Consider the following 57,671-nt stretch of genomic DNA (forward strand, 5'->3'; position numbering starts at 1 on the left):
ACAAACCGGGAAACTGGAAATTCAGGGCCGGTATTGCCTATGACACAACCCCTGTGCGTGGCGCCGAGTACCGCACACCGCGTATTCCGGATGGAAACCGCCTTTGGCTTGCAGGAGGCCTGGGGTATAAGATTTCTGACCGTATCCAGGTGGATCTGGGATATGCCCATCTGTTTGTTGATGACCCTGAGATCCGCAAATCGGTTACAACCGCTGAGGATACTCTGCGCGGGGGTCTCAGGGGAACGTATGATGCCAGTGTGGATATCATCAGCGCCCAGCTACGGTTCGCCTTTTAGCCGGCTGATATGCGCATTATTTATTTCAAGTGCACCCTGCGGTCTCTGCCGCAGGGTGTTTTTTTTGAAGCATTCCTGGGGGTACGGTAATGCTTCTTCATCACCATTTTGTCAAAATGGCAAAACAGCAGGGGAACAAGTTGGCGTTTATCGACCGGTCTGCTGACAGGAAGATCAGCTACGCAAAGGCGCTTATTGTCTCTCTTATCCTTGCGGATAAACTGAAGACGTATGACAAGGGTTTCCTTGGTATTATGCTGCCGACCTCTGCCGGCTGTTCCCTTGCAATACTGGGCGCCATGATGAGCGGAAGGACTCCGGTCATGATCAACTATTCGACCGGTGCTGAAAAAAATGTCAGGTATGCCCAGAAAAAATGTGACTTCAAAACCGTGATAACGTCCAGGGCGCTTATCGAAAAGATAGGCTGCCCTGAGGTTGAGGGTATGGTGTTTCTCGAAGACATTATGCAGGGCATTTCGATGGCTGAAAAGCTGAAGGCAGCGGTCAAGGCCAAACTGCCTGCAGCCCTGATCACCGGTACGCTGATACACCGTGGCGACGAAAACGATACTATTGTAATTCTTTTTACGAGCGGCAGCGAAAAGGACCCCAAGGCTGTTCAGCTTACCCACAGGAGTATTGCCTCGAATATTGCCAGTTTCAGCCGCGTCTATACGCTGTCTGACAGGGATTGCATGTTTGCGAACCTCCCGTTTTTCCATGTTTTTGGACTGACCGTCAACTTCTGGACTCCGCTGTACCACGGCATGTCCATGGTCACCTATGCGAACCCGCTTGATTACAGTGCAGTATGTGACGTCATACGGCAGGAAAAACCGACGATGATGGTTGGAACGCCCAGTTTCTTCTGGGGATATCTCAGAAAGTCTGCCCCCGGTGATTTTGCAAGTTTGAAGTATATGGTGAGCGGAGCAGATAAGTGCCCTGATGCGCTCAGAGATGCCTTCCTTTCGAAACAGGGGATAATCCTGTATGAAGGATACGGTGCAACCGAAACATCCCCTGTCATCTCGGTAAATTGTCCTGCTGCAAACAGGCCTGGCAGTGTCGGCTTGCCCCTGCCGGACGTCAGGGTAAGAATCGAAAATTACGAGACCGGAGAAAACTGTGGTGTCAGAGAGGTCGGCCGGATCATGGTAGCGGGTGATCTGGTGATGAAGGGGTACCTCGACGATTTTGAGGAGACGTCAATGCGTATACGTCATGGCTGGTATGACACCGGTGATATGGGATATCTCGACGAAGACGGCTATCTCTGGCATGCGGGCAGGCTTAAGCGGTTTGTCAAGATCGGCGGGGAGATGGTTTCTCTTGTCAAGACCGAAACCGTTTTGGAAAGTCTTCTGCCTGAGGAGGCGCACTGCTGCATCGTAGATGTGCCTGACGCGTACAAGGGCGCCAGGATTATTGCCGCCGTTACGGAACAGATAGACGAAAAAGCTGTCATAAAGAAGATGGCAGAGGAACTTCCCAATATCGCGCTGCCGAAGCAGTTTATCGTGATCAGAGAACTGCCCAAAATGGGAAGCGGGAAAATAGATTTCAGAACTGCAGCGGCCATGGTAATTGAAATGCTGCATGCGAAAAATATCTGACGGGAATCCGGGGTCCTAACCCCCTCCACTGATAAAATTGGAAAGGTCCCGCATATCCCCGTCTGTTAAGCTGCGGAATGTTACGCCGTAGAAGACCGAACTGCCGGTCGGCGTCGATGTCCTTCTTACGACCTCAGACCGAAGCGCAAACCTGCTGCGATTTTTAGGGTTCACAAAGCTGAGCAGAAGCTTTTCTCCAAGAGGGAAATCGGAGACACACTCAAAGGCCATGCCGCTTTCACTGAAATCCATGGATATTCCGGAATAGCGAAGATTGCTCCCGTCCTGCTGAATGCTGACCAGAATGCGGAATACGCGGCGTGGTGATCTCAGGAGGAACCTGGACAGGGCATTCTGGAACTTAAGTTTTTCGACCGGGATGGAAAAGCATTCCTGCAGATCAAGGTTTCTGCATTCTGCCACGGTTATGGCCGAGTTAAAGGGAAGGATCAGAATCTTCGGGATCTTCACAAACGCCGGGTTGTTTTTGAGTTCGGCAATGTCCTGCCTGATATCCTGAAAACTGTTATTACAGAAAAGGATGATGAGGGCAGGCAGGTCCGGAGACGTGAGGGCCTCTGAGACGCCCTGAAAGGACAGATAATCGAGCTTATCTTCTTTTAGATAGTGTTTTACAGTATTAAAGACATCCGCTGATCGTTCTATTACAAATACTTTCTTCATGGTGGCGCATATTTTAGCATGGTGCTGTCATGTTTTTGTTGTCTTCCGCTTAAATTATCTTCTGACTCCTGTTTCAGGTTTCGATGTCTGTCACTGAACAAAGCCGATCATGATGATTGGCATCTCCTTTGCAAATCTACGTGTGAATACCGAAGAAGGAGGGATTGGGAGATGATGAACAGAATAAGGCAGATGATCGGCACGGCGGCGACTGTAATGGACCTTGCCTACAAGCTCTCTCAGGGCCTCGACTATAAGATCCTCAATAAATATATATTAAAAATCAACAGGTTAAGTAATGTTGAGGAGATACTTTGCGAGGCCTCCCAGTGCCTCAACGACATCCTTAATTACGAGATCTTTGCATTTGGTCTTAAGCATAACGACAGGTTGGATGTCTGGATCGATCCTAAAATTGATGACAAAAGGCTGATTCAGCGAATTCAGACAGATCTTGCATGTCAATCTTATGACGTAAGAATGAACTATTTTAGGGATGATTTTCCGGTGTCGAGTCATTTGATTGACAGTCGTGATCTCGAAAATCTATTGACGTTTGATATACATAGCGATAAATATGCCGCAAGGCTCTATATCCTTCCCGGCAGAAAAATGTTCAGGTATCATGCCGAGATCATTGACTCCGTAATGAATGCAGTCAGTAGTGCACTTGAAAATTCCCTGAATATTCAGCAGCTTGAGAGTGCAGCATTCATCGATATTCTTACCGGATGCTATAACAGAAGGGCCCTGAACTCATATATCGATCATGATATTGCTGATGCCCAGAGGTATGGCAGAGATTTATCCGTCATTATGATTGATATAGATTATTTCAAGAGGGTTAATGATACCTATGGTCATGAAGCCGGAGATAGCGTGCTTTCGGTGGTTTCCAAAATGGTGTCGTCAACGGTCAGAAAAAGTGATTATCTCGCACGGTATGGCGGTGAGGAGTTTGTGCTGGTTCTCCCTAATACGGGTCTTTTAAATGCTGCTGACCTTGCAGAGCGGCTCAGAAAAAAGGTCGAAGCCTGCGTAATTGATATCAGCGGACAGGCTGTCTCTGTTACCGCAAGTTTTGGCGTTGCAACCCTGAAGGAGGGTCATGACAGGACGCAGCTTTTGCTTGACGCTGATCGGATGCTCTACAGAGCAAAGGGACGAGGCAGAAACAGGGTAATGCACGAGAAGTTCAGTTTTATGGAAAAGGGTCTCTTCCTCAAGCAGGCTGTATGCTGAAATAGCCCTGTATTTCATTAGCGTATGGTCGTTTTTCGGTAATCGTTCGCAATTTCCTCTTGTAACGTTCAAGCCTGTTTTATCTATAAATTCATAAAATTCATAAGTAATAGCTCGTCGAAATACTGCCCTTTGATTGCAAATCATGAATTTCATCTTTATGGATTAATTTACTTGACAATAATAATTATCGTATGATACTATTTATCAAATAATAACTGTTATAAATACAATATGCATAAATTTAAAGACATAGGTTTGAAACTCACGCCGCAGAGGATTGCGATACTCGATTTTCTCGAGGGCAATACAGACCATCCATCAGCGGACGATATCTATAAAGCGGTTTCCGTTTTGCATCCTACCATGTCTTTTGCCACGGTATATAACACGCTGGACACCCTAAGGGGAAAAGGTCATATCCTTGAGTTGACGATCGATCCCGACAAAAAGCGCTTTGATCCCTGTACGGATCCTCACCACCACCTTATCTGTATGTCATGCAAGAGGGTCCAGGATATCAAAATGACATTTAATCTTGACCTGCCTGAAAATGTGAGCGGAGATTTTAAAATAACCGGCAACCATATCGAGTTCTATGGCCTCTGTCCTGCCTGCAGAAACCATAACTGAATTCAGAACAAGTAACGGAGGAACCAATGTGTATTGATCACAAGATGATGTGCAAATGCAGCACCCATACGGCAAGTTTCAATTTCCGTGATGAAATCATGCCTGTGGAGGTTGTAAACAGACTGTATTGTCCCCAGTGCTCCTCAGATGTCGCCTTTACCTCAGAGTCCATGCTGAAGGACAACGGCTGGATCATTGAATATGACATGGACGTTGCCAGATTCATGTCGCATAAACTCCCCGGCGCAGATGTTACCCCATCCTTTCTTTTTGATCAGGGCTACTGCACCTGGAGAGGGATATATCCGACGGATCATATTGATTCGGTAAAGGAGCGCCAGGACCTGGTGACGCTCTCAAAAATAAACCCAAAGAAATACCTAGATGAGATTAAGCGCTGGGGCATAGAGAGGATGAACAGACTCAAGCAGGAAGGGTGGAGGAAGGCAGATGCCGAACAGTAATATCAGAGAGAAGCAAAAAAGCCACTGCAGCACAAAAAGCGTTCCTGTGCCTGAATTTATTGCCTGCATAAAATGCGGTAATGAGATAGAGATATGGACAGACGAGGATGAGACTGTTTGTCATTCCTGCGGCCATAAGGTTTTCAAGAAAGAAACAACAATTCACTGACTGCCTCATCCGAAGCAGAATCCCTTAGCACTGGAGCAGAGAATGGATATAGTAGTCGAAAAGATACCGGGCGGCTTGCGAGTAGATGGACTTGACCTGAAGAACGGCAAATGTGGTTGCACATCTGTGCTGCCCTGCTGTTACAGCTGGACAAAGGTAAAGAGGAGCGGCAACACATTTACCTTTGCAGGCAAAGCAACTGGGCCCGAGTCTGTTGAACTGTTTGACTGGGGCTACACGGTAAGGAAAGGCGATTTGACAATAGAAGTATCTATGGAGGATACGCGCGATAAAACAATATTTTCAGGATACTATCCGCCCCGCATTGAGGAATGGATAGACAAAGGATGGGAGGTTGTATCAAAAACAGGCGAGCGGGAGGACTTTGGCCTCTGGCGATGTGCCACCTGCAAATGGCTCTATAAGGAAAAAGACCAGACGGCAAAATTCGAGGACCTGCCTGAGGACTGGAAATGCCCTGTCTGTAAAATCGGCAGGAATGCATTTGAAAAAATAGGATAAAAAGGAGAAGTCAATGACAGAGAAAGGTTATTTTTGTGGTATCAACAAGCCAAAGGATTTGGCAGCAATGACAGATTTTGAGAAGAAGCATACACCGCTCATCGACTGTCCAGATACGGTAGTGGCCGATCAGCCCTTTACGGTGAAATTGAAGGTCGGCGAGCTTCCCCATGTAACGGAAGAGGGCCATTTCATTCAGTGGGCAGAGGTCAAGTTCGGAGAGAACCTTTATGCAAGAATCGAGTTCAGCCCTGTTCTGTCCGTGCCGGAAGCGACCGTAACGTTGAAGAAGAGCTCGAAGCACAGCAAGGGAACGCTGAGAGTTCTGTCGAAATGCAATCTGCATGGACTTTGGGAAGCCTCCAAGGAAATTACCATCACTGCAGGATAAGAACGGGGAAGTTGATCCCAGCAGGATTGCGTTACCAATAAATCATATCAGGAGGAAAGCAAATGACAAAAAAAGGTGAAAACTACAAGTGTGTGACCTGCACGAATGAAGTTAATGTTACAACCGGCGGTGGTGGCACTCTTTTTTGCTGCGGTAAGCCGATGGAGAAGATTGGATAGATATCGGGCCCATCAGGAATATTCCATAGTATAATGGCATATACATTCCGTGAAACGCTGTTAGGCAAGCTAATCAATACATAAGGAGGCACCAGCATGGCATCAAAATCGGACAAGAATCTTAAAGAGGCGTTTGCCGGAGAATCGCAGGCAAACAGGAAATACCTTGCCTTTGCAAAGAAGGCAGAGGCAGAGGGATATAAGCAGGCAGCAAAGCTGTTCAGGGCAGCCGCAGAGGCGGAGACTGTTCATGCGCATAACCATCTGCGGGAGTTTGGCGGCATTAAGTCGACAAAGGAGAATCTTGAGGCAGCCATCAGCGGGGAGACTTTCGAGTTCGAGAGCATGTACCCGAAGATGATCAGTGAGGCAAAGGCTGAAGGCAATGCACTTGCAGAGAGGACCTTTGTGTATGCAAACGAGGTCGAGAAGATCCATGCTGACCTGTACAAGAAGGCGCTTGAGACCCTCGGCAAGAATGCCGAAACAGATTACTATGTCTGCCAGGTCTGCGGCAACACGGTAGAAGACCATGCGCCGGATGAATGCCCGATCTGCGGTGCGAAGAAGCAGGCTTTTAAAAAGATGGACTGAGCTATGAAGATCATCGGATTTCTGGGCAGTCCGAGGGTTGACGGCAATACCGAGCTTCTTCTCAATGAGGCGATAAGGGCCATCCAGGAGCAGGGGCATGAGGTGAAGAACTTCAGGCTCAACCTCCTGAATATCAGACCCTGTCAGGACTGCGGCGGATGTGACAAGACCGGTGTCTGTATCATTAACGATGACATGACCGAAATATACCGGGAGATCAGGGGGGCTGACAGGATCATCCTTGCCTCCCCGATCTTTTTCTTTGGTATGAGTGCGCAGGCAAAGGCGATGGTCGACAGATGCCAGTCTTTCTGGTGCGAGAAATACCTCCTGAAAAAAGCCCTCCCTGAGGGGCAGTACGGCAGGAAAGGACTGCTCATGCTTGTCGGCGGCATGAAAAAAGATATCGGTATCCAGTGCGGGGACGCGACTGCCAAGGCCTTTTTCAGGACCGTCAGCGTTCAGACCCATGAAGTGTTGGGCCTTCTTGGCGTCGACGCCAAAGGTGCTATTTCCGATCATCCGACTGCGCTGAAGGATGCATATGAGGCAGGCAGGAGACTTGTCCTGATGTAAGTGAACGCATAGTCCCTTGTGAGCTGACGGTAGTGCTATAATAATCCATGAAGACTCTTCATCTTCCTGAGGCTGCCGGCATGCTTAATGCCTTTGATCTGCTTAGAATGCCGGCGCTTGTTTTCGATGCTTCCCTGAAGATTGTTTCCTGCAATGAAAACGCCTCTTCGCTCTTTCTCTATTCGGACGACCAAATATCCGGCATGTCTCTTGATGCTCTTATTCTTGCTGACTGTGCGGCGCAAACCTTTGATCAGTCCTGCTCACACACCTCTCAGGGGGGGGCGGGAGTCTATTGCACCTCAGACAGGTTTGTATCTCCCTGTGTCAGAAAAGACGGCATTCAGTTTAATGCAACGATCTCCATAATTCCATGCACCGAGGAGGGCAGCCTGCTCAGGCTTGCCGTCGTTCAGGACGTGCTTATTGATCAGCTCCATGAGAAGATGAAACAGATCGAGTTGATCAACGAACTGAGCGGCATCGTGAACTCAAGCCTGAGCATAGGCACCATATTCAGGATTATGGTATCGGAGATCAGGAAACTCATCGATTATGACCGGGCAAGTCTTCTGCTCTATGACGAGAAGGAAAACAACCTGCTGATCTTTGCTCTTGATACGGACATGCAGACGATCATGAAGAAGGGCGTAAGGGCGCCCATTGAGGAAACGAGTGCGGGCTGGGTTGTAAAGAACAACAGGCCGTGGATCAACCGTGACCTCAACGAGGCAGAATTCATTCTTGACAGAAAACTTCTGCAGGAGGGCATCCGATCTACAATCAGCATTCCCCTGTATCATGACAAGATACTCGGCGTTTTTAATTTTGACAGCGGAAAGACTGCAAACTATTCGGAGAAGGATCTTGATATACTCCTGCCGGTTGCCAAGCACATTTCGATTGCATTGGAGAATGCGCTTCTTTTTGAAGAGCTGTCGCGCGACAAGAAAGAGTGGGAAAAGACCTTTGACGCCATTACCGACATGGTCTGGATCGAAGACAGCAACCGGCGCGTTGTGCGGGCCAACAGGGCAGTCCTTGTCAGGGCCGACCTCAGGGCTGCAGAGGCTATCGGCAAAAGCTGCCGGGAACTGCTGGAACGGGTCGGAGCGCTTGACGAGGAATGCCTCTGCGCAGAGACCAGGGCCGGCAAGAGACCCTGTTTTCGGGAATTAAAGGGAATTGCCGGCAATATCTTTCACTTCTGGACGTATCCTCTTATCGACGATGAGGGGAGGCTCTACTCCCTTGTACATTATCTTAAGGATGTGACGAACCAGAAGCGGCTTGAGCAGCAGCTTATACGCGCAGAAAAACTTGCATCGTTAGGGACTCTTGTGGCCGGAATAGCACATGAGATCAATAATCCCCTGGGCATTATTGCCGGTTATGCCGAGGCGCTTCTCGACCGCGCGGGGGATGAAACGCTCATAGACATCCCTGAGTTCGAGGATTTCCCTGAATATCTCCGGACGATCCATAACGAGATATTCAGGTGCAAGGGTATTCTCAGAAGCCTTCTTGATTTTGCACGGCCGACCGGCGGTACGTTTCGCGAGATCGATATGAACGAACTTATCAAGGAGGTTATTCTTCTTGTTAACCACCGGGCCAAGAGGCTGAACCATAACATAGCGCTCCGGCTTGACCGGGATATTCCGAAGATATTTGCAGATCCGGGAAACCTGAGACAGGTTTTTATGAACATTATTATCAATTCCATGTATTTTACTCCTGAGGGGGGGAGCATTACGATAGCGACCCATATGGATGCTGAGGACAGCCCCTTGCAGTACGAAGCAGGCATCCGGGTTACGATCTCCGACACCGGAGCAGGCATTGAACCGGAAATTCTGGGGAAAGTCTTCGATCCATTCTTCACGACAAAACCGGTAGGGGAAGGAACCGGTCTCGGCCTTTCCATCTGCCACAAGATCATTGAGGAGCATGGCGGCAGTATTGATGCAGTCAGCGATGTTGGCGCAGGCACCACCTTTATCATCAGGCTTCCCGCAAAGGCCGCCCATGATTAAGATCCTCGTTGCCGATGACGAGGAACCGCTCAGAAGGCTCCTGAAAAAGGAGCTTACCAGGAAGGGTTTTTCTGTCGACGTAGCGTCTGACGGAAAGACTGCCCTTGATCTTGCTAAGCAGAATACGTATGACGTCGTTCTCCTGGACATCATGATGCCGGGTGAAGACGGCATCTCGGTCATGAAGAAGCTTAAGACCGATCCTGCTGCGCCTGCGATCATCGTCCTGACCGGAAGGGCTACGGTCGAAACGGCGGTGGAGGCGATGAAATACGGTGCATCCGATTATCTCACGAAACCCTATAAGCTGGACGAACTCGTGATCATCATCAACCGGGCATATGAATTCGGCAGACTGAGCATCAAAACGCAGCTCCTTGAGCAGGAGCTGGTGAGAAAGGAAACCCCCTTCAGGTTTATCAGCAACTCCCGCCAGATGAAAGAGATCCATACGCTGATACAGAAAATTGCTCCTACGGATTCTCCGGTCTTTATTCAGGGCGAAAGCGGCACAGGCAAGGAGCTGGTGGCCAACACGATCTGGCACTACAGCAAGCGAAACTCGGTGCCGATCATCGCCTTAAACTGCGCCACATTTTCTGAGAACCTGATCGAGTCAGAGGTCTTTGGCCATGAAAAGGGGGCTTTCACGAATGCCTATGATACGAAGCACGGCATTGTGGAGGTTGCGGACAAGGGAACGCTTTTTCTTGATGAGATCGCCGAGATGCCGATCGGGCTCCAGGCAAAGCTTCTGCGATTTCTCGATACCGGCGAATTCAGGCGTGTGGGCGGCAATAAGATCATGAATGTGGATGTCCGTGTTCTTGCTGCAACCAACAAGGACCTTCGCGAACTTATACAGCAGGGAACGTTCAGGGAAGATCTATATTACCGGCTTAATGTTATTAATATTACAATACCTCCGCTGAGGGAACGGGCTGAAGATATCAGAGAGCTTGCAGCATACTTTGCGGATAAATATGGACAGAAGCTTTCGAAGCCGATCAGGGATTTCACTCCTGAGGCGTCTGCAGCGCTCAGCAGTTATGCGTGGCCCGGCAATGTGCGTGAACTCGAAAATGTTATAGAGCGTGCCGTAATCCTTTGTGATTCAGATCGTGTAGAACTCAGGGATCTTTCAATTCCGGCCATGCAGGGGACTTCTGCAAAGAATGCCGGTGGATCGCTCGAGGAGATGGAGCGCGACTATATCCTCAGAGTGCTCAGGGAATTCAATGGCAATCAGTCAAAGACGAGCCAGGTCCTTGGCATTGACCGCAAGACTCTTTATCTTAAACTCAGGAAATACGGCCTCAGCGATTACGTGAAAAAGTAGATAAACCCTTCTCAAAAAGCGCTTTCTTTCCCCTTGCCTTTTCGTTATTCATTTCTGTATATTACGCTCATGCCGAAGACGGCAACCATCTAACTGCCAGATAGACGGTTGCCCGTCTTCGGTTTGCGCCGGCAACGATACATTTCCCCATACAACAATGATATTGCCGGGACCCTGAAGAAAAGTGACTGATCTGCCGGGGAGGGCACCATGACTGTACGTATTACTATTAACGGTAAAGGGTATACCGTCGAAGGCAACAAGACCATACTTGATGTTTGCCGGAGCAACGCAGTCTTTGTCCCAACGCTCTGCTACGACGAAAGACTCGACCCCTAAGGCGGCTGAGGCTTTGCATCGTCGAAGTCAAGGGTATGCCAAAACCGCTGACTTCCTGCACCACATTTGTGCAGAAAGGGATGGAAATTGTTTTCGAAAGCGCGACCTTGACTGAACTGCGCAGGACCGTATTATCTCTATAAGCAAACATTGCATTGCCGTTATATCTATTGGTATATTACGACGTGGCCAGGAAGAAACATACCAGTCAACTTGAAAGACCATTTCCTTCCCTGAAGGGCCATATCTGGATCGAGGGGAGCGAAGGTACGTTTCTGGGCTACGGAAGAATAGCCCTCCTTGAGCGTATCCGGGATTATGGCTCGATCACAAAAGCTGCAAAGGCATTAGAGATGTCTTATCGACGGGCATGGGTGCTTATTGATTCAATGAACCGACAGGTGCCGAACCCTTATGTCGTTACCGCTGCAGGAGGAAAGAGCGGGGGTGGGACCCGTGTAACCGAGGAAGGGGAAATGGCAATTGCACTGTTTTGGAAAATCCACGATGACTTTCAAAAATTTCTTGCGGACAAGGATCAGGCAGTGAGAGATATTTTGGTCGGATGTAAAGAAAAGTCTGGAGGAACGAAATGCAAAAAAGGAAGGTAGTGCAGATAAACGGATCAACAGGTTTATTAAAGTGCTTCGCTGTCTTGGCAGTAGTTTTGGCAATGACTGCTTTAACTATCCGGATTTCCGGTGCCGAGCCGCCGCAGCCCCGGAAGATCATGCTGGCCAGCACAATAGGGCCGATTGACGCAGGTATAGTGGGTGCGCTCGAGGCAGCCTTCACAAAAAAGACAGGCATAGCAGTGGAGCATGTTGGAGCAGGAACAGGCCAGGCGCTGAAGAATGCAGAATCCGGAAAGTTCGACCTTGTGCTGGTGCATGCAAAGGCCCTGGAGGAGAAGTTCGTGGCAGATGGCTTTGGCACGAAGCGATATGACCTTATGTATAACGACTTCGTTATCCTGGGGCCCGTAGCTGATCCGGCAAAAATTCGGGGAGAAAAGAGCGCTTCTGTAGCTCTACAAAAAATAGTTAAGTCCGAAGCCATGTTCGTGACAAGAGGAGACAGATCAGGGACTCATATGAAGGAACTTGAGGTATGGAAAAAGGCCGGGATCGAGCCCAAGGGGCCATGGTACATTGTCTTTGAGCAGGGAGCAAAGGGCAATGCCCCGACGCTGGCTTACACGAATGAGAAGCAGGCCTACACCATTATGGACAGGGCCACGTATATCACAATGAAACAAAAGTTAACGCTCCAGATTCTTGTTGAAAGGGATGATATTCTTCTGAATTATATGACGCTAATTCCTGTCAATCCGGTCAAGTTCCCCCAGGTTAATAACAAGGGAGCCCTCGAGTTTGTAGAGTGGCTACAAGGGAGAGAGGCCCAGACACTTATCAGGGATTTCGGAAAGGACAAATATGGCGAGCCGCTCTTCTTCCCCAATTCGCCTGAAGGGAAAAAACTATAAATACCATTTAATAGGAGGTTGTAATATGAAAAAACTTGGATTACTTCTGACTCTTCTTCTGACGTTGTCTCTCGCAGGCAGTGCCTTTGCAGCAGAGATCATCTGCGCATCAACAACCAGTACCGAGAATTCGGGACTCTTTAACCATATCCTGCCGATCTTCGAGAAGAAGACAGGAGTAAAGGTGAAGGTTGTAGCCCGCGGCACAGGCGCTGCCATCGAGATGGGCAAGAGGGGTGATGCTGACGTTGCCTTTGTGCATGCAAAGGAGCAGGAAATGAAGGCTGTTGAAGAAGGGTTCTTTATCAACCGGTCTGATGTGATGTATAACGATTTTGTTATCATCGGCCCGTCTGATGATCCTGCTAAGATCAAAGGAATAAAGTCAACGGTCGATGCATTTAAGAAAATAAGCGGAACATCCCAGTTCGTTTCCCGCGGCGATAACTCGGGTACTCATACCAAGGAACTGTCTATCTGGAAGAAGGCTGGTATTGAGCCAAAGGGCCAGAAGTGGTATCTCGAAGTCGGGCAGGGCATGGAGAAGACCCAGAGGATTGCAAATGAGAAGCGGGCTTACGCACTCACTGATCGCGGTACCTGGCTGGCCACAAAAGATAAAGACAAGCTCGAAATGGTGATAGTCCATGAAGGCGATCCGACGCTTTTCAATCAGTATGGGATCATGGCGGTGAATCCTGAAAAGCATAAACACGTGAAGTACAAAGAGGCGATGGAGTTCGTGAACTGGATTATATCGAAAGAGGGTCAGCAGGCTATCGCCTCGTTCAAGGACAGCAACGGCAACGCGCTCTTTATCCCGAATGCAAAATAGAGTGGACAACCATGTTAGAGATAGAACAGGCAAGCAGATTGATCGGGGCACTCAAAGAATTCGCAGCCAGGGACGCCGGGGAGTCATTCGAGGAGTCTCCGGCTGACAGGTATGATCCGCCCATCCTGTCCTCATGGGATGCCTTGAAGTGGTTCGAACTGATACAGGATTGGGAGATCGTCGATTTTCTCGTTTCTCGTGACAGAGATGCCCGGAGGCTGGTTATCAGCCTCCAGGCATTGCTCATATGGTATGGGCAGGAATATGTTGATGAAATGCATAAACGCCTGCGCGTAATGAGCATCATAAATTGAACATACCGATAATGATAAGAGAGGTCTCCATAAGCCCTCAACTTTTGCCCCGGTTCTTTTGCTACAATAAACGATGAATTCAATACTGGAAGGCTTTAGCAAGGCCTTTTCACTTATCCTGCATCTTGACCGGGAGCTTATGGGCATTATCCTGCTTTCCCTCAAGGTATCCGGATCAGCGCTTCTTGTTGCGACCGCCCTGGCACTCCCGCTCAGTGCTTTCCTCGGTCTCAGGAAATTCCCATTCCGTGGGATTCTTATAAGTATCCTTAACACCTTCATGGGCCTGCCCCCGGTGGTTGTCGGACTTTTTGTATATCTGCTTCTCTCCAGGAGCGGGCCTTTTGGGTTCCTGGCGATGTTATATACGCCGTCCGCGATGATCATTGCCCAGACCATCCTTGCCTTTCCGATCGTGGCATCTCTGAGCCACGCAGCGGTCATGGGCGTTGATCCTGTTATACGGCAGGCGGCAACAACACTCGGAGCAACCCCTTTTCAGGTATCGCTTACCGTTATCAGTGAAGCGCGGTACGGGATCATGGCAGCGGTGATTGCGGGCTTCGGCAGGGTCATGGCTGAGGTCGGCGCGATCCTGATCGTAGGCGGCAATATCGCAGGATTTACGCGGGTCATGACAACGACCATAGCACTCGAAACTGACAAGGGAAATTTCGAACTTGCATTGGCTCTGGGAGTCATATTGCTATTGATCTCTCTTACGGTCAACATTCTTCTTCATACTGTGCAGAAAAAAGGCATGACAGGGGGCAATCGTTGAGTCTCAGTCTGCAGGCAGTTGAGATAGTCAAAAGCTATAACGGTAATCCGGTGCTGTGGGGCTGTTCTTGGTCTTTTGCAGAAACGGGGATCTATGTGCTTACCGGTCTCAACGGCTGCGGCAAGTCCACCTTTCTGCGCATATGCGCGCTGCTTGAACAGCCGGATAAGGGAAAGGTCAGGTATCTCGATGGAGCGCATGAGGCCCCGAACGACATCGCCCTGATGCGTAGAGTAACCCTTGTATTACCGAGGGCCGGGCTGTTCAATACGTCTGTGCAGAAAAATGTCTCCTATGGTCTGCGTATCCGAGGCATCTCCGGCAAGGAATCTGCTGACAGGACAGAGAGCGTGCTTGCATTTGTTGGGCTCAGCCATAAGAAAGATCAGAACGCCGCGACCCTCTCAAGCGGAGAAGCCCAGCGGGTTGCGATAGCACGGGCCCTGGTCATTGACCCTGAGGTGCTTTTTCTGGATGAGCCCACCGCCTCTATTGATGAAAAAAATGTCGGGATCATAGAGGATATTATTCTCCGTCTGAAGCAGCGCGGCAAGACTACGGTGATCATGACAACCCATGATCGCGCTCAGGCTGAACGGCTCGCCGACAGATTACTCCTGCTTGATAAGGGCAAGATCGTTTGAGGTAACGTGGCAGGAACAAATAGACCTTGAAAGATCTGGTGCCAACAGCTGAATACCCCTAGTATCTACAGGAAGGCGAAGGACGACGGGAAGATCCTCATGAGTGCGTCCTTCCGGATATCTTTGCCGATGATGACCAACCTGCTGCCGGTGACCGTCTTTTCAAATGGAACGCTTTTGATGTTTGTAAACGACAGATCGAACTGGTAAGGCCCCTGCAATGTGTTCACAAGCGCCTTTGCCCTTACAATGTCGCCGTACTTGCCGAAAGACATATCCTGAAAAAAGTCGCTGAGCCATTCATGGTCAATACTGCCGACCAGTTTGAGAGAGAGCGTGTCAAGCTGGAAATGGGGGACATTCCTGTCTAAGCTCCGTTCTGCATCTGAAACGTTTGGGAGCATACGGTTGGTGATGCAGTTGACGGTGCTGAGAACAATAGCGTTGGGGTTGATCTGTTCAACAGCATGTACCGTTCTCTCTGCGCTCTCCTTTTCGACGAGGTCTGTCTTGTTTACGAGAACTATGTCAGAGTTCGTGATCTGGTCCTTAAAGAACCTTCCAAACGCATCTTCGTGATTGAGGTCGAGGAATTCGGAGGCATCCACGATGCCTATGACCATGACTGCGCCGATCTTCAGGGTCTCAAGCGCTTCCAACACGCCGGAAGGAGAGGCTATGCCGCTCGGTTCTATTATAATATGCTCCGGCGCAAAAGTCTCCCGTATCTTTTCAATCGAAGCGATGAGGTCGAACTTCAGGGTGCAACATACACATCCGCTTGGAAGTTCGATCGATTCAATGCCGTTTGCCGAGAAGATCTCGCCGTCTATGCCTGCCTTGCCGAAGTCATTTACCAGAACAACGGTTTTCCCTTTGATGTTTCCGACAAACTGGCGTATGAAGGTGGTTTTGCCGGAACCGAGCATGCCGCATACGATGGTTGTCTTCATGACCATACTAGAATCAGATCTTCTTGAAAAAGGTGTCATAGGGATACTTTCTTACATAAATAAGAAACTCATCCATGATATGGGAAAGATGCTTTCTGACAGGAAGAATCAGCGAGAGGTCTCTCTGGATATTTCCTTCCCTGAACGTTGCCGATTTCAGGCGTCCATCTGCTACTTCCCTTTGGATGGCCCATTTTGAGACAATCGAGACACCGATGCCAGCCTCAACAGCCTCCTTGATCGAGGCTGTGCTGCCCAATACTAAAGCAATATGCATATCGTGGATGCTGATTCCATGAACAGCAAAATATTCCTCAATCTTCTGCCTTGTGCCTGACCCTTCTTCTCTGAGGATGAACGGTTCTTTTAATATGTCAAGAATCGAAACCGCTCTCTTTTTTGCCCATGAATGATCCGGTGGGACAATGAGAACCAGGTCGTCGGACATTATGGTCTCTCTCTTGAGCTTTCCCCCCATGCATTCTCCGGCCACCAACCCGAAATCAATAAAGCCAGACTTCACAAGCTCCTCTATTTTCTTTGTGTTCCCGACCATCATGCTGATCTTTACTTTAGGATGTTCCTTTTTGAAGGCGATGATCACCCTGGGGAGGACGTGGTTGCCAATGGATGTGCTGGCACCCAGAGTGAACCCTCCTTTCATCGCACCGGATATCTTTCTCATATCTTTTTCTATATCGTTATAATGCTCCAGAATATGTTTTGCCTGATGATAGAGGGTTTCACCTGCAAGGGTTAAATTGATTTCTCCCCCGGTTCTGTCAAAGAGCTTTGTCTCGAAGAATTCCTCAAGTGCTTGTATTTGAAGGCTGACTGCTGGCTGGCTGAGATGGGCAATTTTTGATGTTTTCGAGAAGCTCCGGGTTTCTGCAACGGTGCAAAATAGTTTCAGCTTTAAGTTCATGTAAATAGAATAGCAGAAAGCCCATTTAATTTGACTATAGAGCAATAAGGTCTGTGTTTTATAAACTGCCTCGCAAGTACAATACATTATTACATGCAAAGCAAGTCTGCAGATGGTCTGTAAAGGAGTATTTTATATGAATGAGACTAGGATAAAAAAAGTATTGATTGCAAACAGAGGCGTTCCAGCAGTTCGTATTATGCATACCTGCAGGGACCGGAAGATCGGAACGACCGCAGTGTACAGCACGCCTGACAGGCTTGCCCACCACGTATTTATGGCTGATACTGCAGTTCATATCGGAGAGGCTCCGCCTGCGGAGTCGTACCTCAATATGGACAGGATCATTGACGCTGCACTGCGGAGCCATTCTGACGCAGTGCATCCAGGGTGGGGTTTCCTTGCTGAAAACCATCTCTTTGCACAGCAGGTGGTTGATGCAGGCCTTGTCTGGATAGGGCCTTCTCCGCAGGTCATAAGGATAATGGGCGACAAAATAGAGGCAAAGGTAATTGCCCGCAAGGCTCATGTTCCTACGATCCCGGGAATCAGCAATGTAACAGACATTAACCAGATCAGAAGATGGATGAACGAAGAGCAGGTGAGTTTCCCGGTCATGATCAAGGCGTCAGCCGGCGGCGGCGGAAAAGGCATGCTCAAGGTGGAGACTGATGACCAGCTCAGCCAGGCTCTGAGTCAGGTGAAGTCAGAGTCAAAAAAATCCTTCGGTGATGAGACGGTACTTGTCGAAAAATATATCGAGCGCGGAAGGCATATCGAGGTGCAGATCGTTGCTGATGCACAGGGCAATGTGGTCCATCTCTATGAAAGGGAATGCACGCTGCAGAGGCGCAATCAGAAGATCATCGAGGAGGCTCCGTCACCGTCGCTTGATGGTGGCCTGCGGCAGGAGATCTGTTATACTGCGGTCCGTCTCATGCGCGAGATCGGATACACCACAGCAGGGACGGTTGAGTTTATCTTTGACGCGCCTACAAAGAAGTTCTACTTTCTTGAGGTCAATACCCGGCTTCAGGTAGAGCACGGTATCACCGAGCTTATTACGGGACTCGATATTGTGGGCATCATGCTCGACGTTGCAATGGGTAAGCCCCTGCCGTTCAAACAGACTGACATCCATCCTAACAGGTGGGCACTTGAGGTGAGACTGAATGCTGAAGACCCCAAGAACTTCAGCCCTTCTTTCGGCAAGGTCACCCGACTGCAGGTACCGATGGGTCCAGGAGTTAGGGTCTCATCAGGCGTATACGAAGGAGCTGATATACCGCCCTATTATGATTCACTCTTCATGCTGCTTATGACAGCAGGGGCTGACAGAGATGATGCCATACGGGCGATGGACCGCTCACTTTCGAGGAACCTCAGAATCCAAGGAGTGAAGACCCTTGCGCCTTTGCTGCTAAGCATTATCCGTCATCCTTCTTTTATCTCGGGTGAATTTTCGACCCGCTTTATCGAAGAGCATATGGACGAACTGATATCCATGTTCAGGGACGAAAGCAGCGAAGACGAGGCTCTTAAGGTTGCCAGGTATGTTGCGGAGATATCCGCCCTTGGCCCTCAGTCCTGGATGTGAGGGCAAAAACAATGGAAAACAGGAAAAAGGAAATGGGAAATACAATCTTTGCAAAGCCGGGTATGACGCCAAAGGAGATTGTTGCTGCCGTAAGTGCTCTTAAGGGCGTATGTTTTACGAACGTGGGTATGCGGGATGCCGGACAGTCGGATTTCAAGAACCGCCATCGGATCTACGACCTCAAGACCCTTGCACCGGATTACAATGATATGGGTCTTTTCAGTGCCGAATGTCACGGCGGCGCCCGTTGGCACGTCGGCATAATGAACAGACGAGAGAGCCCTGTTGAAGAGATCGCGATCTTCAGGGAACTGATGCCTAATGTGCTGCTCCAGACACTTATACGGGAAACAAATCTCTTCGGATATCGCCCGTATCCGAAGAATATCATCGAATATGTGGTGGCAAATGTGGATATTGACGTCTGGAGGTGCTTTTCATTCCTGAACGATGTGCGGAATATGCGCTCGGTTGCAGAAGTCGTAATGAAGAGAGGAAGGCTTTTCGAGCCGACCATATCCTTCACTTCTGCAGACTGGACAACAAACGATTACTATCTTTCCGTTGTTAGAGATATTGTGGACCTCTGCTCAGGCACCGACGAGATTGTTCTATGTATTAAGGATATGGCCGGTGTGGGTGACATCAAGCGGATAGGCAGCCTCGTTGATGCCATCAAACAGAAATATCCGGACCTTGTTCTGCAATATCATCGTCATATTACGGACGGCCTTGCCATTCCCGCGCTCCTTGCTGCAGCCCAGGCAGGAGCAAAAATATTCGACGTGCAGGAAGACTCCCTTGTCCGTTTCTACGGACATTCGCCAATCCTGAGCGTGCAGGCCTATTTTGAAGAATCCGGCATTGCGGTTCATCTCAACAGGGACGAAGCGGAAGAGGCAGTTGACGAAGCGGAAGAGGCAGTTCAGAAGGTGCGAGAATGGATCGGCCATTATGAATGGGCCGAGTCGCCGTTTAAAGGCTTTGATCACACGGTCACATGTCACAGGATGCCTGGCGGTGCCTTCCCAAGCTCATTTGAACAGGCGGAGAAGGGCGAGTTCCTCCATCTCATGCCTTCGATCCTGAAGGTCATGTCACTTTATAACAGGATCGTAAAGTATTTTGATGTTACGCCCGGTTCGCAGATAACCTGGGTCACCTGCAGCGGTATTGTAAATCGATATGCCAAAGAGAGAGGCGACGCCGGAGTAAGGCATGTCATAGACCTGCTTGAACGTTTTGTGGTCGAAAAGGCTCAGGATCTCGATGCCATGACCGAAGCTGAGCAGCAGGAACTGCTTATGCTCTTCAGAAATGCCCCGGGCGATTTCAAGAACCTGCTCCTTGGCAATTACGGCAGGCTGCCGATGGGGTGGCCTGACGCATGGGTATACCACAGCACATTCGGTGACGAGTGGGACAAAAAAATATCTGAACGGAAAGAACTGTCTCCCCTGGATTCGCTTGATAATGAGAATATTCAGACTCCGAGGAAAGAGCTTGCGGAACATATAGGCAGGATTCCTACGCAAGAGGAGTTTATCCTTTATCTCATGCATCCCAAGGATGCGCTCAGCATGATCGGGTTCAGGGATACGTTCGGTGAAGCTCCGCTTGTTCTGCCTACGGACGTTTGGAGAAATGGGCTCAGAAAGGCCGGCGACAGCGTTGATTTCGAGTTGAGAGGCAAACCTTATACCATAGAACTTGTGTCCATCGGGGCCGAGCACGAAGGTGTAGTTCATGTTGTGATGCGCGTCAACAACAAGACGAGAGTCTATTCTGTTGATACCCCACGCGCGAAGAAGATCGAGATACGCATGGCAAAAGGGCCTGCTGATATTGGAGCGCTGATCAACGGCAACATCTGGAGGATCGGCAATCCCGAGCGCGGCATTATCAAGGCCGGAGATATCGTGCATAAGGGAGAAGAGATAGCAAACCTCGAGGCAATGAAGATGGAGAACGCGATCATATCGCCGTTTGAAGGGCAGATATCTGAAGTCTGCGTGAAACTGAACGACACCGTTTCGGAGGGGCAGCTTCTTTTTGTTATTGAGAAGACCGGTGTGTGATAAGAAATGAAAGATATTATTAAGCTATTGAACAATAATAGAGCATGGGCAAGCCGGGTCAAGGCCGAGAATCCGAACTTTTTCCTCAGGCTCGAGAAGCAGCAGCGGCCGAAATATTTATGGATCGGCTGCTCTGACAGCAGGGTGCCTGCAAACCAGATAACCGGACTGCTCCCCGGCGAGGTCTTTGTGCACCGGAATATCTCGAACCAGGTTATTAATACAGATATGAACCTGATGTGCGTATTGCAGTATGCGATCGAAGTACTGCAGGTGAAACATATCATTGTCTGCGGTCATTACGGGTGCGGCGGAATAGAAGCGGTCATGAATAACAGGATCAATGGCCTGCTGGAGCATTGGCTCGAAAATGTGAAAACCAGAATGCCGAAACAGGGAACAATAACGGGCGATCGAATGTGTGAGCTGAATGTGATCGCACAGGTCAGGAATCTGTCGAATAATACGATTGTGCAGAAGGCATGGCAGAAAGGAAGAGATCTGCATATTCACGGTTGGATATATTCGATTGCAAATGGGTTGATCAAGGACCTGAAAGTGTCTCGGCATGGGCTGAAGGATGTACCTGCCCAGCGGTCACGCTAAATAAACCCTCTCCGGCTGCTGCATTTTGTATTGACAGGAGCACCTGCAAACAAATAAGATAAAAAAAGTAAAGGGGAGTAGCTGTAACAGTGGCTATCGTCAACACGGCATAAGCCCGGTACCACTGGTTAGATAACACTAACAGGCAAGACCTTTACCACGACACGTACTGTCGTGGTAAAGGTCTTTTTATTTTGGCGGAGTCCGGGTGAAAGCATGGGCTGGCAGGATATTCGGAATGAGCTTTGAGTCCTGCCGGTTCAGTGATAAGATTGTGCTGAGGATGCATCGAGTGCAGGAACGGTCCTGATAAAAACGAATTAAAGGAGAAAACAGGTATGAAACAGTTTCTGATTGTACTTGCATCTTTTGTTGCCCTGAGCAGTGTTGCTTTTGCCGCGGAAGTCAAATACACAACTCATATCAAGCTGCTTTTTGAACAGAAGTGCGAGGCGTGTCATGGGAGCGATGCTCCGGAATACGCGGACTTTAAAAAAGATAAGGAGAAATACGCCGGTTTGTTCAAGGGACCGAAGATGACAGGATATGCGAATCTTGTTTTTTTTACGGGATGGCCTGATACCGGAGCGTTGATGCGCAGACTTGATGATGGTGCGAATACGAAAGACAGGAAGCCTGGCAATATGTATCAGTATTTGGGTGCAGATGATGCCGAACGCGTGAAGAATTTGAAGCTCTTCAGGGACTGGGTTGGCAACTGGGTGCTGAAGCGCTGGCCCGATATGACCAAAGAAGATCTGAACGGAATAACGGTCAAATATTGATGACCGCTGATCAGCCATGACTATGCAGTGTCATCAGAAGAGTATTGATGAGGTTTCCGAATATCTCGGCACGTCCCTGCAGGGGCTCACTGCTGAGGAGGCTGCAAAACGGCTGCACGAATATGGGCCGAATGAACTGACAGAGAAAGCAAAGAAGACCGCACTCATGATGTTCCTTGATCAGTTCAGGGACTTTATGATCCTTGTCCTGATCGCTGCCGCTGTCATCTCGGGTTTTATCGGAGAAATATCGGACACGGTTGCCATCATTGTTATCGTTGTCCTTAATGCGGTCATCGGCTTTATTCAGGAATACCGGGCTGAACAGGCGATGGCAGCACTCAAAAAAATGTCGGCGCACTCTGCGGCCGTGATCAGGGACGGTGTGCCGGCAATGATCCCTGCCTCCGAGCTCGTACCCGGAGACCTGATCATTCTTGATGCCGGAAATGTGGTGCCTGCTGATATGCGGTTGATAGAGTCTGCCAGACTCAAGGTGGAAGAAGCAGCGCTTACCGGCGAATCAGTCCCGACAGAAAAGCATATTGCGCCGTTGCATGACGAACACCTGCCCCTCGGCGACAGGACCAATATGGCATATAAAGGGACCTTCGTTACCTATGGCCGAGGCCGTGGCATCGTATCGGCAACAGGCATGGATACCGAGTTGGGCAAGATTGCGGCGATGCTTCAGGGAGAAGAAGAAGGGAAAACACCACTCCAGAGAAGGCTTGCCGGCTTCGGCCGAAGGCTTGCCCTCGCCGTTTTGGCAATCTGTGCCATTGTTTTTATCATCGGCATCATACGGGGGGAAGAACCTCTGCTGATGCTTCTCACTGCCATTTCCCTCGCTGTTGCAGCCATACCTGAGGCCCTTCCGGCGGTGATAACCATTTCGCTTGCACTTGGGGCGAAGAAACTGGTCAAGCAGAATGCACTGATACGGAAACTTCCTGCTGTTGAAACGCTCGGATCTGTTACGTACATCTGCTCTGACAAGACCGGGACTCTTACCCTGAATAAGATGACCGCTGAAGAGATCTATGTTGATGGTGAAATAGCCAGGGGTGCAGAACAGCTCTCGGCCCTCAGTTCCCGGTTCCCGACCCTTTTTATGGCCCTTGCCCTGAGCAATGATGTCCGTACGGATGGATCAGGCAACATGATTGGTGATCCGACCGAAGTGGCACTCTATGCGGTTGCCCGGGAAGCGGGCTTCGACAGGAAGATGCTGGATGAGGCATATGTCCGGGCAGCAGAGATCCCCTTTGATTCTGACAGAAAACTTATGACAACAATACATGAGGCGGGGTTTAGGGAGCAGTCTCCTTCGGCGACCCGCTGGGGCGGGGGGGTAGGGATTAGTGACAGACAAACTACTAACACCCAATCCCAAGTCCCCAATCCCAGGTTTATCTCTTTCACCAAGGGTGCGATCGATGTGCTGATTGACAAGTCCTCTCTGATGCTGACATCGGCGGGGATGATACCGATCAACAGGGAAGAACTGCATAAGGTTAACAACAGGATGGCTGCAGACGGATTACGGGTGATCGGCGTCGCGATGCGGCAATGGGAGACCCTGCCCGAAGAACTCGGCTCGGATGCTGTCGAGAGCGAACTGATAATCCTCGGTCTTATCGGCATTATGGACCCGCCGCGGGAAGAGGCAAAAGAGGCGGTGAGACTATGCAAGGCAGCAGGCATCAAGCCTGTGATGATCACGGGCGATCATCCCCTGACTGCACAGGCCATAGCAAGACGATTGGGTATTCTGGACAGTGAAACAAAGTCTGTCATCACCGGCCGCGAACTCGATAAGCTGTCCCTGGAGGAGTTTGAGGAGCGGGTCGAGCATATACAGGTCTATGCAAGGGTTGCTCCTGAGCAGAAACTGAAGATCGTGAAGGCGCTTCAGGACAGAGGCCAGTACGTTGCCATGACAGGAGACGGGGTAAATGATGCCCCTGCCCTGAAAAGGGCTGATATCGGTGTTGCCATGGGCATTACCGGGACTGATGTGTCGAAAGAAGCTTCACACATGATACTGCTTGACGATAATTTTGCGACCATTGTAAAGGCCGTGCGCGAGGGCAGGAAGATCTATGACAATATCAGAAAATTCATCAAGTATCTGCTTACTACAAATTCAGGTGAAATATGGACCCTTTTTCTTGCGCCGCTGGTCGGCCTGCCCATCCCTCTGCTGCCGATCCATATCCTCTGGATAAACCTGGTTACTGATGGGCTGCCCGCCCTTTCGCTTGCCGCAGAGCCGGCAGAGGGCGATGTTATGAGCAGGCCGCCGCGCAGGCCTGATGAAAGCATCTTTGCCCACGGTCTTGGTGCACATGCCATATGGGTCGGTCTGCTCATGGCAGGAGTTGTTCTCGGTGCCCAGGCCTGGGCGATCAGGACCGGCCACAGCCACTGGCAGACCATGGTCTTTACGATCCTCTGTCTCACGCAGCTTGGACATGTGCTTGCCATTCGGTCGGAGAAACAGTCGCTCTTCATTATGGGGGTGCTGTCTAACCGGTATCTGCTTGGTGCGGTGCTGCTTACCTTTGCGCTCCAGATGGCCACGATATATATTCCGGTCCTGAACATGATCTTCAAGACCGAACCTCTCACCTGGCAGGAACTGCTGATTGCTTTGGCACTGTCGTCGATCGTCTTTGTTGCGGTCGAGATCGAGAAGCTGCTGAGACGGCGCAATATCATCTGACCTGCGGCCAATTTCCAATTCTGCTTTCTCTCTCCCTGTGATATTATTTATCAGCATCACAGATAAAGGAGAGACAGAACATGAGCACAAAACGCGATCTTAAAGAAATTGTCGCAACAAGAATTGAGTTTTTTAAGAGAAAGCCTGACGCTGCGATCTATAAGCCGAAGGTATCGTCAAAGCATATCAGGAACCTGTATACCGAGACACAGGTGAGAGAACACCTCGTGAAGTCTGACTATGCAGAGGCGGCAGGAGGAGAGAACCAGGCGCCCAATCCAATTGAGCTGCTTCTTTCAGCCTTCGGTGCCTGCGTTGAGGCCGCCTTTTACGAGTTTGCATTACACGAAGGCCTCACCATAACGTCGCTTTCTGTGGATGTGGAAGGTACGCTCGACCTGCGGGGTCTCTTCATGATCGATGATATAAACGCCGGCTTTAAGGATGTGAAGTTCATTTTCCGCATCGAGAGCCCTGATGACGAGGCACGGGTCCGTGCTCTTGCAGAGAAGGTGATCGCCCATTGTCCGGTCGTGGACAGCCTGAAAAAGCCGACCCCGGTTTCCGGAGAGATCGTAATTAACGGGTAGGTGCAGCATGAGCCGCAGCCTCGATGCGGGTGAGAAAAATAAGGCTGGAAGTCTATTCCAGCATCTTCAGCAGTGCCATTGTGGGGACAAGATCCCCCCCTTCTTCTGATTTTACATATTCATAAAAATCGCACTGCCCGCACGTCCTGTATTTTTGTGCGAAGGTTCCATGAACAGTGCCTCCGCAAAGAGTCCCGGCAACAACCCAGCATCCCCGGCCCGCACTCATGCCATCATGTATATTATCCAGTCGCAGGTTAGTAGTGGCCGGACAGACCCCCAGTTCAGAAGCACTCTCTCCGCCAAGCTCCCGTCCGCATTTTTTGAACTCCCAACAATTAAGCTTCCGATCATCCGAAGAGTCACTATCAGCCTCTGTCACAATTAAGCACCTCTCGTTTTAATTTCTCTATTCCGCAAAAAACGGATCTGTGTTTCTCTGAGGACGCTCCTCAGCGGTGACTCCAAATCCCCATAAAAAAAATCCCAATCTCCTGAGAGAATGGGATTTAGATACTATATCCAATCACCGCTTCGGCAACCCTGCTGTCCATTTCTGGACCAGTGGCTTTGCGTCCTACCCTCTCAGATAGTTTGCTATTATCGATGGTCTGTATTTCTGAGCAATTTTATCCCAATTCATTTAACGGTGTCAATGCAGATTATTAGTAAATGATAGCAGCCTGCCGGACCTGCCGCACTTCAGATTGCCGGGACAGGTCAGCCGTACCTATTTCTTGGGGAAATATTTTACGTTGCCTATGTTTTTAAAATTTGCATCCTGAGTCCAAATGGTGGCATTGAATTCCTGATGATTTTCAATGAGATTGACGGGTAACAGGGATGTTTCTTTTGTCACCTACTCTTTGAAAGTGACCGTGGTCAGTAAACCTGCTGACACATAATCATTGAGTTTTTTGTATACTATGCTGTCTGTCATGACTGGCCGGGATTTAGGGAGGAAAAGTGCATATAGGAGTGATCGGAAGCGGATATGTAGGCCTTGTGACCGGCGCGTGCTTTGCTGAATTTGGCGTTGCCGTGACCTGTATTGACAAGGACGAAAAAAAGATCAGGGCGCTGAAAAAAGGCGAAATCCCCTTTTATGAGCCGGGCCTGAGTGATCTCGTAAAGAAGCATATCAGCAACGGCAGGCTCAAGTTCTCTACGCGTATTCAGGAAGCGGTTGATCCCTGCCTGGTTATCTTCATAGCGGTCGGCACACCTCCACGGGGTGACGGGTCTGCGGACATGCGCTATGTGGAAGCCGTTGCAGAAGAGATAGCCCAAAGCATCAGGGGATACAAGGTTATCGTAACCAAGAGTACGGTGCCGGTCGGCACGGGCGCGCGTCTCAGGAAAATCATCTCAAAGAGGCTCAAGGAACAGGTGGACTTTGATATCGTCTCCAACCCCGAGTTCCTCAGAGAAGGCTCGGCGATCGAGGATTTCATGCGGCCCAACCGGGTCATTATCGGAGCCTCGAGCCCGCAGGCCGTTGCGATCGTAAAAGACCTCTACAGCCCGCTCTATCTTATCGAGACTCCTTTTGTTATTACGAACGTAGAGACTGCGGAACTGATCAAATACGCCTCGAACTCGTTCCTTGCCGTAAAAATTTCTTTCATTAACGAGATGGCAGGCCTCTGTGAAAGGGTCGGGGCTGATGTGCATATGGTGGCTAAGGGCATGGGACTTGACCAGCGGATTGGCTCCAAATTTCTCCATCCAGGCCCGGGCTACGGAGGTTCCTGTTTTCCCAAGGACACGCGGGCTTTGCTGACTATCGCGAAAAACCATAACATGGAACTCGGCATTGTGAAGTCGGCTGTTCACGTAAATGACCATCAGAAGAAGCTTGCTTTTGAAAAGATCCGTGACGGGCTCGGGAAGCTTGCGGGCAAAACTGTGGCAGTACTCGGTCTATCTTTTAAGCCCAACACCAATGACATGCGAGAGGCGCCGTCCATATTCCTTGTCGAACAGCTGCTCAAGGCAAAGGCAAAGGTGAGGGCATACGATCCCATCGCGATGGATGATGCAAGGGCTATATTCAAGAGCACGATACGATATGCAAAAAATCCCTATGACTGCATGAAGGGTGCTGATGCGGTTGTGATTGTGACTGAATGGAACGAGTTTCGGAGCCTTGAACTTATGAAGGTCAAGGCCCTGCTTAAAACGCCGTATTTTTTCGATCTCAGAAATATTTATGAGCCCGCAAAAATGCGAAAGTTGGGGTTTAAATATTCCTGCATTGGCAGAAATTAGAGACTATGGTATTATTCATTGACGCTTTTTTTGAAAGTTGTTTCTTGCGCCGAACAAAATTATTGTTTGTTGATTCGGGCGATTAGCTCAGCGGGAGAGCACTCCCTTCACACGGGAGGGGTCGGCAGTTCGATCCTGCCATTGCCCACCATAACAGGCTGAAAGAAGATCTTGAAATATAAGGTTTTCTTTCAGCTTTTCTTTTGTCCTTACCTGTTCTTGCCATCTCGTGCTTCCAATTGTACCCTTAATTGTGTCTATCAAACCGTGGGAACTCCGCCGGGATATCCACGCGTATAGGGTTCGCAAGGGATCTGGGAATTAATAATAATTAAACGAAATGGGTGATATCTCTCAGTCCTGACACAAAAAGAGGCCTTACGCATATTCTTGACGGGCTACCGGGCCATCTTTCCTGGCTTTTTTCTGGCATGAGTCATGCATTACTAATTCTATGCTTAATAGGCCTTATTCTAATCTTATATTGACTATAGTCTTCTTCTGTATGTTTCCATATGGAGTCGTATCAGTATTCGCAGAGCTAAGGTCTGGCGAAACACTCTTCAAAAAACACTGCGCCGTATGCCACCCCAACATCAGCAAACTGCAGAAGATAAGGAGTATTGTTGAGGGGATGAGGAATCCGCTGCCTTTCATGCCAGCGTTTGACAAGGCAAAGATACCCGATGAAGATGCAATTGAGATCGAAAACTACATTATAAAATCAACACCAAAGCAGGGCAATGGTCGACAGGTCAAAAAGAGAGAAACCGAGACTGAGCGCAGTATCAACAACTATCGGGAGTAACTCACTTTATGATATTGATCGCGGAGGTTGACACCTTCAGGAAGAACATCTTCTAACTGTTAGAGAAGTGGATCGAGGAGTCTCTGCCCTGACATATTGCTTTTTGACTGAACTGAGACCCATTGATGTAATTTCTTAATAGCCATGCCGCTGTTTATTACATTGCGGGATATCTCAACTCCATTCTTAATGCTGTTGCACTTGCCAGCCACGTAAAGAATAGCGCCTGCGTTGAGGCAAACAAAATTTATACATGCCTCATGCTCCTTGCCAGAGAGCACAGAAAGAAACTTGGCAGATTCCTCTTCGATGCTTCCAGAAAAAGCAATTTCAGAAAACTTGAAGGTCTTAATTCCCGCATGTTCTGGCATAAAAGAGTACTTCTGTACCTCAGTTTCGGTAAATTCATGGATAATGGTTTCACCACATGGTGAGATTTCGTCCATGCCCAGTCCTGAGTCACTATCGATACCATAAACAACCATGCCCCTTTGGTATCCGATTTTCTGCATAACCTCAACTACGCTCGGCATAACAGAATCAGAGTAAACGCCGCGTAGCCCAAGGGTTGGACGTGCAGGATTGGCAAGGGAGGCCGCAATGTTCAATGTAGAACCGAAGCGTATCTGGCTCAGAATCCTGCCAAGTGCTCCTGGATGGACATGGGAACTCATGCCATTAAACAGACCGATACCAACTTCTCTAATGCTGTCCTCCACCACACTGACTTCACACTCAACATCAACCCCCAATGATTCAAGAATATCCACTGTGCCGCATTTTGACGTAAGTGCTCGTGCGCCATGCCTTGCCATCGGGATACCACATGCTGCTGCTACTATGGCTGACGCGCTGCTGACATTAAACGTTTTTAGCCGGTCCATGCCGGTGCCGGAGTTGTCAAACAGCCCAGATGGAAGATCGCCTTTTGTATGAATTGTATCAATCTCGTCAATGGCTTTCCATGCCGCCACTATCTCCTCTGCGGTTTCTCCTTTGGATGCAAGTGCAGCAAGAAAGGCCCCCTGTTGAAGGTCAGGCTGGCGATTCTCAAGCACATGCTTGAACATTTGGTATGTTTCCTTTCCCGTTAAATTTTCCCCTTGTATGAGGCGTTGAATCCCCCGCCCAAAATCAGCAATTGCAGTTGCATCCATATTTTGCCTCCTGATTAAAATTATGGGTAAAGCAGTATTTTCATGCCTTCGCGGCGTTCTACGAGACCAAGCGCTGCATCAAGCTCGGCAAGCGGCATTTTGTGAGAGATCATATCCTTTACATCCAATTGCCTTGTACCTATCATTTTCAGGGCCTGCACACCGTGGCGGTAACTACACCCATACGCCCCAATAATGGTCTGTTCAAGGTAATGCAGGTGATTGAAATCAACTGAAAGAGATGAATCATCTTTTGCAAGTCCCGAAAAAACAACCAGCCTGCCACGAGGACCAAGCCCTCCCATTGCCTCCATGTAGGCATTCTTGTCTCCAACGGCAACAAATGCCGCATCAAGATCTTTATCGTGCAGTTTTTCAGACCCCTCAGCAATAAGTCTTCTTCTCGGGTCTTTCTCTATGACTACGGATTTTGCTCCAAGGGCCTTTACTGCACGGCTTAAAAGAGTGCCAGCAGGCCCAGCTCCCCATATGCCGACCTTCTCACCTTCTTTTACTGCTGCGAGCTCTATAGCATTCAGGCAACACGAGAGAGGCTCTGTAAGGATGGCTTCCTCATCCAATATCTCAGAGGGAACTGGGGTCAGACTCTGAATAGGTGCAACCACGTATTCGGCGAATCCCCCGTCGCGATGAAAACCCATGATCCTCATATCCGCACAAAGATTACCCGCTCCGCTTTCGCATGTCTTGCATCTTCCGCAGCTTATCCCGGGGTAGATATATACCCTTTGCCCGATATTGATCTCTGAAGTTTTACTGCCAAGGGCCTCCACCGTGCCTATGACCTCTTCTCCCGGCACCCTGGGAAGGGTCAAATCCCTATGCCCAACCCTAATAATTTTAAGGTCTGTCCTGCAAAGCCCGGTTACGGTCACCTTGACAAGTGCCTCGTCACTTGCTGGAGTGCGAACAGCAATATCTCCATAGACAAACGAACCAATCTCTTCAATCCATACTGCCTTCACCTGCTCACCTCCAAATAAAAAAGAGGCCCAATGGAAGATAAGCTTCCATCGGACCTCTTTACCATCAAGTGCCGTATTTACATCCGTCTCAACACGTCTTCTGGCTTATGGGTCAACCACCATGGGCTGCGCCTTCCCGGCAGTGTGATTTCTGCCAGTGGCCTAGATGCAGCCGGTGTCACCAATTACAGCGGCGGGACCACCACGGATTCTAACCGTGTTCCGTATTGTTAAGACAGTAGAATTATATGGTCAGCATGAATCAATGTCAAATTTCTCTCTCTCCTGCTATAACATATGTGCTAATATCCTTCCATGAATTGCTGTCCTATGAAAATTGATGCTGGCGGCCGATGATTTAAAATCAGACTTATTCTTGTCTTTGTGTCTATTCGTTGTTTTTGTCATTGGCGGGGCAATAACTGCCAGTATGAGACATAGAACTGTTCGCTTATTATTCTCATGATGCCCGATAGCCCCATAAGATGGATTATTGCCGCTCCTATCCTGTTGCTCGGCCTTGTCGGGCACGTGCTCACGTTAGCGGTCTGCGTCTCAATAATTCGTCAGTGCCTCACCCGTAAGACTTTTCGTCCAACATCCGGGTTGCCTTTGGTCGGTCCGCTGTTCTTTGCCTTGTCATACGTGGTAATTAGGTCGTCAATGGTCTTATGGCTTGCGGCACTGCTCCTGGTGCTAGAGCTGCTATTGGGGGGCATAACCGGCCTCGTCATACGAATAAGCGGGGCTGAACCTAAGAAGAAAGACTCTGTTTAGAACCCTTTGAACATCACACTGTTAACTAATAAGACTTTCCTGCCAGCTACGGCTAGCTCCACAGCGCAAGGATATCAACGGTTCTTGTTCAGTTTGCGGTGATCGGGATGCAGGAAGGGTCAGCGGCAATCATGTCTTCTATGACTGACATCGCTTCTTTTACATATGAATCGTCAGAGACCGTTTTGAGAAAGTCCTGCCTTTTTTCTTCAGGCGTCCTGGCTTCGTTGTCCGGCTTAGGCCGGCTTAAGGGTGTTTTGATATCTTTTTCTTTCTGTCTGCGAGATTCCTCTATTTCTCTGCGCACGTCTTCTATATTCAATGACCTGACTGTATTTTTTTTCTTTTCTGCAAGTCGTGTGGTCTCTTTTTCCATGTCGTTAAATTGCTGGCTCGATTTCACCCTTGTGCGGCTTTTCTCCCGCAGGGCAGACATGGCAGGCCTGCATTTTGGCCATGGTGTATAGGCAGCAGGCTTGACAGAGTCCCACGGTAAGGCAAAGTCAAGATATTGCTCTCCGGTCCTGAGGCCGCTTATTACGTCTGGCAGTACGATGTCAGGCACTACTCCGCGATATTGCGTGGAGTCGCCGTTTACGCGATAGAACTTCTGGATCGTAAGTCTGAGTGCGCCGAGAGGTTTGTATGCTTCCATGTTCTGGAACGGGATCTTATTGTCAAGGTCGATGATTGTCTGGACGGTTCCCTTGCCGTGAGTATGCTCTCCGCCCATAATAACGGCGCGGCCATAGTTTTGAAGTGCGCCGGCCAATATTTCAGAGGCAGAAGCACTGATCGTATTGACCAGTATTACCAACGGTCCGTCATAGACAATCTCCGGCTGGTCGTCTGACAAGGCTGTTATCCGGTCATTACCGCTCTTGACCTGCACAACAGGACCGGTTTCGATGAAGAGCCCGGCTATTTTTACTGCGTCCGTCAGCGCGCCGCCCCCGTTATTTCTGAGGTCTATGATAAGCCCTTTAATATTTTGAGCCTTGAGATTGGCGAGCTCAGCACTGACATCGTCCGTTACATTGCGTACTTTACCGCCGCTGCCAGATCCTTCGAAATCACGGTAAAAGGAAGGGATTTTGAGATAACCGAATGTATCGCCCTTTTCGTTGTTCTTAATGACAGCACTTTTTGCAAAGGTTTCCTCAATCTGGATAACATCGCGAACAATCGATATGGTCAGCATCTTATCATCAGGTTTTTTGATCGTGAGCCTGACTTCAGTCCCTTTTTTCCCCCGGATCAGCTTGACAGCATCCTGTACCCTCATGCCGCTGATGGGGACAGACTCGTTGGCCCCTTCAGCGACTTTAAGGATAATATCTTCAGCCTGAAGCTGCCCTTGTCTTGACGCAGGGCTTCCGGCGATAATGGCTACGACTTTTATCTGGCCTTCGTCCTCCTTAAGCGTTGCGCCAATCCCTTCAAGAGAGCCCCGCATGCTGATATCGAAATCCTCCTTATTCGTGGGAGGCATATAGTCTGTATGCGGATCGAATGCATGAGCCACAGCATTTAATAAACGCTCGTAGTGTTCATTTTCTTTTTCGCGGATTATTCGTGAAAAAAATTGATCATACGCCTTCAGGACCTTGTCACGGGCGGTATTTCTGAGGTCTTTATCCTCAGTCGGCTTTTTGTCCGTCTGACCGTCGCGGGACTTCTGAGCCTTCCCTGCAATAGAGGCGGTCTCCTCAGTCTGGGTCAAATATTGGAGCAACACTTCGTATTTCAGTGTTTTTCTCCAGCGTTCCCGCAATTCCAGGTCGTCTTTGCAGTATGCGAGTTTCTCGACATCGGTTTCAATAAACTCCCTGGTCGAAAAATCGAAATCACCTGAAAGTATTTCCTTGACGATCCCGTATACAGTCGCTGCCCTGGCAGAGAGGATTGCCGCACCTCTTAGCGGAAGTTCAAGATTGCCTGAGTTCATTTCATCGTCGATGAGCTTTGAATATTTCCCCAGGTTGGCAACATCTTCTGTCAGCAGGATCCGTTTCTGATAGTCGAGTTGTTTGAGATAAAGGCCGAAAGCCTCCTCTGAGGTTTTGTCGTCAATTTTCTTATGAGAGAAGTGGCTTGTTTCAAGGCTGTCGCGAATGAGAAAAGTCAGAAGTTTAGCCCTATTGGCCTCATAATGAACCGGGTGCTGGGGGTCCTGGGCATATCCGGAGCCGCAGAGCAGTAAAGACAGGAGCAGAAATACAAGACAGGATCGCAAGAAATGCCTGCCTGAGTTGGGCAGATATGAAAACGGCGAACGAATGCGTGGACAGGGGCAAAACCTGGACCTGAAAAATCTCATGCTTTTATCATACTCCGCAGGTTTTATTTTGAGCAACAGCGACATGATAACGGTGCAACAATATGAAGGAATAAGGTAGAATTAATTGCCTGTATGTGAGACAGGCTTGAGCCTTGCAGCAGACGAAGGGACATAATACATGACTGACGAAACCCCAAGACCATCTGATTTTATTCGTGAAATTGTCAGCGAAGACCGGAAGTCCGGCAAGCATGAAAAGCGGGTCCATACGCGATTCCCGCCAGAGCCCAACGGGTATCTGCATATGGGGCATGCAAAGTCCATCTGCCTGAACTTCGGCATTGCGCAGGAGTTCGGGGGCAGATGCAATCTCCGCTTTGACGACACCAACCCCGAGAAGGAAGAGCAGGAATACGTGAATTCCATCATCGACTCGGTCAAGTGGCTCGGTTTCGATTTCGGTCCCGAGCCTTTCTATGCCAGCGACTACTTTGATTTTATGTATAGAAGCGCTGAATACCTGATCACGGCGGGCCATGCCTATGTTGACAGCCAGACGGCCGATGCAATGAGAGAAAGCAGGGGAACGCTGACATCTCCCGGAAAGAACTCTCCGTTTCGGCAGCGCACTGTTGAGGAGAACCTTTGTCTGTTCCGCGAAATGCGCGAAGGCAGACACCCTGACGGCTCTTTGGTGGTGCGCGCAAAGATTGATATGAGTTCGCCGAATATCAACATGCGTGACCCGGCGATCTATCGTATCAAGCGTGCCGAACACCATCGGACTGGCAACATGTGGTGTATTTACCCGATGTACACGTATGCCCATCCTATTGAAGATGCCATAGAGAACATTACCCACTCGATCTGCACGCTTGAGTTTGAAGACCAGCGGCCTTTTTACGACTGGCTCCTTGAGCGGCTTGCCGAGGGTGGACTGCTGAAGCGGCCACTGCCTCAGCAGATAGAATTTGCACGTCTGAATCTCAGCTATACCGTGTTGAGCAAGAGGAAGCTTGTTCAACTGGTCAATGAGGGCCATGTGAAGGGATGGGATGATCCGCGGATGCCGACTATTGCCGGCATCAGAAGGAGAGGCTATACGCCGGAGTCGATCAGAAATTTCTGTGAGCGCATAGGCGTTGCCAAGAGGGACAGCGTGGTGGACCTCGGGCTCCTGGAGTTCTGCATCCGTGAAGACCTGAATAAGCGGGCTCCCCGTGTTATGGCGGTGCTGCGTCCGCTTAAGGTCGTTATTACGAACTATCCTGAGGCGCAGGAAGAGGAACTCGATGCCATTAACAACCCCGAGGACCCGAATGCAGGAACTCGGAAAGTGCCCTTCTCCCGTGAGCTCTACATTGAACAGGATGATTTCCGCGAGGACCCGCCCAAGCAGTTTTTCCGCCTTGCGCCGGGTCGGGAAGTAAGGCTTCGGTATGCCTATTTTATTACCTGTGAAAAGGTTATCAGGGACGAAAAGACGGGTGAAGTGATTGAACTGCACTGCTCGTATGACTCTGCAACGCGCGGCGGGGATGCGCCTGATAACAGAAAAGTGAAGGCAACCCTGCACTGGGTGTCGGCAAGGCATGCAGTCAGAGCGGAGGTCAGGCTTTATAACACCCTTTTTACCAAGCCTGAGCCGGGCAGTGAGAGTAATGACTTTTTGACCGACCTAAATGCGGATTCCCTTGAGGTGCTCGACACCTGTTTTATTGAACCGGGCATTGCGGGTGCTGCTCCCGGAAGCAGATACCAGTTCGAGAGAATGGGCTATTTCTGCGTTGACGGTGATTCCACAGGAGATGCCCTGATATTTAACAGGACCGTGACGCTGAAAGATACGTGGGCAAAGATCGAGAAGGCCAAAAAATAAAAATGCAGGAAGTCAGGTTCATGAGTTCGCTATTGCGCAACTTTTATCATTTTTCGTGTATTATGAGGCTATAACATAATGAGCTATATTGCTGTCATAGGTGCAGGAAGTTGGGGAACAACGCTTGCAAGTCTGCTCGTGGAGAAGGGATATGATGTTTCTTTATGGGCGCGGGAGCAGGACGTTGCCGATGAGATCAATGAAAAAAGCAGAAACAGCGTCTATCTCCCTGAGGTGCCTCTGCCTGCCGCTCTTAAGGCAACGAGCAGCATTGAAGAGGCACTCAAGACGGCGCGCTATGTCCTCAACGTAGTCCCTACACAGTTTACCCGGGCTGTTTTCAGGGAAGCGGTTGCCTGTTTGCGAAGTGATGCGGTTATTATCAGTGCATCCAAGGGGATTGAGCAGGGAACTCTTTTTACGGTATCGGATATCCTGCATGAGGTAACCGGGAAACCGGTGGCAGCTCTTTCAGGACCGAGTTTCGCGAAAGAGGTGATCAGGAAGCTTCCCACTGCCGTTACTCTTGCGGCAGCAGATATTAACACCGGACTCCTCCTGCAAGAAATCTTTAACTCCGGATATTTCCGCGTCTATACACATACTGATGTGATCGGCGTGGAGGTTGGCGGTGCCTTGAAGAATGTTGTTGCGATCGCCTCAGGAATATGCGACGGCCTCGGCCTTGGCCACAGCGCTCGCGCTGCCCTGATAACTCGTGGTCTTGTAGAGATATCGCGGCTTGGCAAGGCAATGGACGCAGACCCGACCACCTTTTCAGGGTTGAGCGGTCTCGGTGATCTGGTGCTTACCTGTACGGGCCCTCTTTCGAGGAACTATACGGTGGGCGTTAATCTCGGCAAGGGCATGAAGCTCAAAGAAATCCTGTCTTCCTCAAGGAGTGTTGCAGAAGGCGTTGCCACATCCCTCTCTGCCTTTGAACTTGGGCAGAAAATGGGCGTTGAAATGCCTATCATTGATCAGGTCTATGAGGTGCTTTATCAGGACAGAGACCCTGAAACTGCCGTGCTCAGCCTCATGAACCGTGCGCTTAAATCCGAGTTCTGAATCATTATTTGCTCCCGCCTTACATCACAGACCTCCCCTGAACGCTCATTTATTTTTTGCCTGTCTGATTTTGTGATACTATTTATCATGAGGTGAGGGCAGGTAATCTCTCACAAATATTAATCTATAGAACCGGAGGGTTGTCCACGTGTTTAAAGAATTCAAGGAATTTGCCGTAAAAGGAAATGTGGTTGACATGGCGGTTGGTGTTATCATCGGCGCAGCCTTTACTTCGATCGTTAATTCGCTTGTCAACGATATCATTATGCCGCCCGTCGGCCTTATTCTCGGCAAGGTCGATTTTACAAACCTGTATCTTGTATTCAGGGACGGCAAGATCCCGGCCCCATACAGTTCTCTTGCTGATGCCAAGGCTGCAGGCGCCGTGACCCTCAACTATGGCATCTTTATTAATGCCATCATCAGTTTTCTTATTGTGGCCTTTGCCGTATTCCTCCTGGTCCGTACAATCAATCGTCTGAAGAGACAGTCTGAGGAGCCGCCAGTAGTGCCGGTGACCAAAGAATGTCCGTTCTGCCTCTCCGTGATCCCGATAAAAGCGGTTCGCTGTGCTCACTGTACAACTGAACTGAAGTAGGAGGGCTTTGCACTATGGTGCCAAGGCAAGCGATCAACGCGATGACATCAAGACTGAATCAGAAGAAGACGGTGAAGGGCATCGCAGTTTTTCTCGTGGTTTTTTCGATCGCGGGGTTTCTGATCCTGCCTCCTATCGTTAAATCAGTCCTCCTGAAGCAGCTCTCGGAAAAACTCCATCGTCAGGTCTCGATCCAGGCGGTGCGGATAAATCCGTTCATGCTCTCTGTTACCGTGAGGGGGCTTGAGATAAAGGAGCCGAAATCCCAAACGCCCTTTGTCTCCTTTGATGAGCTCTATCTGAACCTGCAGACCATGTCCATGTTCCGGCGGGGCATAATTGCCAAAGAGATAAAGCTGGTGAATCCTTACCTGCAGATTGTCCGCAATGAAGACCTCTCCTACAACTTCTCCGATCTGCTTCAGATGGCAGATCAGAAGCCTGCAGACAAGGGCGGTCCTGGCAGCAGGCAGCGGTCGCTCCGCTTTTCGCTGAATAACATACAGGTGATCAATGCCAGGATCGATTTTCTGGATGGACCAAAGCATACAAAACATGAGGTTCGCGGCGCCGTGCTGACCGTTCCCTTTGTTTCGAATCTGCCCTATTATCTGGAATCCTATGTGCAGCCTGCCTTCTCGGCAAAGGTCAATGGCAATTCAGTAAGTTTCAGGGGAAATACCAAGCCTTTTGTCGACTCACATGAGACAAACATTGATCTTGACCTGAAGGATCTCAACCTCCCCTATTATCTGGCGTATTCTCCCGTCCCGCTCGACTTCACGCTGGTCTCCGGGCTTCTGGATGTTCAGACAAGTCTGACGTATGCGCAGTTTAAAGACAAGGAGCCGACACTGTCCTTAAAAGGCAGCACATCACTGAAAATATTCAAGATTGATGACAAGGCAGGCAACCCGTTGATCTATCTGCCCCGGCTCGATATCTCCATCAGTTCGTCAGATTTAATGGCCAGGAATATACATTTTGCGAAGATAGTGCTTGAGTCTCCAGAGATCAATGTCAGTCGAGACAGAGCAGGCAAGTTGAATCTTCTCGCGCTGATGGCATTTACGGGAGAGAAGGCTCAGGGGAAGGTGGCGGCTGAGGATAAGGGCAAGGCTAAGGCTAAGGCCGAGTCCGGGAAGGAGACAAAAGCAGAAGAGAAGAAATCCCTGCCTGTTATCGATGCTGATGAGATAATCCTTGCAAACGGAAAGGTGATTGTTGCAGATGCCTCTGAGGGCAGGATCTTTCGAACCAGTCTTCACAATATCCAGGCAAAAATCGGCCACTTCAGCACCGTAAAAGATAAGAAGGCCGAGGCCGAGGCATCATTGCAGACAGATTCTCAGGAGGAGTTCAGACTTACGGGCAATTTTTCTGTTGAACCACTATCAGGGGAAGGAACGGTTGAGGTCAAGCAGGTGGTGCTCAAAAAGTATGCGCCTTATTACGGAAAATTCGTGCTTTTTTCGATAGAGGACGGCAGATTTGATTTCATGACAAAATATTCCTTTCTTATGACCGGCAATGAGCCTGATCTGAAAGTTTCTGATCTCACGGCGAACGTCACAGCACTGAGACTCAGAAAGCATGGAGAGAAGGAGGATTTTCTGAACTTCCCGGCGCTGTCTGTCAAAGAGACGTCTGCTGACCTCGGCAAGCGGGAGATCGTTGTTGGTGATATCTCTGCGCAGAAGGGGATGATTGTCGTGAAGCGTAGTCAGGACAGTATCCTTAATCTTCAGACATTGTTTGCCCCGGCAGCAACTCCTGCAGCGCGGGCTGACGCCGAGCCTCTGCAGCCGAAGCAGAAGGTCGCTGTAAATCCCTGGACCGTTACGGCAAAGAAGATATCCCTCGACCGCCATACAATAATGGCCGAAGACCTGGTCCCTTCCGAGCCGGTCAGTATGCTATTTGATCAGATTCATTTCAGGGGCGAGAATATCTCCACTGAAAAAAATACAAAAGGCAAGGTATCGCTTTCTCTCCAGATCGAAAAGAAAGGCTCTCTCAAGATGAGCGGCGCTGTCGGCCTTGACCCCGTTTCTGCGCAACTGAAGGTGGTCTCGCAGAACGTTCCAATTATGCCGGCTGTTCCCTATTTCGCAGACAGGATAAAGATCATTGTCTTTGACGGAAGTATTTCATCAGAGGGAACACTTTCCGCGAGGTACAGCAGGGATACCGGGCCGACCGCCTCATATAAAGGCACAGCCTCCCTCAGCAATTTTGCCTCTGTCGACAAGGTCAATGCAGAAGATTTTCTGAAATGCAGCTCCCTGTATGTTGACTCGATGGATGTCACGTACAATCCGCTTGTGGTAAAGATCGGCGAGGTGTCGCTCTCCGATTTTTATGCCCGGACTATCATCAATGCAGACGGTTCGATCAACCTGCAGAACATTATAGAGAAGGGTGAGGGTGAGAAAGAAGCGGCTGCGACCAAGGTTGAGGATAAAGCGGCGGCTGAAAAAGAACAGGGACAGGTAAAAACAGAGGCCAAAAATCAGGCAAAGAATGGCAACGGTGTGAGTACCGCAACAGATGCAGCCGGGAAGATCATAACGATCGAGAAGATTACGCTTCAGGGCGGGACCGTGAATTTTTCTGACCGGTTCATCAAGCCGAATTTTAACACCAATATGCTTGAGATAGGCGGGAGGATCACCGGGCTCAGCTCTGAGGAGACGAAGATGGCTGTAGTCGAGATGCGGGGCAAGCTCGACAACTATGCCCCTCTTGAAATCACCGGCAAGGTCAACCCTTTGAGGGACGACCTGTTCATCGATCTGAATATCAGCTTCAAAGATATGGACCTGAGCCAGATCACTCCTTATTCAGGGAGATATCTCGGGTATGTGATCGAGAAAGGCAAACTTAGTCTTAATCTTCATTACCTGATAGAGAAGAAGAAGCTTGATTCCCAGAATAAGATCCTTCTTGATCAGTTCACGCTCGGCAGCCAGGTGGAAAGCCCTGATGCAACAAAACTGCCTGTCAGGCTCGCTATCGCACTTTTGAAGAACCGGCGCGGAGAGATCGATCTTGATATCCCTGTCAGCGGGCAGATCGATGACCCAAAATTCAGCATCGGCAGGATCATCATCAAGATCCTTCTGAATCTCCTGGTAAAGGCAGCTACCTCTCCTTTTGCCCTGCTCGGCTCGCTCATTGGCGGCGGCGAAGAATTGAGCTACCTCGAGTTCGACCCCGGGCTTTCGCATCTGAACGAAGCCGGTCTGAAGAAGGTGGATACCCTGGTCAAGGCTCTCCATGACCGTCCTTCACTGAAGATCGAAATAGCGGGACATGCTGATATGGATAAGGACAGGGAAGGGATGAAGCGGGTTCTGTTTAACCGAAAAGTGAAGGCCCAGAAACTGAAAGATGCGGTGCAGCAATCCAAAGCGGCAGTGCCTGTTGACGACGTGAAAATAGAGCCGGCTGAATATGCGAAATATCTGAAGCTGGCGTATAAGGATGAGAAGTTCCCCAAGCCGAGGAATGTTATCGGCATGGCCAAGGACCTGCCGGTATCTGAGATGGAAAAGCTGATGCTTACCCATATTGAGGTGAAGGACGACGATCTCAGGACTCTTGCCTCACAAAGGGCGCTTGCGGTTAAAGACCTGCTCCTGAGATCGAAGCTTGTTGAGCAGGAGAGGATATTCCTGGTCGTACCGAAGACGCTTCAGCCCCAGAAGAAGGAAAAGGTCAGGGAGAGCCGGGTTGATTTTACCTTGAAATGAGTTTTCTGATTTTGTTTCCATCACATGCTGCGGGACAGATTCCATATAATAATCCGGCTGTTAAGGTGAATGACTGCAAAGTCAGTCCTCAGACAACAATATCGATATGAATGCCCCTGTTTTGGGAAATATTGCCCTGCACTGTAAAAGCTGTTCTGAACCAGGCAACAAGTCTGTGGTCCCAGTTCCTCATCCTCGGCAGATCATACGTCAGATTGTCCGACTGAGCCTTTGAAGGATCATTTCCTGCTCTGTCCTCTTTTGCCGAACTGCTGATATCTATAGAATCAGTCGTCTTTCTTCTGGTTAGGCCCGCTGTCCGTTCATTGATCTTGACGACAAGTGATCTGGCTGCAGGGTCCTGCCGTGCCTGTTCCGGATTTTCCACAGGCACGGGAAGGGCTTCAACAGGGAAGTCCTGCCGCAGATAGGGATTAGATAGGGCATTAATGTCCATGAGCGTTGAAGGTTAGATATAGTTTACTCTTCGATGACATTCTTGCAAAGTACATTCATCAGAGGGCCGGGCTCTTGCTCCCCAACAGGCTGAAAGCCGTCCCCGGCCTCATGGGTTGCTACTATGGATCCTCTTCTTTGTCTGCTGCCGCTGCTTCATCGTCCATCTCAGTCAGAACTTTTTTTACTTCATCCTCTGCTGTTCTGAGCTTGTTCTTACAGAATGTAAGGATCTGTGACGCACGCTTTATCTTTTCCGCGAGGATATCAATATCCACCTCTTCTGATTCTATTTCTTTGACGATCTTCTCAAGCTCCTTCAAAGCCTGGGAGTAAGTCAGTTCTTTGCTCTTTGGCACTTTTCGTAACCTCCTTGCCGGACTGCACTATGCTGGTGACTGTCCCGTTTTGCAATTGCGTCTCTATAGCTACGCCGTTTTTCAGCAACGCGGCATCCCTGAGTATTTTCCCCCTGAGTGTGGTTATGCTGTAGCCCCGCCTGAGAACATGAGCAGGATCAAGATGACGTATGGCCTGTTCTGCCCGGCTGAGCCTGTTCTGTTCGTTCTGCATGCGCTGCTGCATAGAGCCCTGTACCTCGCGCTGCAGAATGAACAGCCTGTTTCTGTGGACCGTGGTCAGTCTGATTGGCACAAACGAAAGTCTCTGTGCAAACGAAGTCAGTTTCTGTTTTTCCTCTCTCAGCAGCAGCTCAGAAGAGGCTATAATCCTGCTTTCGAGTTCAAGAACATTTTCCTCAAAGCTCCGAATGCCTGATATCAGAAATTCAGCCACAGCGGTCGGTGTTTTCAACTTTGTATGTGCCGCGATATCAACGACCGTATCATCTTTTTCATGGCCTATGCCGGTAATAACAGGCAGGGGAAAGCCTGCCACCTCGGCCGCAAGGGGATAACCGTCAAAGCAGTTCAGGTCTGTGACCGATCCTCCGCCGCGGATGATCACCGCAAGATCAAATGCGCTCTTCTGTTTCCGAATCGAGGACAATGCCTTGATGATGGAGCCTTCTGCCTCCTGTCCCTGCATCAGAGCCGGGAAGAGGGTATGGAAAAAGCGGTACCCGTAAGGGTTATTGTCGAGGTGGTTGAAAAAATCCTGATACCCCGCAGCAGTCGGCGATGAAATGACCGCTATTCGCTGGGGCACAAGCGGCAGAACATGGGCTTTGTTGCGATCAATAATGCCCTCTTTTCTGAGGCGGGCGATTACCTCTTTTTTCTTCCGCGCCATCTCCCCCATGGTATAGGTGGGGTCAATATCCTTGACGTTAAGGCTCAGGCCATAGACCTCATGGAATAATATTGACGCAAGGAACAGGATTTTCATGCCCTGCTTCAGCGGCTCATTTGCTGCTTTCTGAAACCGGTTGCTGATGGAACGGTATTCGTAGGCCCAGATATTGGCCTTGATCTGGGCTACGGCAGCATTGCCCTCTTTTTCAACAAGGTCAAGGTAACAGTGGCCCCTCTGGTTCAGTTTGAGGTCGGCGATCTCAGCAACTACCCAATACTGATCAGGCAGTGTATCGGCAATTGCGGATTTAATGAGGCCATTCAGCTGTAAGAGACTGAGCGCCGGTCTTTCAGAAGAGATCTCTTGCATAGTGTTATTCTCTGATTATACACCAACCGGAAAGCCCCTTCCTTATTATCCGGGGCCATGATAGGATGAAATATAAGGAGACGTATCATGATAAACAGAAGGGAGTTCATGATCGGTGCCTCAGGCATGATGCTTTCCATGGTGACGGACGAAAAACAGCAGACTGCCCTCATGAAGGAATCGTCTCATACTATGCTTCAACCTCATACAAGGGTATCGATCGTAAAGACCACTGACCGCGCTGCTGGAGTGAAGCGGTCTCTTGAGCTCCTTGACATCAATCCTGTAAGGGGCAAAGAGGTCTTGCTCAAGCCAAACTTCAACAGTGCCGATGCCTTCCCCGGCTCAACGCATAATGACACGCTGCTAAATCTGATCAGACATCTTAAGGTCATGGGGGCAAAGTCCATAACGATTGGTGAGCGGTGCGGCCCCGGGTCTACGGCAAAGGTGTTGAAGGGAAAGGGAATCTATGCTCTTTGTGAAAAGGAGAACGTCAGGATAATCAACTTCGAGGAACTGCCTGCGAGCCAGTGGGTGCGGGTGAGGCCGGCGAAGAGCCATTGGAATGACGGATTTGATGTCGCAAAGCCTGTAGTAGATTCGGAATGTGTTGTATCCACCTGCTGCCTGAAGACGCACGGGTACGGCGGCGTCTTTACCATGTCCCTGAAACTTTCTGTCGGCGTAACGCACAAGGAGAATATGTCAGAGCTCCATGCATCGTTCAAATCCATGCGCAAGATGATCGCGGAGATAAATCAGGCATATAAGCCGTCGCTGATCGTGCTGGATGCCATGGAGGCCTTTGTTGACGGCGGCCCCTCATCAGGAGAGCGCAAGAGAGCGGATCTGATTATCGCAGGCACGGACCGCATTGCGATCGATGCGGTCGGCCTTGCCGTGTTAAAAGACCTTGGCAGCAATGACTCGATCATGAAGAAAAACATATTCGAGCAGGAGCAGATAGCACGGGCAGTTGAACTCGGTCTCGGTGTCCGCAGACCTGACGACATCGAGTTCGTCACTGATAACGATATGAGCAGGACCAGTGCAGAAAAACTGAAGGGAATACTACTGAGGGGGTAACGCTTTAGGATAGTGCCAACATGCGTATCTGCGTCACCATTTGCCTGCGGCTATTTCTCTGTCAGTTCAACGACCCTGTCCTGGCATTCGACGATCTTTGCTCCAATAGTTTGATCGAGAGCGGTCAGTTCATAAATTCCGACAGGTTTTTCCTTGCCCTTGACGATCACTCTCTCTTTGCCCAGGACAGATACATGGCCAAATGCTCCGCTTTCAAAGGAACTTCTTATTTTCTGCAAGGTGTATTCTGTTATTAAAATTCTGGCATGGTATTTTTTGGTCAGGGACTCAATCCTCGATCCGAGATTTACATGGTCCCCTATTACGGTGTAATCCATTTTTTTCCCTACTGCACCGATATTTCCGACCAGAACTTCTCCTGTATTTATGCCAATCCCTATATCGAGTCTCGGCTTCCCTTCAGCTTCCCATTTTTTCTGCAGTTCATCAAGTCTTGCCGACATATTCAGTGCACACTTAACCGCAAGCTCCGCATGGTTCTCCTGGATGAGCGGAGCGCCCCAAAAGGCCAAAATAGCATCACCGATAAACTTATCAAGGGTCCCGTCCCATTTAAAGACAATTTCTGTCATCTCTCCGAGATACTCATTGAGTATGGCCACTACCTCCTCCGGTGAATATTTCTCCGAAATAGAAGTAAACCCCCGTATGTCAGAAAAAAGGATTGTTGCTTCTCTTCGCACGCCTCCGATGCCGGCCCCTTCAGGATCATTGATGAGGATCTCAACGATCTTCGGTGATACGTAACTGGAGAATATCCTTCTTATCTCCTTTGCTTTCTTCTCTTCATATACGAACATTACGACAGTCTGAATAGAGAATATACCGAGCATGTTAGTGACCGGGTAGAGAAGATTTATCCAGAGATTGTGATACAGGAGCAAATAAAAACTGAGGAAGAGGTAGAACAAGATAAGGCCTGTGGCAAGTAAAGAGCCTTTCAGCGCGCGAAGCCGTGGAACCAGCAGGCCAAGCAGTATGCCGGTAAAAATGATGACGATTACCTCAATGATCTTGGGACTCGGCGTAAGAAAATTATTAAGGAGTATGTTTTGTACAACCGTGGCATTTTTTTCAATTCCGGGCAGATCAGCTGACAATGGAGTGACCTTCTGATCATAGGTTGCCAGAGCCGATGTTCCTATCAGGACGATCTTGTCTTTAAAGAACCCGGATGAAATTTTGTTATTGATAACATCGGACGCGGATTTGTAATGGAAGGTATTTACTTTGCCAACGTAGTTAATAAGCACCCTGCCTTCGAGATTGGTCTTAATTGTAGTATCGCCGAGTTTTACTGCAGACGCGGGATACAGGAGCATGTCTTTCATTTCTATGCCACGTGCAAGTCTTGCGATCTGCAGGCCAAACTGAGGATAGCAGTCACCTCCATACATTATATACATAGGCTCCCACCTGATAACGCCATCCATATCAGGCTGGGTATAGACATTGCCGAGTGTTGCCGACCTGGCTAACGCCTCAAGCGGCGGGTTAACGCTCTCAGCCTGTATTGCAAAGTCCTTCCATTTTATCCACTTGGGACTATTTACCTGCATAAAGGCGGTATCCCAGAGAAAATCCGGAATCTCTCCTGTTGTCACATTGTCTCTTTTGCCCGGCGTAACAAAAAACGGAGTAGCAAGGACAACATTACCGGCATCTTTGATTGCCTGCGCGAGTTTCCCGTCAGACTCTATGTTATCCGGTTCGGTATACATGATATCTATACCTATGACCTTTGGACCACCGCCTGATATTTTACTGACCAGTCCGGCCTGTACATCTCTTCCCCATGGCCATCTGCCTATCTCTTTTATGCTTTTGTCATCAATTGCAACAATAACGATATTGCTGAGCGCTGATTGTGTTTTGAAATGATTGCGCATCATAAGTCGGAGGTCATAGGTTTTGCTTTCAATCTTTTCGCGGACTACATAAGGGTCAAGCCATTGCAGTGCAATAAAGATTGCGGTTGAAGCAATGGCAATGATATACAGTATTCGGGCAGTTTTCATAATATCATTCAATTATACAGGGTCGAAAAAAAAAGAGTGACTGTCTGATGTTCTGACAGTCACTCTTTGGCTCTTCAATGCAGACTTTTGTGCAGATTCACATTATCCATATCCATCTGCCGGTCAAACGCACATAAGGCTTACCGGTCATACATCATTTTTTGAATCGTCCAACATCTGTATTGTAACAATCCTTTTCACAGATGTACCCGGGCGGGAAACTCGGTGGCACCTCGCCTGTATAGGGCAACCCCGTCGATGGTGGTGGCGGTGGCGGTGGCGGCGGCGGTGGCGGTGGCGGTGGCGGTGGTGGCGGTGGTGGCGGCGGTGGCGGTGTCCCGTGTCTTGGTTCTACTGGCTCCTGGTTGAACGGCGGCTCTATTTTCATCCCATCGGCGCCAACCTGAACGGCAATCGGCCCCTCCAAACGTATCTCGCTGTCGCTGATATCTGTCGCATTCCTTAATCTGTTTATTTCATCTTCGGATGCTGTCACCGCAAGGGGCAATGGTTCTCCCTCTATGACCGTAATCATCATCCCTGCCGTAAGCGTTACCGAACCGGCAATTTTCGGGTCTGAACTCGTTACGACCACCGTACCCTCGAGACAGATGATCCTTGTGAACTTTCTGCCATCAGGGGTGATACCTGTCTCGAAAAGAATGATAGTCCCGCGGGCGGCTGCGACTGCTGTCGGTGAATGGACCTCAAAACTCGTTTTTCCCACGACTGATCTCATCTTGCCATCGATAAGGTTATATATTGACTGTCCGCGTTTGTCTTTGCTATAGAGATAATCCTTGACGACGACAATGGATTTTTCGCCGAGAGTCAGGACGCTTTCGTCGGTAAAGAGTATCTTGATTTTAGACGAATCTGCCGTTGCAACCGTGTCTCTTAACAGTATCCCGTCTTTAACCTTGGATGCGAATTCCGTTCCATCTCTCTTAATGACTGCTTTGTTCTTAACGGCAACTACCGTGCCTGCGTCCTCCTTTGCAAAAGACAGCCCGGTTGCCCCAATCACAAAAAGGAAAATCAGCAGAAATGATGTAAATCTGATTGTTTTCATCTAAAACCTCACATTCAGAAATAGACTTGTTATGCTGCGGTTATAATCAAAATCATCTATATTCGATTTGTTTTTCGTATAGAGTTGGGCCAAGGTTATGCTTAGCTGATTGGAATATGCCTTTGTAAAAGATGCAGAGACCGTCCGACTCGTATCCTTCCGCCCTGAGTCGGATATCGGGTTGGCTCCGTCAAAATCTCTGCTATAGTATTCTCCGTAAAGATCCAGAAACATCCGATAGGGAAGGGTGAAGGTCAACCCTGCAAAGACCTTGTCTCCGCTATAGTCCCAGTATTCCTTATCCGCGCTATTTTCGTCGTGCGCGTATCCGATTTTCGCGGCAATTGAAGTCCTTAGCGGTATATTCTGCGTTATCCCCAACAGATTATTTGATCCGGTCCTGTAAGAGTTTGCTGCAAAAAGCTCAGTATTCATGAAATGGCTATACTGGTAACGGTATTCCAGAACCGTCGACAGTCCATTCCCTTCCAATACAGTAAGTGAGGGGGAAATAGAATGGGCGTAATCAAATCCGTCGCCTCCCAGATAGACATACTCAAATGCGTACGTCCCGGTGAGTTTCAGCGATGAATTCAGTGCATAAGAACCCTTCAGGTCAACCAGATGTTGGGTCACATTAAAATCAGACATAGTGCGGTGCAAACTCTGATACAGACTGTATCCTGCAGAGCCGTCCGCGTCCTTGCTGCTAAAGAAAGTATATCTTCCCTTGAGATAGACCACCGCCCTCCAGTCCGATTTGTCCGAGACTCCAAGCGGAAGCGGTCTGTCATCCGGAGTAATTGCGACATTATTATCATATTGGCCGCCTAAGGACAAACTCAGTGACCAGGGCTTTGAGCTTCCACCCTGATCCATGGCCTTCAGATATCTCTCTGCCATATCAGAGAGTTCTGTTTGAGGTGCCAGTTTTTTTGTGGCAGTAAAATGATTTTTTGCCTCGCCGTATGCGGTCTGATTAAAATGAAAGATGCCGAGTTCCAGATTCGTCCGGGGGTTCTTCGGGTTCAAAGCGAGGGCTTTTTTCAGGGAAGAGCCGGCTTCCTTGTTTCCTGCGCGACTCTGTGCTATTCCAAGATAGAGTGTTGCGGTATGGTCATCCGGATGCTCTTTCAGCGCTGCCCTGAATTCATCAGCCGCGTCCTTGTAATTGTTCGTCTCGAGGGCTGATATTCCATAGGCAATATGTTTCTGGTATACGGAATCATCCGCATACGATATGCCTGAGAAGATAAGAAACCCTAACACTGCAACGATAAATCTGATTTTCATAAAATACCCCCTTTGACTGTAATTATTAAGTGGTTGCGGTTTTTTGTCAAGCACCCAGTTTTAATCTGTTTTTTTTCATTTTATTGTCTTTATTAAATGTTGTTCTTCCGGCATGCATAGACGTCTGCTTCTCCGGCGGGTCTCCTTTTGGCTCAATTAATGAGAAAGAACCTGTCGATTCAACACTGCGTTGCAGAATAGACACACTTAACCGCCTGGAGATATCTATAATTTCTATTATTTACAATGAATTATGGCTGGTATATATATTGCATAAAACTTGGCCAGAGACTTTATAGCCGTGAGCATTTCTGCTTGACCTATGATAGCAAGTAATGCTTTAATTTATAGCATCATCAGAATATGAAAAAAAGTTCATCAAAACTGTTTTCTGTAAATAAATAGCAAAGAAAACAGAATCTTCTGTATAAGGAGGTGACTTGAGGGGCTAAAATGTATTTTGATGCAAGAGTTAGCGTAGCAAATCCGCCCTTGGCGGATAGAATACTGAACTACCTTAAGGAGGTAGGAAGTGAAGAAAACATTTGCAGTAATCGCAGCAGTACTGTTCGTACTGAGCTTTGCGGCATCAGCGTTTGCAATCCACGCTGAAATCCCCGCAGAGACCCAGGCAGTTGTAGCAAAGGGCAGCACCCAGGTCGCCATTGGTGGAGAGATCAGGGTCAGAGGCTGGTATTATGACAACCTTGGTGCTTATTTTGGCGCCGCTACGGGCAAGAATCCTCAGGATTCCAATTCAAAGGCTAGCTATGACCAGAGGGTCAGGCTCAATGTTGACGCTCAGGTAGCTCCGAACGTTCAGGGCTTCCTGTCTCTTGAAACAACCAATGCAGCCAATCAGGATATCTATGCATGGGGCAACCTGAACAACAAGCCCGGCTCAATGAACATTGCTCAGTCATGGATCCTGTACAAGGGCACAGGCCTCTTCGGCTTTGGTTCAGGCCTCAAGATCGGTCATATGCCTCTTAAGCTCAGCGAGGGCATGTTCTTTGACAACACCCAGTATGGTGACGATGCTATCGTATTCTTCATGGATCCTACCAAGGAACTCCATATCGGCCTTCTTACCATCAAGGCTTCAGAATCAGGTGTTGCCGGCAGCACAACGGGTAACAACCAGAACACCAATGACCTTGATGCTTATGTAGGTCTTTTCACCTACAAGCTTGCTCCTACCCACACCCTGGGCATGAACTACACCTACATCAACGAGTCAGATGTTGATCTTAAGTTCCAGAACCTTGCAATTCATGCTAACGGCACTGCAGGAAACTTCGGTTACAAGGCTGAAGTTGACTTCCAGTTCGGCAGCGCTTTTGCAGGTGCATCAAAGGCTAACTTCAATGGTCTTGGCGTTATGCTCGGCGGTAACTACAAGATGAATGCCCTGAACCTTAGGGGTATGTTTGCTTATGGCAGCGGCGACAAGTCAGATACCACCAAGAATGAGGCTTTCCAGACACTGGTAGGCGGAATTCAGCATTACACCTTCGTGTATGACTACAGAGCAGCAACTGCAGCAAACGGTCAGACTCTTTCCGGTGCTAACAACAACGTCGGTTCAGGTATTGCCAACACAACTGTGTACAACCTTGGACTTGACTATCAGGCAACAAAAGAGCTGAAGACAAACTTTGATGTATATTTCCTCAGGGCTAACAAAGTGCATACCGGCGTTTCGAAGAATATCGGAACAGAGCTTGATGCATCTGTTACCTATCAGGTCGCAAAGAACCTTACCTATGCAATCAACCTTGGTCATCTGATCACGGGCGATTTCTACCATGAGGCTTTTGGTGTTGTGAAGAAGAACACCACCGTCCTTAACAACGTTCTTACCCTTAACTTCTAAAACCAGAAGTTAGGTGTTTTAGGCAGCACGGAAAAAGGCCCCGAGAAATCGGGGCCTTTTTCGTTTCCTGCTGACCTTTTACACGGCTATTTGGTGATGTCTTGACCTGCATGTCTGATTTAAGGTATTTTTCAAGATGAATGTTTCGTCGCGCCTGACGGCTGTAGTTACGATTTGTATTATTACCTTCGTGCTGAATCTTTTCTTCGGATATTTCAGGGCCAGAGAGAAGAAATATTCCTTTAAGTGGTTCCTCTGCATCCACCTGCCTATACCCCTCGTTGCCTTTGCAAGACTTTATTTCCACCTCGACTATGGGTATATTCCACTTTTTTTGATTGTAGCGGTTGCAGGTCAGATTATAGGCGGCAAGGTGGAGATCTGAGCATTGCGCGGAACTATCCTGATAGTACGGATATGCTACGAAGCCCGCTAATTCAAATATCGGGTGATTGCGGTGAGCAATTCTTGTATCTGTTGTGTTGTCTGACTCAGTTTTCTCTGTCCCTGGTCTGTCGGTCATGAAGATACCGAAGTCGTTCCTCATTGCCCTTTTAATTCTTATAATCAGCCAGACTGCGCACGCGGAAGTCTTCCGGTATTTTGATGAAGAAGGGACCCTGATCGTTACGGATAATCCCTTTGGCACTAAGAAAAGGGACCGTCCGCAATACCCTAAGCAGCAGAGCAGGAGCAACAATGTCAGGCTCAATTTCAGGGATGACGTTGCCTATGAATTCTATGAGGTTTCCGGAAAAACGATCCATGAAGCCATGGCTGCAACCGACAGAGTCGGTCCTTTTGATTCGCGTGAAGGCAGGCATTATGCGGGACAGACGCGATGGAATTTCGGACTGTCATATGATCTGGATTTCAGCTATCAATTTGAAGGTGATGGTATCTGCGTTTCAGTGCAGATTCACAATATTGCCTTTAGATCTGACATCACGGTTACCCTGCCGGTGCTTGCGGATGAAAATCGGTTTGAAGTACATGAATTCAGCGAATGGGAGAATTTTATGCGGCAGCTTGCCGAGCACGAGCATGACCATGTAAGGATCGTCCAGGAGCCGCGCTTCAGGCAGGAGGTCATTTCTGGGATCTCGGAGATCAGAGAGCTGACGCTGCCCAATCAGGCTGATGAAAATCCAGAGGCCATGGTAAAGGGCGCCATTGAATCTAAGGTTGAAGCCGTGGCGCATGCTAGTATGCGGAAGATAAAACAGAAGAATGACGAATACGATAATCTTACTGACCACGGAAGAAAACCGGAGCTGCGCAATGCCTTTTTTCAAAGCCTGTAGGCTGTGAAAGCAGCGAGGCCATGTTGTCCCTTGCCATTGGCCTCCTCTGCATGGTAAACGGGAAACGCTACCTTCCGAAACCCTTCAAAAGCCGACATTCATATTTTATTCATAAAGCCGGGGTATTTTACCAGTCGTGCCGAATTGCCCTGCAACCTCGAATTTTGTGTATTTTTCAGGGAAAAATACTAAAATATAAAATTATATTTACAGGAGAATGTATTACATGACAGAAAAAAAGAAGAAAAACATATTCGATGTGATCTGGGATATCTTTGCATCGGTCAAGACCGCAGTAGTTATCTTTGCTCTCATCTCTTTAACGTCAATTGTCGGCACGATTATTGAGCAACAGGCTGATCCCGAGAAGAACATCAAGGTGCTTTCAAAGATGTTTGGTCTTGATCACGATGCCGGCCACAGCGTACTGAGTGTTCTTGATGCCCTCGGATTTACGGATATGTATCACTCCTGGTGGTTTCTCGCCTTTCTTCTTCTCTTTTCCGTAAACCTGATTATTTGCTCTCTTGACCGGCTGCCCAGAGTCTGGAAGCTGGTTCAGGAAAAAATACGTCCTGTGCCCGTTGACTATATCGAGAAGATGTCGGTAAAAAGCTCAGTGACGCTCAAGGGTAAACCTGCGGGGATAAAAGAAAAGATTGTCTCTGAGATGAGCAGTCTGGGGTTTAAACCTGCGGAGTCTGCAGAGGGCGAGACGGTCCAGTTCTATGCAGAACACGGCAATTACACGCGTCTTGGCGTTTATATTGTTCATCTAAGCATTCTGATAATACTTGCCGGAGCGATCCTCGGTATTTTCTTTGGCTACAATGCGTTTTTGAATCTTCCAGAGGGAGAGACCTCGTCGGTCGCATACCGGGACCGAGGTGTAGCGGTGCCTCTTGGCTTTGACCTGCGCTGTGATAATTTTGAGGTTGAATATTATCCGAACTCGGAAATGCCCAAGTCATACAAGAGCTGGCTCTCGGTAATGAAGAACGGTCAGGAGGTCATGAAAAAAGCTATTGTGGTGAATGACCCGCTCAAGTTCGACGGAGTGACCTTCTACCAGTCGAGCTTTGGCATGCACCCGGATGGTTTCGGCAGAGGAATTCTGGTCCTGAAGGCGTCTTCAAAGGACGGGAAGTCTGAACAGGTGAACCTCAAGGTCGGCGGCACGTTTACCATACCCGGAACAACTATTGAGGGTCATGTGCGCGATTTCAGTCCTGCGCTCTCTTTTGACGAGAGCGGCAAGGCTTTTACGTTTGCGGAGCAGATGGTAAACCCGGCGATCTATGTGGATTTTTTTGACAAGGGAGTTCAGAAATATTCAGGCTGGCTTCTGAAGCGTCTTCCAAAGACATGGGATCTGCCCGACGGCAACCGTGTCGAGTTTCTTGACCTCTGGGGTGTTCAGTACACCGGCATGCAGGTAAGGAAAGACCCTGGGGTGGGCATTGTCTATCTTGGCTGTATTATCATGGCGATTGGACTGTACATGACATTCTTCATGAGCCACAGGAGAGTTTGGGTTTGCCTGACTGAGGAAAAAAACAGTATGAGGGTCATTATTGGCGCCTCTGCAAACAGGAACAGGACAACCCTGGAAAGAAAAGTAGAAAAGTTGGTTACCATGCTCCAGTCCGAGCACAAAGGGGGAAAGTAAAATGAAGAGTTCGTTCTTTTTTGGTTTTGCTACCATGACATATTTTATTGCCATGATGCTTTATATCAGCTACCTTGCATTCAGAAAGAGCGGTATTGGTATGGTGGCGACGACGATCACGATTGTCGGTTTTGTTTCTCAGACGCTGGCTCTTATGCTCCGGTGGGCGGAGTTTGCCGAGATTGGCCAGATGGGATGGCTCCGTGCCGTGCCTCTTACCAACCTCTATGAATCTCTCATATTCTTTGTCTGGTGCCTTATCCTTGTTTATCTGGTAATCGAGTTCAAATACAAAAATAGGAGCTTCGGCGCGTTCATCACGCCTGTTGCAGCCCTGGCCCTTGCGTTTATCGATCTTTCAGGAATGTCAAAGAACATCCAGCCTCTTGTGCCTGCACTCCAGTCCAACTGGCTTTTAGCGCATGTATTGATGAGCTTCATCTCTTATTCGCTCTTTGCGGTCTCCTTCAGCACCGGGCTCATGTACCTCATCGTCAGATCTGATCAGAAAACAGAGGCGTCATACATTTTCTGGACCGTTACGCTCGGCATCTTTATCGCAACCCTTGCTGCAATGGGGCTGGATTTTCTTACGTTTAAAGTTGCCTTTATGGGCAAGCAGGAACTGATCAAGAGCTACCTGTTCAAGGCGTCGTTCAGAAATGATTCATCGGCTATAGCAGCTTTCAGCTATGCCGCTACGGTTGGCCTTATCTTCGTGATATGGCGTTTTGGCGGTCTGCTCAAGAAGGTCATCGGCAGTTTCAATATCTCTGCCGAGATGCTCGACGAGCTGACCTACAAGAGCATTGCAATCGGGTTCCCGATATTCACCTTGGGTGGCCTTATCTTTGGAGCCATATGGGCTGACCAGGCATGGGGCAAATACTGGACCTGGGACCCCAAGGAGACCTGGTCGCTGATCACCTGGTTCATGTATGCCTTCTTCCTCCATAGCCGCCTTATGAGAGGATGGAAGGGGAGAAAGGTGGCAGCAGTTGCCGTGATGGGATTCATTGCGGTGATATTTACCTATCTTGGCGTGAATCTCCTGCTCTCCGGCCTTCACAGTTATGGCGGACAATAAGGCTACCGGTCAATAGGTATGCACCACTCCCTGCCTATGCAGGGAGTTTGCGTTTATAAGGGGGAATGAAGGTCCTGTGAGCCTGTACAGAAGGCAGATCCTGTCTCTTATTCTCGTATTTCTTGTTGTGAGCGGTCTTTTTTCATGGCTGAATTATGGGATAACGCAAAGCTATGTTGACGACGCGAAAAGGGAACGGGTTGCCTTGCTTGCCGAGGTTGTCACAAATGGTCTGAAATCGATCATGCTGGAGGGCCGGCCGAGGGAGGAATTTCAACGGTTTCTTGACGGTCTTGCGGCAGAGGATGTCCGGGCAGTGAGGGTTTTTTCTGACAGCGGTAATATTTTGAGTTCTACGGTTCCGGGAGAGGTCGGGCAGAAGGTCGATGAGCAGCATGTGAGAGCTTTCAGAGCACGCAAGGGAAACTCCATCATTGTTCATAAATCGCATGACGTCAAGGTCTATTCCAGCATAATGGTAATGGGAAATGACTGGCCCTGCCAGAGATGCCATGGCGCCGGGGACGAGATCAGAGCTATCGTTGACCTTGAGGTGATGCACGGGAAAGAGGAAAGTGCCGTGACCAGTGTAGTTGCCCGGACCATCGCCGTTTGGCTGGTCAGTACTTGTCTGTTTTCTTTTGCCCTGGTTATCATTTCTCGTCGTCAGATCAGGAAGCCGCTTGCAAATACGATCGCAGAGATCAGGAGAATTGCAGACGGCGATCTAACCGCTCGTGTTTCCGATGCAGATAATGATGAACTCGAGGAAATAGCCATCGACGTAAACAGAATAACTTCAGCGCTTCAAAAGACAACACAGGCTGTGCAGAGATATGAGAGTACCGAGATGAGTCAGCTTGAAAAGATGGCTTCCATTGGAGAGGTTGCTGCAACGGTTGCCCATGAGATCAAGAACCCGCTGGCCGGCATCAGCGGAGCGCTTCAGGTTATGGCAGAGGACCTGCCCGATGACAGCCCCCGCAAAGAGATATGCCGCGAGATCCTTTCAGAGATAGATCGTCTTGACCGGTGCGTGAAGGAACTAATCATTTTTTCCCGGCCCCAGGAGATAAACCCTGTGCCTGCCGATCTTAATAATATCGTGGCGAGAGCTGCCGCCAGCGTTGCGATGGTTGCCTCGACTATGGGTATCGAGGTGTCAGCCTTGCCGGGGGCCTTGCCGGAGACTTCCGTTGACCCTGATCAGATCGAGAAGGTTTTGACTGAACTGCTGCTCTATCAGATGCAGCATATGCCTGAGGGCGGAATGATTACGGTCTCTACCCTGTATGACCCCGAAAAGGATGAAATCAGAATCACATCTGCAGATACTGCCCGTGCAATGACTGATGAGAACATTCGCAATATTTTTAAGCCTTCATTTTCAACAAAATATACCGGCTCAGGATTGGGCCTTGCGGTAAGCCGGAACATCGTGGAAAGTCATAACGGAAGGATCAGGGCAGAGAGCGAACCTGGCATCGGAAACTTCTTTCATATTATAATGCCAAGCAAGAGGTAATAATGGAAACGCCAAAGATTCTGGTTATAGATGATGAAAAGCTGCTCCGCTGGTCCATAGAGCAGAACCTTTCCAAGGAAGGGTATACGGTGATCACCGCTGAAAAGGGGCTCGAAGGCCTCGATCTCTTCTATGCAGAGCAGCCTGACATCGTATTGCTTGATATTCACCTGCCTGATATTTCCGGATTGAATGTGCTCGAGAGCATAAAGAAAGAGAGCAGTAACACGATTGTGATCATGGTCACGGCATTTGGAGATATCCAGACCGCGGTCAAGACGATTAAGCTTGGCGCCTATGATTTTGTCGAGAAACCCTTTAATATGGAAAAACTCAAGATCCTGATCAGCAAGGCTCTTGAGACCGTGACCCTGCGGAAAGAAGTCTCGCAATTCAGGACTCAGATATCAAAGCTGTTCGGGTTTGCGAATATTATCGGAAAATCAGAGCAGATGATGAAGATCCTGGACCTTGCGAGAAAAGTTGCAAAGAGTGATGCTACCACCATTCTTCTTCAGGGAGAGAGCGGTACCGGCAAAGACCTTATTGCAAAGGTGATCCATTATGAGAGCAGCAGGGCAGCGAAACCCTTTATGGATATAAACTGCACTGCCCTTCCTGACACGCTGATCGAGAGCGAGCTTTTTGGTTTCGAAAAGGGGGCTTTTACCGATGCAAAGCAGCTGAAGAAAGGGCTCTTTGAACTTTCTGACGGAGGCACTATCTTCCTGGATGAAATAGGCGATTTGAAGCTCAGCACTCAGGCCAAGCTCCTTAAGGTCATCGAGAACAAGACCTTCAAACGGATCGGCGGTATCAGGGATATTATCGTTGACCTGAGGATTATCGCATCTACCAACAAGAAACTATCAGAAGAGGTTAAGAAGGATAACTTCAGGGAAGACCTGTATTACCGCCTGAAGGTGATTCCTATTGTCCTGCCTCCGCTTAGGGAGCGGCCTGACGATATTCCACTCCTCGCACAGTTCTTTGTCGACGGGTTTAACAGAGACTTTAAGAAGAATGTGAAGGGTCTGTCACCGGAGACGGAAAAGACATTTCTTGCCTATTCCTGGCCGGGCAATGTCAGGGAACTGAAAAACGTAATTGAGCGTGCAATGATACTCGAAAATGATGAGTATATCCTCCATGAACATCTCCCGATTGAGTTCTCGGCAAAGAGTGAAAGCCCTGCAGAAATTTCTTCCGGACAGATCACGCTGCCTGCTGCAGGTCTCGATATCGAGGAAGTTGAAAAAGAGCTTATCAGGCAGGCCCTTGAACAGACGAAATATAATCAGACAAAGGCTGCCCGACTGCTGAATCTCACCAGAGATGCCCTCAGATACAGGATGCAGAAGTTCGGCTTCCTGCAGGAAAAACCCTGAAGGTCTGTCTTTATTTAATCCATGAGATGTATTAAGATATCGCGATGAACGTTCTTGTTGTTGACGATGAGCAGCTTGTGCGATGGTTTCTTGACCGTGCGCTTAAAAAGAGCGGCTACGATGTCATGACCGCAGCGAACATTACTGAGGCTGCGGAAAAGCTCAGGACGGAAAAGATAGACCTGCTTTTTGTAGATCTGCGCATGCCTGAGGGAGGAGGCGTGGAGCTCATCAGACAGCTCGAAAATGCCCAGCAGAGACC

53 protein-coding genes, 1 tRNA gene and 2 riboswitches (2 of these 56 cut by a window edge) are annotated in these 57,671 nt (G+C 49.0%); of the genes, 41 read left to right on the top strand and 13 right to left on the bottom strand.

What is annotated here, in order from left to right:
- Together HZB31_01690 and HZB31_01695 are read left to right on the top strand one after the other, a co-directional pair.
- A protein-coding gene (locus HZB31_01690; protein ID MBI5846662.1) for an outer membrane protein transport protein crosses the window boundary here: on the top strand, positions 1-299 show its 3' end. Its footprint begins 1,069 nt before the window's first position; 299 of the gene's 1,368 nt are visible here — the last part of the coding sequence; its start codon lies off the left edge, out of view; the stop codon is at positions 297-299.
- A gap of 89 nt (positions 300-388) precedes the next feature.
- Entirely contained in the window at positions 389-1,918 is a 1,530-nt protein-coding gene (locus HZB31_01695) for an AMP-binding protein (protein MBI5846663.1), read from the top strand.
- Between the two features lie 15 nt (positions 1,919-1,933).
- Here the strand turns inward: HZB31_01695 and HZB31_01700 are convergent, their stop codons facing one another.
- The gene (locus tag HZB31_01700) at positions 1,934-2,602 is read right to left on the bottom strand and encodes a PilZ domain-containing protein (GenBank protein ID MBI5846664.1); all 669 of its coding nucleotides are present in this window, start codon (positions 2,600-2,602) and stop codon (positions 1,934-1,936) included.
- A 171-nt stretch (positions 2,603-2,773) separates the two neighbouring features.
- Here HZB31_01700 and HZB31_01705 point away from each other — a divergent pair, with 171 nt between their 5' ends.
- The 17 genes from HZB31_01705 to HZB31_01785 all read left to right on the top strand — a co-directional run bounded on the left by HZB31_01705 (position 2,774) and on the right by HZB31_01785 (position 15,146).
- A complete protein-coding gene (locus HZB31_01705) occupies positions 2,774-3,844 on the top strand; it encodes a GGDEF domain-containing protein (protein MBI5846665.1) in 1,071 nt (356 codons plus the stop codon).
- Positions 3,845-4,078: 234 nt separating this feature from the next.
- Complete coding sequence (locus tag HZB31_01710; GenBank protein ID MBI5846666.1) at positions 4,079-4,477, top strand: transcriptional repressor; 399 nt, start codon at positions 4,079-4,081, stop codon at positions 4,475-4,477.
- Between the two features lie 26 nt (positions 4,478-4,503).
- Positions 4,504-4,941 (top strand): hypothetical protein, encoded by a 438-nt coding sequence (locus HZB31_01715; protein MBI5846667.1) that lies wholly within the window; start codon positions 4,504-4,506, stop codon positions 4,939-4,941.
- 442 nt (positions 4,942-5,383) lie between these two features.
- Positions 5,384-5,632 carry a rubredoxin gene (locus tag HZB31_01720; protein MBI5846668.1) on the top strand — a complete coding sequence of 83 codons (249 nt, stop codon included), beginning with the start codon at positions 5,384-5,386 and terminating at the stop codon, positions 5,630-5,632.
- A gap of 13 nt (positions 5,633-5,645) precedes the next feature.
- A complete protein-coding gene (locus tag HZB31_01725; GenBank protein ID MBI5846669.1) occupies positions 5,646-6,023 on the top strand; it encodes a class II SORL domain-containing protein in 378 nt (125 codons plus the stop codon).
- A 62-nt stretch (positions 6,024-6,085) separates the two neighbouring features.
- The gene (locus HZB31_01730; GenBank protein MBI5846670.1) at positions 6,086-6,202 is read left to right on the top strand and encodes a desulfoferrodoxin FeS4 iron-binding domain-containing protein; all 117 of its coding nucleotides are present in this window, start codon (positions 6,086-6,088) and stop codon (positions 6,200-6,202) included.
- Between the two features lie 96 nt (positions 6,203-6,298).
- Positions 6,299-6,796, top strand: a complete 498-nt coding sequence (locus HZB31_01735) for a rubrerythrin family protein (GenBank protein ID MBI5846671.1) — start codon at positions 6,299-6,301, stop codon at positions 6,794-6,796.
- A gap of 3 nt (positions 6,797-6,799) precedes the next feature.
- Positions 6,800-7,372, top strand: coding sequence for a flavodoxin family protein (locus HZB31_01740; protein MBI5846672.1), 573 nt, complete (start codon positions 6,800-6,802; stop codon positions 7,370-7,372).
- 47 nt (positions 7,373-7,419) lie between these two features.
- Positions 7,420-9,408 (top strand): GAF domain-containing protein, encoded by a 1,989-nt coding sequence (locus HZB31_01745; GenBank protein ID MBI5846673.1) that lies wholly within the window; start codon positions 7,420-7,422, stop codon positions 9,406-9,408.
- A complete protein-coding gene (locus tag HZB31_01750) occupies positions 9,401-10,747 on the top strand; it encodes a sigma-54-dependent Fis family transcriptional regulator (GenBank protein MBI5846674.1) in 1,347 nt (448 codons plus the stop codon). Before HZB31_01745 ends, HZB31_01750 begins: the two co-directional genes overlap by 8 nt.
- 210 nt (positions 10,748-10,957) lie before the next feature.
- Positions 10,958-11,086 (top strand): (2Fe-2S)-binding protein, encoded by a 129-nt coding sequence (locus HZB31_01755; GenBank protein MBI5846675.1) that lies wholly within the window; start codon positions 10,958-10,960, stop codon positions 11,084-11,086.
- A gap of 155 nt (positions 11,087-11,241) precedes the next feature.
- Positions 11,242-11,697: a LysR family transcriptional regulator gene (locus HZB31_01760; GenBank protein ID MBI5846676.1), complete on the top strand. Its 456-nt coding sequence runs from the start codon at positions 11,242-11,244 to the stop codon at positions 11,695-11,697.
- 62 nt (positions 11,698-11,759) lie between these two features.
- Positions 11,760-12,572 carry a substrate-binding domain-containing protein gene (locus HZB31_01765; protein ID MBI5846677.1) on the top strand — a complete coding sequence of 271 codons (813 nt, stop codon included), beginning with the start codon at positions 11,760-11,762 and terminating at the stop codon, positions 12,570-12,572.
- Positions 12,573-12,597: 25 nt separating this feature from the next.
- Positions 12,598-13,407, top strand: a complete 810-nt coding sequence (locus tag HZB31_01770) for an extracellular solute-binding protein (protein ID MBI5846678.1) — start codon at positions 12,598-12,600, stop codon at positions 13,405-13,407.
- An 11-nt stretch (positions 13,408-13,418) separates the two neighbouring features.
- Entirely contained in the window at positions 13,419-13,721 is a 303-nt protein-coding gene (locus tag HZB31_01775; protein MBI5846679.1) for a hypothetical protein, read from the top strand.
- Between the two features lie 73 nt (positions 13,722-13,794).
- Complete coding sequence (locus HZB31_01780) at positions 13,795-14,502, top strand: ABC transporter permease (GenBank protein ID MBI5846680.1); 708 nt, start codon at positions 13,795-13,797, stop codon at positions 14,500-14,502.
- Positions 14,499-15,146, top strand: a complete 648-nt coding sequence (locus tag HZB31_01785) for an ATP-binding cassette domain-containing protein (protein MBI5846681.1) — start codon at positions 14,499-14,501, stop codon at positions 15,144-15,146. The genes HZB31_01780 and HZB31_01785 overlap by 4 nt, the downstream gene beginning before the upstream one ends.
- Positions 15,147-15,211: 65 nt before the next feature.
- Here the strand turns inward: HZB31_01785 and HZB31_01790 are convergent, their stop codons facing one another.
- Complete coding sequence (locus HZB31_01790; protein ID MBI5846682.1) at positions 15,212-16,105, bottom strand: GTP-binding protein; 894 nt, start codon at positions 16,103-16,105, stop codon at positions 15,212-15,214.
- Positions 16,106-16,112: 7 nt separating this feature from the next.
- Positions 16,113-17,024: a LysR family transcriptional regulator gene (locus HZB31_01795; protein MBI5846683.1), complete on the bottom strand. Its 912-nt coding sequence runs from the start codon at positions 17,022-17,024 to the stop codon at positions 16,113-16,115.
- Between the two features lie 136 nt (positions 17,025-17,160).
- On the opposite strand from HZB31_01795, the gene HZB31_01800 reads away from it, so the two are divergent.
- From HZB31_01800 to HZB31_01825, 6 genes are all read left to right on the top strand, one after another.
- Positions 17,161-18,621 (top strand): ATP-grasp domain-containing protein, encoded by a 1,461-nt coding sequence (locus tag HZB31_01800; GenBank protein MBI5846684.1) that lies wholly within the window; start codon positions 17,161-17,163, stop codon positions 18,619-18,621.
- 32 nt (positions 18,622-18,653) lie between these two features.
- A complete protein-coding gene (locus tag HZB31_01805; protein ID MBI5846685.1) occupies positions 18,654-20,699 on the top strand; it encodes a biotin attachment protein in 2,046 nt (681 codons plus the stop codon).
- A gap of 6 nt (positions 20,700-20,705) precedes the next feature.
- Positions 20,706-21,305 (top strand): carbonic anhydrase, encoded by a 600-nt coding sequence (locus tag HZB31_01810; GenBank protein ID MBI5846686.1) that lies wholly within the window; start codon positions 20,706-20,708, stop codon positions 21,303-21,305.
- 338 nt (positions 21,306-21,643) lie between these two features.
- Positions 21,644-22,090 (top strand): cytochrome C, encoded by a 447-nt coding sequence (locus tag HZB31_01815; protein MBI5846687.1) that lies wholly within the window; start codon positions 21,644-21,646, stop codon positions 22,088-22,090.
- A 22-nt stretch (positions 22,091-22,112) separates the two neighbouring features.
- Positions 22,113-24,818: a cation-translocating P-type ATPase gene (locus HZB31_01820; GenBank protein MBI5846688.1), complete on the top strand. Its 2,706-nt coding sequence runs from the start codon at positions 22,113-22,115 to the stop codon at positions 24,816-24,818.
- An 80-nt stretch (positions 24,819-24,898) separates the two neighbouring features.
- The gene (locus HZB31_01825) at positions 24,899-25,408 is read left to right on the top strand and encodes an OsmC family protein (protein MBI5846689.1); all 510 of its coding nucleotides are present in this window, start codon (positions 24,899-24,901) and stop codon (positions 25,406-25,408) included.
- Positions 25,409-25,460: 52 nt separating this feature from the next.
- Here HZB31_01825 and HZB31_01830 read toward each other — a convergent pair whose 3' ends face one another.
- A complete protein-coding gene (locus HZB31_01830) occupies positions 25,461-25,790 on the bottom strand; it encodes a hypothetical protein (GenBank protein ID MBI5846690.1) in 330 nt (109 codons plus the stop codon).
- A 151-nt stretch (positions 25,791-25,941) separates the two neighbouring features.
- A riboswitch (cyclic di-GMP riboswitch) is annotated at positions 25,942-26,017 on the bottom strand.
- Between the two features lie 357 nt (positions 26,018-26,374).
- On the opposite strand from HZB31_01830, the gene HZB31_01835 reads away from it, so the two are divergent.
- The 3 genes from HZB31_01835 to HZB31_01845 all read left to right on the top strand — a co-directional run bounded on the left by HZB31_01835 (position 26,375) and on the right by HZB31_01845 (position 28,487).
- A complete protein-coding gene (locus tag HZB31_01835) occupies positions 26,375-27,679 on the top strand; it encodes a UDP-glucose/GDP-mannose dehydrogenase family protein (protein ID MBI5846691.1) in 1,305 nt (434 codons plus the stop codon).
- 76 nt (positions 27,680-27,755) lie between these two features.
- Positions 27,756-27,830 (top strand) — tRNA-Val (locus HZB31_01840).
- A 483-nt stretch (positions 27,831-28,313) separates the two neighbouring features.
- Positions 28,314-28,487 (top strand): hypothetical protein, encoded by a 174-nt coding sequence (locus HZB31_01845; protein MBI5846692.1) that lies wholly within the window; start codon positions 28,314-28,316, stop codon positions 28,485-28,487.
- A 59-nt stretch (positions 28,488-28,546) separates the two neighbouring features.
- On the opposite strand, the gene trpD is transcribed toward HZB31_01845, so the two are convergent.
- The 3 genes from trpD to HZB31_01860 all read right to left on the bottom strand — a co-directional run bounded on the left by trpD (position 28,547) and on the right by HZB31_01860 (position 33,643).
- Positions 28,547-29,644: an anthranilate phosphoribosyltransferase gene (trpD, locus tag HZB31_01850; GenBank protein ID MBI5846693.1), complete on the bottom strand. Its 1,098-nt coding sequence runs from the start codon at positions 29,642-29,644 to the stop codon at positions 28,547-28,549.
- Between the two features lie 20 nt (positions 29,645-29,664).
- Positions 29,665-30,630 (bottom strand): alcohol dehydrogenase catalytic domain-containing protein, encoded by a 966-nt coding sequence (locus tag HZB31_01855; GenBank protein ID MBI5846694.1) that lies wholly within the window; start codon positions 30,628-30,630, stop codon positions 29,665-29,667.
- 72 nt (positions 30,631-30,702) lie between these two features.
- A riboswitch (cobalamin riboswitch) is annotated at positions 30,703-30,899 on the bottom strand.
- Between the two features lie 596 nt (positions 30,900-31,495).
- Entirely contained in the window at positions 31,496-33,643 is a 2,148-nt protein-coding gene (locus HZB31_01860; protein ID MBI5846695.1) for a carboxy terminal-processing peptidase, read from the bottom strand.
- A 223-nt stretch (positions 33,644-33,866) separates the two neighbouring features.
- On the opposite strand from HZB31_01860, the gene HZB31_01865 reads away from it, so the two are divergent.
- The 4 genes from HZB31_01865 to HZB31_01880 all read left to right on the top strand — a co-directional run bounded on the left by HZB31_01865 (position 33,867) and on the right by HZB31_01880 (position 40,988).
- On the top strand, positions 33,867-35,567 hold the full coding sequence (locus tag HZB31_01865) for a glutamine--tRNA ligase/YqeY domain fusion protein (GenBank protein MBI5846696.1): 1,701 nt from the start codon (positions 33,867-33,869) through the stop codon (positions 35,565-35,567).
- A gap of 75 nt (positions 35,568-35,642) precedes the next feature.
- A complete protein-coding gene (locus tag HZB31_01870; GenBank protein ID MBI5846697.1) occupies positions 35,643-36,635 on the top strand; it encodes an NAD(P)-dependent glycerol-3-phosphate dehydrogenase in 993 nt (330 codons plus the stop codon).
- Positions 36,636-36,783: 148 nt separating this feature from the next.
- The gene (mscL, locus tag HZB31_01875) at positions 36,784-37,233 is read left to right on the top strand and encodes a large conductance mechanosensitive channel protein MscL (GenBank protein ID MBI5846698.1); all 450 of its coding nucleotides are present in this window, start codon (positions 36,784-36,786) and stop codon (positions 37,231-37,233) included.
- A gap of 14 nt (positions 37,234-37,247) precedes the next feature.
- On the top strand, positions 37,248-40,988 hold the full coding sequence (locus HZB31_01880; GenBank protein ID MBI5846699.1) for a DUF748 domain-containing protein: 3,741 nt from the start codon (positions 37,248-37,250) through the stop codon (positions 40,986-40,988).
- 88 nt (positions 40,989-41,076) lie between these two features.
- On the opposite strand, the gene HZB31_01885 is transcribed toward HZB31_01880, so the two are convergent.
- The 3 genes from HZB31_01885 to xseA all read right to left on the bottom strand — a co-directional run bounded on the left by HZB31_01885 (position 41,077) and on the right by xseA (position 43,067).
- Positions 41,077-41,445 carry a hypothetical protein gene (locus HZB31_01885; protein MBI5846700.1) on the bottom strand — a complete coding sequence of 123 codons (369 nt, stop codon included), beginning with the start codon at positions 41,443-41,445 and terminating at the stop codon, positions 41,077-41,079.
- A 121-nt stretch (positions 41,446-41,566) separates the two neighbouring features.
- Entirely contained in the window at positions 41,567-41,803 is a 237-nt protein-coding gene (xseB, locus tag HZB31_01890; protein ID MBI5846701.1) for an exodeoxyribonuclease VII small subunit, read from the bottom strand.
- Positions 41,754-43,067, bottom strand: coding sequence for an exodeoxyribonuclease VII large subunit (gene xseA / locus HZB31_01895; GenBank protein ID MBI5846702.1), 1,314 nt, complete (start codon positions 43,065-43,067; stop codon positions 41,754-41,756). Before xseA ends, xseB begins: the two co-directional genes overlap by 50 nt.
- Positions 43,068-43,154: 87 nt before the next feature.
- On the opposite strand from xseA, the gene HZB31_01900 reads away from it, so the two are divergent.
- Positions 43,155-44,156, top strand: a complete 1,002-nt coding sequence (locus HZB31_01900; GenBank protein MBI5846703.1) for a DUF362 domain-containing protein — start codon at positions 43,155-43,157, stop codon at positions 44,154-44,156.
- 50 nt (positions 44,157-44,206) lie between these two features.
- Here HZB31_01900 and HZB31_01905 read toward each other — a convergent pair whose 3' ends face one another.
- The 3 genes from HZB31_01905 to HZB31_01915 form a co-directional block, all read right to left on the bottom strand.
- Positions 44,207-46,195, bottom strand: a complete 1,989-nt coding sequence (locus tag HZB31_01905; protein ID MBI5846704.1) for an adenylate/guanylate cyclase domain-containing protein — start codon at positions 46,193-46,195, stop codon at positions 44,207-44,209.
- A 154-nt stretch (positions 46,196-46,349) separates the two neighbouring features.
- Positions 46,350-47,267, bottom strand: a complete 918-nt coding sequence (locus HZB31_01910) for a FecR domain-containing protein (protein ID MBI5846705.1) — start codon at positions 47,265-47,267, stop codon at positions 46,350-46,352.
- Entirely contained in the window at positions 47,268-48,560 is a 1,293-nt protein-coding gene (locus tag HZB31_01915) for a tetratricopeptide repeat protein (protein ID MBI5846706.1), read from the bottom strand.
- Between the two features lie 532 nt (positions 48,561-49,092).
- On the opposite strand from HZB31_01915, the gene HZB31_01920 reads away from it, so the two are divergent.
- From HZB31_01920 to HZB31_01955, 8 genes are all read left to right on the top strand, one after another.
- Entirely contained in the window at positions 49,093-50,436 is a 1,344-nt protein-coding gene (locus tag HZB31_01920; protein MBI5846707.1) for an alginate export family protein, read from the top strand.
- Between the two features lie 136 nt (positions 50,437-50,572).
- A complete protein-coding gene (locus tag HZB31_01925) occupies positions 50,573-50,821 on the top strand; it encodes a hypothetical protein (GenBank protein ID MBI5846708.1) in 249 nt (82 codons plus the stop codon).
- Positions 50,822-50,957: 136 nt separating this feature from the next.
- Positions 50,958-51,740, top strand: coding sequence for a DUF922 domain-containing protein (locus HZB31_01930; protein ID MBI5846709.1), 783 nt, complete (start codon positions 50,958-50,960; stop codon positions 51,738-51,740).
- 226 nt (positions 51,741-51,966) lie between these two features.
- The gene (locus tag HZB31_01935; protein MBI5846710.1) at positions 51,967-53,409 is read left to right on the top strand and encodes a cytochrome c biogenesis protein ResB; all 1,443 of its coding nucleotides are present in this window, start codon (positions 51,967-51,969) and stop codon (positions 53,407-53,409) included.
- A gap of 1 nt (position 53,410) precedes the next feature.
- Complete coding sequence (gene ccsB, locus HZB31_01940; protein MBI5846711.1) at positions 53,411-54,496, top strand: c-type cytochrome biogenesis protein CcsB; 1,086 nt, start codon at positions 53,411-53,413, stop codon at positions 54,494-54,496.
- Between the two features lie 76 nt (positions 54,497-54,572).
- Positions 54,573-56,021, top strand: coding sequence for a HAMP domain-containing protein (locus HZB31_01945; protein ID MBI5846712.1), 1,449 nt, complete (start codon positions 54,573-54,575; stop codon positions 56,019-56,021).
- A 2-nt stretch (positions 56,022-56,023) separates the two neighbouring features.
- The gene (locus HZB31_01950; protein MBI5846713.1) at positions 56,024-57,409 is read left to right on the top strand and encodes a sigma-54-dependent Fis family transcriptional regulator; all 1,386 of its coding nucleotides are present in this window, start codon (positions 56,024-56,026) and stop codon (positions 57,407-57,409) included.
- A 44-nt stretch (positions 57,410-57,453) separates the two neighbouring features.
- On the top strand, positions 57,454-57,671 hold the 5' portion of the coding sequence (locus tag HZB31_01955; protein MBI5846714.1) for a response regulator. The gene runs 136 nt beyond the window's last position; 218 of the gene's 354 nt are visible here — the first part of the coding sequence; it begins with the start codon at positions 57,454-57,456; its stop codon lies beyond the right edge, outside the window.

The organism is Nitrospirota bacterium (assembly GCA_016235245.1).
Classification (GTDB): domain Bacteria; phylum Nitrospirota; class Thermodesulfovibrionia; order Thermodesulfovibrionales; family UBA6898; genus UBA6898.

Excerpts from the sequence above, each read along its gene's own strand:
- HZB31_01800 (MBI5846684.1), top strand. The coding sequence starts at position 17,161 with ATGAATGAGACTAGGATAAAAAAAGTATTGATTGCAAACAGAGGCGTT.
- HZB31_01825 (MBI5846689.1), top strand. The coding sequence starts at position 24,899 with ATGAGCACAAAACGCGATCTTAAAGAAATTGTCGCAACAAGAATTGAG.
- HZB31_01745 (MBI5846673.1), top strand. The coding sequence starts at position 7,420 with ATGAAGACTCTTCATCTTCCTGAGGCTGCCGGCATGCTTAATGCCTTT.
- HZB31_01735 (MBI5846671.1), top strand. The coding sequence starts at position 6,299 with ATGGCATCAAAATCGGACAAGAATCTTAAAGAGGCGTTTGCCGGAGAA.
- HZB31_01710 (MBI5846666.1), top strand. The coding sequence starts at position 4,079 with ATGCATAAATTTAAAGACATAGGTTTGAAACTCACGCCGCAGAGGATT.
- HZB31_01795 (MBI5846683.1), bottom strand. The coding sequence starts at position 17,024 with ATGAACTTAAAGCTGAAACTATTTTGCACCGTTGCAGAAACCCGGAGC.
- HZB31_01950 (MBI5846713.1), top strand. The coding sequence starts at position 56,024 with ATGGAAACGCCAAAGATTCTGGTTATAGATGATGAAAAGCTGCTCCGC.
- HZB31_01730 (MBI5846670.1), top strand. The coding sequence starts at position 6,086 with ATGACAAAAAAAGGTGAAAACTACAAGTGTGTGACCTGCACGAATGAA.
- HZB31_01810 (MBI5846686.1), top strand. The coding sequence starts at position 20,706 with ATGAAAGATATTATTAAGCTATTGAACAATAATAGAGCATGGGCAAGC.
- HZB31_01935 (MBI5846710.1), top strand. The coding sequence starts at position 51,967 with ATGACAGAAAAAAAGAAGAAAAACATATTCGATGTGATCTGGGATATC.
- HZB31_01885 (MBI5846700.1), bottom strand. The coding sequence starts at position 41,445 with ATGGACATTAATGCCCTATCTAATCCCTATCTGCGGCAGGACTTCCCT.
- HZB31_01900 (MBI5846703.1), top strand. The coding sequence starts at position 43,155 with ATGATAAACAGAAGGGAGTTCATGATCGGTGCCTCAGGCATGATGCTT.
- HZB31_01865 (MBI5846696.1), top strand. The coding sequence starts at position 33,867 with ATGACTGACGAAACCCCAAGACCATCTGATTTTATTCGTGAAATTGTC.
- HZB31_01805 (MBI5846685.1), top strand. The coding sequence starts at position 18,654 with ATGGGAAATACAATCTTTGCAAAGCCGGGTATGACGCCAAAGGAGATT.
- HZB31_01715 (MBI5846667.1), top strand. The coding sequence starts at position 4,504 with ATGTGTATTGATCACAAGATGATGTGCAAATGCAGCACCCATACGGCA.
- HZB31_01775 (MBI5846679.1), top strand. The coding sequence starts at position 13,419 with ATGTTAGAGATAGAACAGGCAAGCAGATTGATCGGGGCACTCAAAGAA.
- HZB31_01705 (MBI5846665.1), top strand. The coding sequence starts at position 2,774 with ATGATGAACAGAATAAGGCAGATGATCGGCACGGCGGCGACTGTAATG.
- HZB31_01740 (MBI5846672.1), top strand. The coding sequence starts at position 6,800 with ATGAAGATCATCGGATTTCTGGGCAGTCCGAGGGTTGACGGCAATACC.
- HZB31_01755 (MBI5846675.1), top strand. The coding sequence starts at position 10,958 with ATGACTGTACGTATTACTATTAACGGTAAAGGGTATACCGTCGAAGGC.
- HZB31_01790 (MBI5846682.1), bottom strand. The coding sequence starts at position 16,105 with ATGGTCATGAAGACAACCATCGTATGCGGCATGCTCGGTTCCGGCAAA.
- xseA (MBI5846702.1), bottom strand. The coding sequence starts at position 43,067 with ATGCAAGAGATCTCTTCTGAAAGACCGGCGCTCAGTCTCTTACAGCTG.
- HZB31_01845 (MBI5846692.1), top strand. The coding sequence starts at position 28,314 with ATGAGGAATCCGCTGCCTTTCATGCCAGCGTTTGACAAGGCAAAGATA.
- HZB31_01905 (MBI5846704.1), bottom strand. The coding sequence starts at position 46,195 with ATGAAAACTGCCCGAATACTGTATATCATTGCCATTGCTTCAACCGCA.
- HZB31_01880 (MBI5846699.1), top strand. The coding sequence starts at position 37,248 with ATGGTGCCAAGGCAAGCGATCAACGCGATGACATCAAGACTGAATCAG.
- HZB31_01725 (MBI5846669.1), top strand. The coding sequence starts at position 5,646 with ATGACAGAGAAAGGTTATTTTTGTGGTATCAACAAGCCAAAGGATTTG.
- trpD (MBI5846693.1), bottom strand. The coding sequence starts at position 29,644 with ATGGATGCAACTGCAATTGCTGATTTTGGGCGGGGGATTCAACGCCTC.
- HZB31_01925 (MBI5846708.1), top strand. The coding sequence starts at position 50,573 with ATGAATGTTTCGTCGCGCCTGACGGCTGTAGTTACGATTTGTATTATT.
- HZB31_01765 (MBI5846677.1), top strand. The coding sequence starts at position 11,760 with ATGACTGCTTTAACTATCCGGATTTCCGGTGCCGAGCCGCCGCAGCCC.
- HZB31_01930 (MBI5846709.1), top strand. The coding sequence starts at position 50,958 with ATGAAGATACCGAAGTCGTTCCTCATTGCCCTTTTAATTCTTATAATC.
- HZB31_01910 (MBI5846705.1), bottom strand. The coding sequence starts at position 47,267 with ATGAAAACAATCAGATTTACATCATTTCTGCTGATTTTCCTTTTTGTG.
- HZB31_01695 (MBI5846663.1), top strand. The coding sequence starts at position 389 with ATGCTTCTTCATCACCATTTTGTCAAAATGGCAAAACAGCAGGGGAAC.
- HZB31_01915 (MBI5846706.1), bottom strand. The coding sequence starts at position 48,560 with ATGAAAATCAGATTTATCGTTGCAGTGTTAGGGTTTCTTATCTTCTCA.
- HZB31_01700 (MBI5846664.1), bottom strand. The coding sequence starts at position 2,602 with ATGAAGAAAGTATTTGTAATAGAACGATCAGCGGATGTCTTTAATACT.
- ccsB (MBI5846711.1), top strand. The coding sequence starts at position 53,411 with ATGAAGAGTTCGTTCTTTTTTGGTTTTGCTACCATGACATATTTTATT.
- HZB31_01720 (MBI5846668.1), top strand. The coding sequence starts at position 5,384 with ATGGAGGATACGCGCGATAAAACAATATTTTCAGGATACTATCCGCCC.
- HZB31_01780 (MBI5846680.1), top strand. The coding sequence starts at position 13,795 with ATGAATTCAATACTGGAAGGCTTTAGCAAGGCCTTTTCACTTATCCTG.
- HZB31_01770 (MBI5846678.1), top strand. The coding sequence starts at position 12,598 with ATGAAAAAACTTGGATTACTTCTGACTCTTCTTCTGACGTTGTCTCTC.
- HZB31_01815 (MBI5846687.1), top strand. The coding sequence starts at position 21,644 with ATGAAACAGTTTCTGATTGTACTTGCATCTTTTGTTGCCCTGAGCAGT.
- HZB31_01750 (MBI5846674.1), top strand. The coding sequence starts at position 9,401 with ATGATTAAGATCCTCGTTGCCGATGACGAGGAACCGCTCAGAAGGCTC.
- HZB31_01820 (MBI5846688.1), top strand. The coding sequence starts at position 22,113 with ATGCAGTGTCATCAGAAGAGTATTGATGAGGTTTCCGAATATCTCGGC.